This is a genomic window from Virgibacillus halodenitrificans JCM 12304, assembly GCF_001310895.1.
Classification (GTDB): Bacteria; Bacillota; Bacilli; order Bacillales; family Amphibacillaceae; genus Virgibacillus_Q; species Virgibacillus_Q halodenitrificans.
In genome coordinates, this window is sequence record NZ_BAZS01000021.1 from 1 (window position 1) to 57,671 (window position 57,671).

At 37.6% G+C, this 57,671-nt stretch carries 56 protein-coding genes and 1 pseudogene (1 of these 57 running past the window's edge); 35 read left to right on the top strand and 22 right to left on the bottom strand.

Translation table 11 applies throughout. From position 1 onward, the window contains the following. Positions 1 to 44: 44 nt before the first annotated feature. Positions 45 to 932 carry a peptidylprolyl isomerase gene (locus tag JCM12304_RS11580; RefSeq protein WP_019376167.1) on the bottom strand — a complete coding sequence of 296 codons (888 nt, stop codon included), beginning with the start codon at positions 930 to 932 and terminating at the stop codon, positions 45 to 47. 438 nt (positions 933 to 1,370) lie between these two features. Then, complete coding sequence (locus tag JCM12304_RS11590) at positions 1,371 to 1,919, bottom strand: DUF3267 domain-containing protein (RefSeq protein WP_019376169.1); 549 nt, start codon at positions 1,917 to 1,919, stop codon at positions 1,371 to 1,373. A gap of 169 nt (positions 1,920 to 2,088) precedes the next feature. On the opposite strand from JCM12304_RS11590, the gene JCM12304_RS11595 reads away from it, so the two are divergent. Further along, positions 2,089 to 2,433, top strand: a complete 345-nt coding sequence (locus JCM12304_RS11595) for a DUF1878 family protein (RefSeq protein ID WP_060680508.1) — start codon at positions 2,089 to 2,091, stop codon at positions 2,431 to 2,433. 312 nt (positions 2,434 to 2,745) lie between these two features. Here the strand turns inward: JCM12304_RS11595 and JCM12304_RS11600 are convergent, their stop codons facing one another. After that, the gene (locus tag JCM12304_RS11600) at positions 2,746 to 3,228 is read right to left on the bottom strand and encodes a GbsR/MarR family transcriptional regulator (protein ID WP_060680510.1); all 483 of its coding nucleotides are present in this window, start codon (positions 3,226 to 3,228) and stop codon (positions 2,746 to 2,748) included. Between the two features lie 348 nt (positions 3,229 to 3,576). Between JCM12304_RS11600 and JCM12304_RS11605 the strand changes: the two are divergent. The 4 genes and pseudogenes from JCM12304_RS11605 to JCM12304_RS11620 all read left to right on the top strand — a co-directional run bounded on the left by JCM12304_RS11605 (position 3,577) and on the right by JCM12304_RS11620 (position 7,661). Beyond that, positions 3,577 to 4,775 (top strand): annotated as a pseudogene (locus JCM12304_RS11605) (quaternary amine ABC transporter ATP-binding protein). Then, the gene (locus JCM12304_RS11610; protein ID WP_060680512.1) at positions 4,765 to 5,619 is read left to right on the top strand and encodes an ABC transporter permease; all 855 of its coding nucleotides are present in this window, start codon (positions 4,765 to 4,767) and stop codon (positions 5,617 to 5,619) included. The pseudogene JCM12304_RS11605 and the gene JCM12304_RS11610 overlap by 11 nt, the downstream one beginning before the upstream one ends. 110 nt (positions 5,620 to 5,729) lie before the next feature. Then, positions 5,730 to 6,632: a glycine betaine ABC transporter substrate-binding protein gene (locus JCM12304_RS11615; RefSeq protein ID WP_019376174.1), complete on the top strand. Its 903-nt coding sequence runs from the start codon at positions 5,730 to 5,732 to the stop codon at positions 6,630 to 6,632. Positions 6,633 to 6,725: 93 nt separating this feature from the next. Further along, entirely contained in the window at positions 6,726 to 7,661 is a 936-nt protein-coding gene (locus JCM12304_RS11620) for a glycine betaine ABC transporter substrate-binding protein (protein WP_060680514.1), read from the top strand. A gap of 101 nt (positions 7,662 to 7,762) precedes the next feature. On the opposite strand, the gene JCM12304_RS11625 is transcribed toward JCM12304_RS11620, so the two are convergent. The 3 genes from JCM12304_RS11625 to JCM12304_RS11635 all read right to left on the bottom strand — a co-directional run bounded on the left by JCM12304_RS11625 (position 7,763) and on the right by JCM12304_RS11635 (position 9,342). Continuing rightward, complete coding sequence (locus tag JCM12304_RS11625; RefSeq protein WP_060680516.1) at positions 7,763 to 8,128, bottom strand: YtxH domain-containing protein; 366 nt, start codon at positions 8,126 to 8,128, stop codon at positions 7,763 to 7,765. 127 nt (positions 8,129 to 8,255) lie between these two features. Continuing rightward, entirely contained in the window at positions 8,256 to 8,777 is a 522-nt protein-coding gene (locus tag JCM12304_RS11630; protein ID WP_060680518.1) for a tryptophan transporter, read from the bottom strand. 133 nt (positions 8,778 to 8,910) lie between these two features. After that, a complete protein-coding gene (locus JCM12304_RS11635; RefSeq protein WP_019376178.1) occupies positions 8,911 to 9,342 on the bottom strand; it encodes an HIT family protein in 432 nt (143 codons plus the stop codon). A gap of 577 nt (positions 9,343 to 9,919) precedes the next feature. Here JCM12304_RS11635 and JCM12304_RS11640 point away from each other — a divergent pair. Both JCM12304_RS11640 and JCM12304_RS11645 read left to right on the top strand, forming a co-directional pair. Beyond that, a complete protein-coding gene (locus tag JCM12304_RS11640; protein WP_019376179.1) occupies positions 9,920 to 10,666 on the top strand; it encodes an ABC transporter ATP-binding protein in 747 nt (248 codons plus the stop codon). Continuing rightward, positions 10,659 to 11,879, top strand: a complete 1,221-nt coding sequence (locus JCM12304_RS11645) for an ABC transporter permease (protein ID WP_019376180.1) — start codon at positions 10,659 to 10,661, stop codon at positions 11,877 to 11,879. The genes JCM12304_RS11640 and JCM12304_RS11645 overlap by 8 nt, the downstream gene beginning before the upstream one ends. A 687-nt stretch (positions 11,880 to 12,566) precedes the next feature. Here the strand turns inward: JCM12304_RS11645 and JCM12304_RS11650 are convergent. Then, the gene (locus JCM12304_RS11650; protein WP_060680520.1) at positions 12,567 to 13,736 is read right to left on the bottom strand and encodes a M20 metallopeptidase family protein; all 1,170 of its coding nucleotides are present in this window, start codon (positions 13,734 to 13,736) and stop codon (positions 12,567 to 12,569) included. A 270-nt stretch (positions 13,737 to 14,006) separates the two neighbouring features. Beyond that, complete coding sequence (locus JCM12304_RS11655) at positions 14,007 to 14,444, bottom strand: ferritin-like domain-containing protein (RefSeq protein ID WP_019376182.1); 438 nt, start codon at positions 14,442 to 14,444, stop codon at positions 14,007 to 14,009. A 101-nt stretch (positions 14,445 to 14,545) separates the two neighbouring features. On the opposite strand from JCM12304_RS11655, the gene JCM12304_RS11660 reads away from it, so the two are divergent. The 6 genes from JCM12304_RS11660 to JCM12304_RS11680 all read left to right on the top strand — a co-directional run bounded on the left by JCM12304_RS11660 (position 14,546) and on the right by JCM12304_RS11680 (position 18,970). Continuing rightward, positions 14,546 to 14,995: a phosphatase PAP2 family protein gene (locus JCM12304_RS11660; RefSeq protein ID WP_256200821.1), complete on the top strand. Its 450-nt coding sequence runs from the start codon at positions 14,546 to 14,548 to the stop codon at positions 14,993 to 14,995. Continuing rightward, the gene (locus tag JCM12304_RS20090; protein ID WP_256200822.1) at positions 14,956 to 15,186 is read left to right on the top strand and encodes a phosphatase PAP2 family protein; all 231 of its coding nucleotides are present in this window, start codon (positions 14,956 to 14,958) and stop codon (positions 15,184 to 15,186) included. Before JCM12304_RS11660 ends, JCM12304_RS20090 begins: the two co-directional genes overlap by 40 nt. A gap of 87 nt (positions 15,187 to 15,273) precedes the next feature. Further along, the gene (locus JCM12304_RS11665) at positions 15,274 to 16,509 is read left to right on the top strand and encodes an MFS transporter (protein ID WP_019376184.1); all 1,236 of its coding nucleotides are present in this window, start codon (positions 15,274 to 15,276) and stop codon (positions 16,507 to 16,509) included. Between the two features lie 15 nt (positions 16,510 to 16,524). After that, the gene (gene liaF, locus JCM12304_RS11670; RefSeq protein ID WP_060680522.1) at positions 16,525 to 17,271 is read left to right on the top strand and encodes a cell wall-active antibiotics response protein LiaF; all 747 of its coding nucleotides are present in this window, start codon (positions 16,525 to 16,527) and stop codon (positions 17,269 to 17,271) included. Between the two features lie 11 nt (positions 17,272 to 17,282). Further along, complete coding sequence (locus JCM12304_RS11675) at positions 17,283 to 18,320, top strand: sensor histidine kinase (RefSeq protein ID WP_060680524.1); 1,038 nt, start codon at positions 17,283 to 17,285, stop codon at positions 18,318 to 18,320. A 14-nt stretch (positions 18,321 to 18,334) separates the two neighbouring features. Further along, positions 18,335 to 18,970: a response regulator gene (locus tag JCM12304_RS11680; RefSeq protein ID WP_060680526.1), complete on the top strand. Its 636-nt coding sequence runs from the start codon at positions 18,335 to 18,337 to the stop codon at positions 18,968 to 18,970. A gap of 545 nt (positions 18,971 to 19,515) precedes the next feature. On the opposite strand, the gene JCM12304_RS11685 is transcribed toward JCM12304_RS11680, so the two are convergent. Next, the gene (locus JCM12304_RS11685) at positions 19,516 to 20,010 is read right to left on the bottom strand and encodes an antibiotic biosynthesis monooxygenase family protein (protein ID WP_060680528.1); all 495 of its coding nucleotides are present in this window, start codon (positions 20,008 to 20,010) and stop codon (positions 19,516 to 19,518) included. A 316-nt stretch (positions 20,011 to 20,326) separates the two neighbouring features. Here JCM12304_RS11685 and JCM12304_RS11690 point away from each other — a divergent pair, with 316 nt between their 5' ends. From JCM12304_RS11690 to hemY, 4 genes are all read left to right on the top strand, one after another. Beyond that, positions 20,327 to 22,348, top strand: coding sequence for a transglycosylase domain-containing protein (locus tag JCM12304_RS11690; protein WP_256200823.1), 2,022 nt, complete (start codon positions 20,327 to 20,329; stop codon positions 22,346 to 22,348). Between the two features lie 234 nt (positions 22,349 to 22,582). Then, positions 22,583 to 23,617, top strand: a complete 1,035-nt coding sequence (gene hemE / locus JCM12304_RS11695; RefSeq protein WP_060680530.1) for a uroporphyrinogen decarboxylase — start codon at positions 22,583 to 22,585, stop codon at positions 23,615 to 23,617. 34 nt (positions 23,618 to 23,651) lie between these two features. After that, positions 23,652 to 24,590 carry a ferrochelatase gene (hemH, locus tag JCM12304_RS11700; RefSeq protein WP_060680532.1) on the top strand — a complete coding sequence of 313 codons (939 nt, stop codon included), beginning with the start codon at positions 23,652 to 23,654 and terminating at the stop codon, positions 24,588 to 24,590. Next, complete coding sequence (gene hemY, locus JCM12304_RS11705; protein ID WP_060680534.1) at positions 24,587 to 25,990, top strand: protoporphyrinogen oxidase; 1,404 nt, start codon at positions 24,587 to 24,589, stop codon at positions 25,988 to 25,990. The genes hemH and hemY overlap by 4 nt, the downstream gene beginning before the upstream one ends. Before the next feature lie 113 nt (positions 25,991 to 26,103). Here the strand turns inward: hemY and pepF are convergent, their stop codons facing one another. After that, positions 26,104 to 27,915, bottom strand: a complete 1,812-nt coding sequence (gene pepF / locus JCM12304_RS11710) for an oligoendopeptidase F (protein WP_060680535.1) — start codon at positions 27,913 to 27,915, stop codon at positions 26,104 to 26,106. 432 nt (positions 27,916 to 28,347) lie between these two features. Between pepF and JCM12304_RS19605 the strand changes: the two genes are divergently transcribed. Further along, positions 28,348 to 28,677, top strand: a complete 330-nt coding sequence (locus JCM12304_RS19605) for a hypothetical protein (RefSeq protein ID WP_172675288.1) — start codon at positions 28,348 to 28,350, stop codon at positions 28,675 to 28,677. A 159-nt stretch (positions 28,678 to 28,836) separates the two neighbouring features. On the opposite strand, the gene yhfH is transcribed toward JCM12304_RS19605, so the two are convergent. Then, positions 28,837 to 28,965, bottom strand: coding sequence for a protein YhfH (gene yhfH, locus JCM12304_RS19090; protein WP_071648420.1), 129 nt, complete (start codon positions 28,963 to 28,965; stop codon positions 28,837 to 28,839). 140 nt (positions 28,966 to 29,105) lie between these two features. Here yhfH and JCM12304_RS11720 point away from each other — a divergent pair, with 140 nt between their 5' ends. The 4 genes from JCM12304_RS11720 (at position 29,106) to JCM12304_RS19095 (ending at position 33,425) form a co-directional block, all read left to right on the top strand. Beyond that, on the top strand, positions 29,106 to 29,840 hold the full coding sequence (locus JCM12304_RS11720) for an MBL fold metallo-hydrolase (RefSeq protein WP_060680539.1): 735 nt from the start codon (positions 29,106 to 29,108) through the stop codon (positions 29,838 to 29,840). Positions 29,841 to 29,911: 71 nt separating this feature from the next. Then, the gene (gene lplA / locus JCM12304_RS11725; protein ID WP_019376196.1) at positions 29,912 to 30,907 is read left to right on the top strand and encodes a lipoate--protein ligase; all 996 of its coding nucleotides are present in this window, start codon (positions 29,912 to 29,914) and stop codon (positions 30,905 to 30,907) included. 290 nt (positions 30,908 to 31,197) lie between these two features. Continuing rightward, positions 31,198 to 32,736 (top strand): fatty acid--CoA ligase family protein, encoded by a 1,539-nt coding sequence (locus JCM12304_RS11730; protein WP_060680541.1) that lies wholly within the window; start codon positions 31,198 to 31,200, stop codon positions 32,734 to 32,736. Positions 32,737 to 32,942: 206 nt separating this feature from the next. Beyond that, positions 32,943 to 33,425 carry a competence protein ComK gene (locus JCM12304_RS19095; RefSeq protein WP_231478707.1) on the top strand — a complete coding sequence of 161 codons (483 nt, stop codon included), beginning with the start codon at positions 32,943 to 32,945 and terminating at the stop codon, positions 33,423 to 33,425. On the opposite strand, the gene JCM12304_RS11735 is transcribed toward JCM12304_RS19095, so the two are convergent. Then, a complete protein-coding gene (locus tag JCM12304_RS11735; RefSeq protein WP_060680543.1) occupies positions 33,319 to 33,762 on the bottom strand; it encodes a YhjD family protein in 444 nt (147 codons plus the stop codon). The two genes, JCM12304_RS19095 and JCM12304_RS11735, sit on opposite strands and share 107 nt — an antisense overlap. A gap of 218 nt (positions 33,763 to 33,980) precedes the next feature. Between JCM12304_RS11735 and JCM12304_RS11740 the strand changes: the two genes are divergently transcribed. The 9 genes from JCM12304_RS11740 to JCM12304_RS11775 all read left to right on the top strand — a co-directional run bounded on the left by JCM12304_RS11740 (position 33,981) and on the right by JCM12304_RS11775 (position 47,154). Beyond that, positions 33,981 to 34,625 (top strand): TVP38/TMEM64 family protein, encoded by a 645-nt coding sequence (locus JCM12304_RS11740; RefSeq protein WP_060680545.1) that lies wholly within the window; start codon positions 33,981 to 33,983, stop codon positions 34,623 to 34,625. A 54-nt stretch (positions 34,626 to 34,679) separates the two neighbouring features. Then, complete coding sequence (gene lepB, locus JCM12304_RS11745) at positions 34,680 to 35,231, top strand: signal peptidase I (protein WP_060680546.1); 552 nt, start codon at positions 34,680 to 34,682, stop codon at positions 35,229 to 35,231. A gap of 229 nt (positions 35,232 to 35,460) precedes the next feature. Further along, a complete protein-coding gene (addB, locus tag JCM12304_RS11750) occupies positions 35,461 to 38,955 on the top strand; it encodes a helicase-exonuclease AddAB subunit AddB (RefSeq protein ID WP_060680548.1) in 3,495 nt (1,164 codons plus the stop codon). Next, positions 38,956 to 42,681, top strand: a complete 3,726-nt coding sequence (gene addA, locus JCM12304_RS11755) for a helicase-exonuclease AddAB subunit AddA (RefSeq protein ID WP_060680550.1) — start codon at positions 38,956 to 38,958, stop codon at positions 42,679 to 42,681. It begins immediately after the preceding gene. An 845-nt stretch (positions 42,682 to 43,526) separates the two neighbouring features. After that, entirely contained in the window at positions 43,527 to 43,688 is a 162-nt protein-coding gene (locus tag JCM12304_RS19400) for a hypothetical protein (RefSeq protein ID WP_019376204.1), read from the top strand. 13 nt (positions 43,689 to 43,701) lie between these two features. Then, entirely contained in the window at positions 43,702 to 44,169 is a 468-nt protein-coding gene (locus JCM12304_RS11760; RefSeq protein WP_060680552.1) for a cytochrome c oxidase subunit II, read from the top strand. Positions 44,170 to 44,187: 18 nt separating this feature from the next. Next, positions 44,188 to 45,867 (top strand): cbb3-type cytochrome c oxidase subunit I, encoded by a 1,680-nt coding sequence (locus tag JCM12304_RS11765; protein ID WP_060680554.1) that lies wholly within the window; start codon positions 44,188 to 44,190, stop codon positions 45,865 to 45,867. A gap of 93 nt (positions 45,868 to 45,960) precedes the next feature. Further along, the gene (locus tag JCM12304_RS11770) at positions 45,961 to 46,593 is read left to right on the top strand and encodes an SCO family protein (protein ID WP_060680556.1); all 633 of its coding nucleotides are present in this window, start codon (positions 45,961 to 45,963) and stop codon (positions 46,591 to 46,593) included. A gap of 3 nt (positions 46,594 to 46,596) precedes the next feature. Continuing rightward, complete coding sequence (locus JCM12304_RS11775; RefSeq protein ID WP_060680558.1) at positions 46,597 to 47,154, top strand: hypothetical protein; 558 nt, start codon at positions 46,597 to 46,599, stop codon at positions 47,152 to 47,154. 36 nt (positions 47,155 to 47,190) lie between these two features. Here JCM12304_RS11775 and JCM12304_RS11780 read toward each other — a convergent pair whose 3' ends face one another. From JCM12304_RS11780 to JCM12304_RS11805, 6 genes are all read right to left on the bottom strand, one after another. Continuing rightward, positions 47,191 to 47,409, bottom strand: a complete 219-nt coding sequence (locus JCM12304_RS11780; protein ID WP_019376209.1) for a spore germination protein — start codon at positions 47,407 to 47,409, stop codon at positions 47,191 to 47,193. Positions 47,410 to 47,470: 61 nt separating this feature from the next. Next, positions 47,471 to 47,839, bottom strand: a complete 369-nt coding sequence (locus JCM12304_RS11785) for a spore germination protein GerPE (RefSeq protein WP_060680560.1) — start codon at positions 47,837 to 47,839, stop codon at positions 47,471 to 47,473. Between the two features lie 15 nt (positions 47,840 to 47,854). After that, positions 47,855 to 48,025 (bottom strand): spore germination protein GerPD, encoded by a 171-nt coding sequence (locus JCM12304_RS11790; RefSeq protein WP_019376211.1) that lies wholly within the window; start codon positions 48,023 to 48,025, stop codon positions 47,855 to 47,857. Between the two features lie 15 nt (positions 48,026 to 48,040). Next, the gene (locus JCM12304_RS11795; protein ID WP_060680562.1) at positions 48,041 to 48,607 is read right to left on the bottom strand and encodes a spore germination protein GerPC; all 567 of its coding nucleotides are present in this window, start codon (positions 48,605 to 48,607) and stop codon (positions 48,041 to 48,043) included. Between the two features lie 78 nt (positions 48,608 to 48,685). After that, positions 48,686 to 48,886 (bottom strand): spore germination protein GerPB, encoded by a 201-nt coding sequence (locus tag JCM12304_RS11800; RefSeq protein WP_060680564.1) that lies wholly within the window; start codon positions 48,884 to 48,886, stop codon positions 48,686 to 48,688. A gap of 14 nt (positions 48,887 to 48,900) precedes the next feature. Next, positions 48,901 to 49,113 carry a spore germination protein gene (locus JCM12304_RS11805; RefSeq protein ID WP_060680566.1) on the bottom strand — a complete coding sequence of 71 codons (213 nt, stop codon included), beginning with the start codon at positions 49,111 to 49,113 and terminating at the stop codon, positions 48,901 to 48,903. Positions 49,114 to 49,242: 129 nt separating this feature from the next. Between JCM12304_RS11805 and JCM12304_RS11810 the strand changes: the two genes are divergently transcribed. Continuing rightward, complete coding sequence (locus JCM12304_RS11810; protein WP_060680569.1) at positions 49,243 to 50,430, top strand: DUF418 domain-containing protein; 1,188 nt, start codon at positions 49,243 to 49,245, stop codon at positions 50,428 to 50,430. A gap of 63 nt (positions 50,431 to 50,493) precedes the next feature. Here the strand turns inward: JCM12304_RS11810 and JCM12304_RS11815 are convergent, their stop codons facing one another. Further along, positions 50,494 to 51,690, bottom strand: coding sequence for an ornithine--oxo-acid transaminase (locus JCM12304_RS11815; RefSeq protein WP_060680570.1), 1,197 nt, complete (start codon positions 51,688 to 51,690; stop codon positions 50,494 to 50,496). A 155-nt stretch (positions 51,691 to 51,845) separates the two neighbouring features. On the opposite strand from JCM12304_RS11815, the gene JCM12304_RS11820 reads away from it, so the two are divergent. Together JCM12304_RS11820 and JCM12304_RS11825 are read left to right on the top strand one after the other, a co-directional pair. Then, positions 51,846 to 52,199: a YisL family protein gene (locus tag JCM12304_RS11820; protein WP_060680572.1), complete on the top strand. Its 354-nt coding sequence runs from the start codon at positions 51,846 to 51,848 to the stop codon at positions 52,197 to 52,199. Positions 52,200 to 53,167: 968 nt separating this feature from the next. After that, complete coding sequence (locus JCM12304_RS11825) at positions 53,168 to 54,676, top strand: alpha-amylase family glycosyl hydrolase (protein ID WP_060680574.1); 1,509 nt, start codon at positions 53,168 to 53,170, stop codon at positions 54,674 to 54,676. A gap of 234 nt (positions 54,677 to 54,910) precedes the next feature. On the opposite strand, the gene JCM12304_RS11830 is transcribed toward JCM12304_RS11825, so the two are convergent. From JCM12304_RS11830 to JCM12304_RS11840, 3 genes are all read right to left on the bottom strand, one after another. Beyond that, entirely contained in the window at positions 54,911 to 55,783 is an 873-nt protein-coding gene (locus JCM12304_RS11830; protein ID WP_019376219.1) for an SDR family oxidoreductase, read from the bottom strand. A gap of 104 nt (positions 55,784 to 55,887) precedes the next feature. Beyond that, positions 55,888 to 56,076: a YppF family protein gene (yppF, locus tag JCM12304_RS11835; RefSeq protein ID WP_019376220.1), complete on the bottom strand. Its 189-nt coding sequence runs from the start codon at positions 56,074 to 56,076 to the stop codon at positions 55,888 to 55,890. A gap of 172 nt (positions 56,077 to 56,248) precedes the next feature. Further along, on the bottom strand, positions 56,249 to 57,109 hold the full coding sequence (locus tag JCM12304_RS11840; RefSeq protein WP_060680576.1) for a DegV family protein: 861 nt from the start codon (positions 57,107 to 57,109) through the stop codon (positions 56,249 to 56,251). A 125-nt stretch (positions 57,110 to 57,234) separates the two neighbouring features. On the opposite strand from JCM12304_RS11840, the gene JCM12304_RS11845 reads away from it, so the two are divergent. After that, positions 57,235 to 57,671, top strand: partial view of a YitT family protein gene (locus JCM12304_RS11845; RefSeq protein ID WP_019376222.1) — the 5' portion only. Its footprint extends 406 nt past the window's final position; 437 of the gene's 843 nt are visible here — the first part of the coding sequence; the start codon lies at positions 57,235 to 57,237; the stop codon falls past the right edge of the window.

Here is a 57,671-nt window from a genome sequence, read left to right on the forward strand (position 1 = left end):
ATAAAATAGGGCTGATACGATATGTATCAGCCCATTTCATGTAATTAACCCTTTGCTTCTTCTTTTTCTTCTTCTTTATCGAACATGCCTTCAAACTCATCGATTTTTACATCTACTTTAGCATCATCAATTAACTTATTAATTTTCTCTTGTGCTTTAGTTGGATCTACTTTTTCGTTAAGAATCTGGCGACGGATATCATCTTTTACATCTTTGTATTCGCCAACTGAATCTTCTTTTTCTCGTTTGTCATTTAGCTTAATAATATGGTAACCGTGTTCTGTCTTAACTGGATCACTTACTTCCCCTTTTTCCATGCTGTATACAGCATCTTCAAATTTAGGAACCATTTGACCAGTAGAGAACCATCCTAAATCTCCGCCATTTTCAGCAGAACCATCTGTAGAGTATTCCTTTGCAAGCTTAGCGAAATCTCCACCATCATCAAGCTTCTTCTTTACTTCTTTGGCAGTTTCTTCATCTTCTACGAGAATATGCTGTGCTTTTAACTCTGTTTTCATACGATCATATTTTTCTTTCATTTCTTTTTCACTAATATCTACACCATCAGCAAGTGCCTTCTCTTGTAATAAGGAGACACGTAATACTTCTTTAAATTGGTCTTCATCCTTAAACCCTTGTTGTTGAAGTGCCATTTCAAATTGGTCGCCTAGTTGATCCTTCATTTTTTTCAGTTCTTTGTCGACTTCTTTATCACTAACGTCATACTTGTCCTCCAGTACTTTAACAGTAACCATTTCCTGAAGTACATTTTCCCCATTTCTTTCTTTTAATTCTTGATAAAAATCTTCTTTGGATATATTTCCTGCACTAGTTTCTACGACTGTTTTTGAATCTGATCCATCAGAGCTGCACGCTGCTAATGAAAACACTCCTGCTGTTAATGTTACAGCGATTACTAATTTTTTCATCTAAACACTCCTAATCATATTGCATATGTAATATGCTATTGATAAATATACCATATTATGGTGTGAAAAACATAGTCCTATGTTACTTTTAAGGTCGTCTTATTCATGCTATATCATTGCGTTCAGAACACGAACATATGAGCATACAAGAAGTACGACTACCATTACATTAATTACTCGAAAGACCTTATTCTGCTTTAACGTCTCCAGTTCCATTTTTACACAAAATTTATGAGTTAATGCATTAAATATAAATAAAATAATCATTGCATAGAAAAGAAAAAGTATAAAGATAAGAAAACCCCCTTCTGTCTACATTATCTCTTTATGATTACACAGTATATTTTTAACTTTATCAAAAGATTAGGATGATGAACAGTATTTGATAAATATTTTCTGTTAAATAAGAAAAAGGATCTGGTTTAATGGACCAGATCCTTATGGGTGAGGAGCTTTTATTAAAATATCAAAACCATCGGCACTGTTTTCAATATATGCTTCCTTTGGTGCTTTAATAATATGAATCATATAAAGATAGTCTATAAAAGAAATTCCAATATGGGCTGCAGTAAATAACAAAATATAAACGGAATAATCTTTAAATATATAGCTAGCGACAATGCCCGGCACAGTAACAAAGATAGTCGGCGTAATTGCGACAAGCAGTGAAACTTTCTTTGTTAAATGCAATTTCGTATAATAGGTAAAAACAGGTAAAATAGTTTTTTTTCGTTTATTTATAATTTTTAATCGCTTATTCATAAAAAACAATGGTAAAATATGCATAAACGAGTGAATGGTTGGTAAGACAATCAACCCTACTAAAAGGGGAAATAGACCTATATCATTTACATGTGTACTACCTTGAATAATCGAGATTGGTACATAGAGAAATATAAACGACAACAGACCGATCAAAAATGAGACAATATTTATTCGGTTTGTTCCAAATTCTTTTGTAAGATTAATTGATTTCCAGCAGTTCATTTTTGACCCCTCCATTTCATTCTCTGATGTTTAATCCATATGAATGATAGTATGATTACATTAAAAAATCAATAGTTTTTTATAAACTTTTTTATAAAGATTTTTTAAAGTATTTTATATAAAAAATGAAGGGCTTAAAAATAGGAATGAAAAAGGGGGCTATTAGTTGATGTGCAAGGGGTTGGCGGAATTCCATCTTAGCCTGATTTCAAGAATAATTGATATGAGAAAATATCCGTTTACAAGATTGATTATGGAAAGAAATATAACGAATCCGGAGTATACAGAATTAATTAAACTGTTGGAAGGTTTAGATGACATTTATCATAGTCAGAGAGAAGAGGGTCTGCTTGATTTTAGTTCTTTACTTATTCAATTTGCAGGAATGCTAAATGAAAAATTGGAACCAACAGAGACTATTTATGCTTTAAGTCAAGAGGGAATATATAAGGACCTAGTGAATGAATTTATAAAAATTATTCAACAGGAAGAAAACAAATATAAACGAAGATGACCATCTTTTTACTTAATCAAGGAGGTCATCTTCGTTTTTTACTGGGCAATAAAATATGAACCCTTTTGGCTTTACACTGTTCATAGATGTACATGACAATATCTAGCTCCACCGGCCCACTTCAAGATATTAAGCAATAAAAGATCGCTATTATGAATAATGCTTAACCATGTAGGGAGAAGCAAGGCGCCTGTTCTTTTCATTGAGGATGTATAAATGCAATAAATTAATGTAATTGGAAGTTATTATTAATGTTTATAATAGGTGTACAAGTTTTGCTGGAAACCAACTTCCTCATTCCAACATTCCTTATTATTGCTTCATATTGTTAAAAAGCCCCTCGATTTGCACATGAAAATTTATAATTTCATCAAGTTTTTTATTAAGCTTTTCTTTTTCCTTACTAATGGCCGCTTTTTTTGGTGAATCAATCTCATGCCGAATTTCCATAAGCGTATCCTTATGATGATTTGTTGAATCCAGCCACTTACTAATATAAATGGTAGAAAATGATTTGTATAGTTGAGAGTTAGCTTCGTATAAGTCTTTCCTCACCCCTTTTTTCCATACTCGGGTAACCAGATTTAAATCAAAAAGACTGCGTATACTTGTGCTCATGGAGGTTTTGCTTTTACCAAGTGCCTCGCTCATCTCATCCAAAGTGAGTGGGTCATCCGTAAGATATAAATAAACAAAAAGACGGGATTCAAGTGGGGTTAAACCAAATAACTCAAGCGTCTTTGAAAATTCTATTATCATCTTATTCATTACTTCTTCAAGTTGAGAATCCTTCATATAATCCCCCTAAAACGTTGATATTTCAAGGTTACACTAAAAGAATAACTTTTAAAAACAGGTAAATAGGTAGTATTTGGGAGAAAATAAGAGTTATTTAAAGCATATGCCGAATTTAGTACGTACAGTATAAACTGTACGTAATTTATAAACAAAATCAATAGAATTTAAAGTTTGTGCAGTTCATATAAATCATTTATAGTTATATAGTACATTCTATGGATGTTCGTTTACATATCATCTATGAATCTACGAAATATATCCTGTGATTAACATATTACGTGTTAATACTGATAAAAAAGTAGTAGTGCTATTCGCATAGATAACAAAAAAAGAGAGGTGAAAGTTTTGCCGGTTATTGAAGCCAAGAATTTATCTAAGGTGTTTGGGAAAAACCCAAAGCAAGCATTAAAATTACTAGATAAAGGATATTCAAAAGAAGATATTTTAAAAGAAACAGGTAATACAGTTGGCGTAAATCGTGCCTCATTTTCCGTAGAGGCAGGGGAAATTTTCGTTATTATGGGGCTCTCTGGAAGTGGGAAGTCCACGTTGGTACGCTTATTAAACCGTCTTATAGAACCAACAGAGGGAAATATCCTAATAGATGAGCAAGATCTGGCAACGATGGATAAGAAATCCTTAAGGAACGTGCGTAGAGAGAAGTTAAGTATGGTATTTCAAAAATTTGCTCTATTTCCACACAGAACAATCTTACAAAATGCAGAGTTTGGGTTAGAAATTCAAAATGTAGCCAAGGAAGAAAGGGAAAAAAAGGCAAAAGAAGCACTTGAAATGGTTGGTTTAGGAGAATACATTCATCAGACTCCCGGCCAGCTTTCGGGTGGAATGCAACAACGAGTTGGTCTAGCTCGTGCGTTAGCGAACGATCCGGAAGTACTGCTAATGGATGAAGCATTCTCAGCATTAGACCCACTCATACGAAAAGAAATGCAGGATGAGTTAATTGACTTACAGTCTACCATGAAAAAACAATTGTTTTTATTACACATGATCTGGATGAAGCTCTTCGATTAGGTGATCGGATCGCTTTGATGAAAGATGGTTCAATTGTACAAATTGGTACACCGGAGGAAATCTTAGTAAACCCTGCAAATGATTATGTTGAAAAGTTCGTTGAGGACGTAGATCGTTCCAAGGTATTAACTGCACAGCACATTATGAAAAGGCCTGAAACTGTTAATTTGGATAAACACGGTCCAAGAGTAGCTTTGGAGCGAATGAGAGAAGAAGGTTTGTCCAGTATGTACGTCATTGATAGTCAAAGAAATCTTAAAGGCTATATAACTGCAGATGATGCTTCAGAAGCTCGGAAAAAAGAAATAACGAGTTTAAAAGAGATTCTAAAGAATGACATACCGCGAGTAGAAAAAGATACCTCCATGAATGATATCTTTAGTATTATTCACGATTCACCTATTCCAGTAGCTGTTGTAGAAGATGGAAAGTTAGTAGGGATTATTGTGCGCGGTGCTGTTATAGCGGCACTTTCTCAGGATGGCGAGGTGAATTTAGATGCTGAATAATATGTTGGACTTTATCCCAGAGATAGCTATTGCTGAGGGAACAGAAAAGCTTACGGACAGTATTACAGAAACTTTTTCCTTTTTATTTGAACCAATTAAGGAACATTTCGGAAGTTTGATGGAGTGGACCTCAGAAACGTTAAGTGTTATACCTCCTGTAATTATTATCATCATTGTTGCACTTCTGGCGTTTTTCCTGACTGGAAAGAAGTTTGGTTTAGCTGCATTTAGTGTTGTAGGTCTCTGGTTAATTTATAACCAGGGTCTATGGGAACAATTAATGAGCACCTTTACACTGGTGCTATTATCAAGTATTTTATCAGTGATTGTTGGTGTGCCTGTAGGTATTCTTATGTCGAAATCTAAAATAGCTGAAGCAATTATTACACCAATTTTAGATTTTATGCAGACAATGCCTGCGTTTGTTTATTTGATTCCAGCTGTAGCATTCTTTGGTATTGGTATGGTACCAGGAGTTTTTGCATCACTGATTTTTGCAACACCACCAACTGTAAGATTTACTAACTTGGGTATACGGCAGGTATCTCGTGAATTGGTAGAAGCATCAGACGCATTTGGAAGTACTGGTTCACAAAAGTTATTTAAAGTTGAACTACCTATGGCAAAACAAACAATTATGGCCGGTATAAACCAAACAGTTATGCTTGCACTTTCCATGGTGGTTATTGCGTCCATGATTGGAGCGCCAGGTTTAGGGCGAGAGGTTCTTTCTGCCTTACAACGTGCACAAGTAGGTTCAGGATTTGTCGCTGGGATTGGAATAGTAATTCTGGCAATTATTATTGATCGATTTACACAAACAGCAAATTCCAAAAAAAATTAATGAATAACTTTTAATTAAATGGTTGAAAAAAGAGTCTTCAAGAATTAAGAGAAACTCACACCTATTAATTAAAAGATTCTATAAAAAATATCGAAGGGGAGTAATTAGTAATGTTTAAATTTGACTGGAAAAAACTCGGTATTGCTGCTGGATTGTCTTTATCATTAGTAGCAGCAGGATGCGGATCAGATGGAGAAGGATCAGAGGATTCTGCTGATAGTGGTTCATCTGATGAAAAAAATAAAGAAATTGAACTAGCTTATGTGGAATGGGATACAGAAGTAGCTTCCACCAATGTGGTAAAGCAAGTACTGGAAGATGAAGGCTTTGATGTAACGATCACACCGCTTGATAATGCGGTTATGTGGCAATCTGTAGCAAACAATGAAACAGATGGAATGGTTGCAGCATGGTTACCTGGTACTCATGGTGATCTATATGAACAACATAAATCTGATTTAGAAGATCTTGGAGCAAACTTGGAAGGTGCTAAAATAGGTATGGTTGTGCCTGAGTATATGGATGTAAGTTCAATCGAAGATCTTAGTGATGAAGCAGACAAAACAATTACTGGAATTGAACCAGGTGCAGGAGTCGTGAAAGCAACTGAGAAAGCAACTGAAGAGTATGATAATTTAGCTGACTGGGAAGTTAAAACATCTTCTAGTGGTGCAATGGCAACTGCTTTAGGTGAAGCTGTTGAAAATGAGGAAGACATTGTAGTTACTGGTTGGTCCCCACACTGGAAATTCCAAAAGTATGACCTTAAATACTTGGAAGATCCAAAAGGAGTTTATGGCGAAGCAGAAGAAATTAAAACAATGGTACGTAAAGACTTAAAAGAAGATATGCCAAAGGCTTATAAGATCTTGGATGCGTTCCATTGGGAGCCGGCTGATATCGAAAGTGTTATGCTAGATATCCAAAATGGAACAGATCCTGAAGAAGCTGCTGCAAATTGGATTAAAGATAATCAGGATAAGGTTGATGAGTGGGTAAAAGCAGCTGAATAATATACATGGTACAAAATATCAAGGCCGGATAAACGAACATATCATTTATCCGGCCTTGTCTTACATAAGAAAAGAAGGAGTGGAGTAAATTAGATGATAAAAAGTAGTTGGAAATTAACATTTATCACAATAAGCATTGCTTTTCTATTTGTTTCGTCTGCTTGTGGTTCAGATGAAAAAGATAGTGCCAGCAATGATGGGGCTGACTCAAATGAAGAAACGAACTATAGTGAAGAAGTGAATTATACGATTACTGGAATTGAGCCAGGTGCTGGTATCAGTGTAACTACTGACAAAGCAATTGAAGAATATGATTCTTTAAAAGGATGGACTGCTAATTATTCTTCCACTGCAGCTATGGCATCCGAGCTTGATAAAGCAATCGAAAATGAGGAACCAATTATAATAACTGGCTGGAACCCACATTGGACGTTTGCAAAGTATCCTGATATGAAATACTTAGAAGATCCAAAAGGTATTTATGGTGGGAAGGAAGTTATTAAGACATTAACTAGAAATGGACTTAAAGAAGATATGCCAAATGCATATAAGCTACTTGATCAATTTAACTGGAAGGTAGAAGATATGGAAGGTATCATGTATGATGCAAAGGAAAATGATGAAGAAGTCGCAGTTGCGGCAGAACGTTGGGTGGAAGAGAATCAAGATAGAGTCGATGAATGGAAGGATGGGGTCGAAGAAGTAGATGGAAAGTCTATTGAGCTCGTATCTACTCCATGGGACTCAGAAAGAGCTTCTTCCAATGTGGTTAAGATTGCATTAGAGCAGCTTGGCTATGATGTAACTGTTACCCCTGTAGATGTTGCAGTAGTATTTGAATCTATTGCGAATGGAGACGGTGATGCTACACTTGCAGCCTGGATGCCAATCACACATAAAGATTTTTATGATAAATATAGTGACCAATTTGATGATCTGGGTGCGAATCTAGAAGGAGCAAAAATAGGTCTTGTTGTTCCATCCTATATGGATATTGAATCTATAGAAGATCTAGAACCAGCAAACTAATATAAAAAAAGCTGCCGTTGAATCGGCAGCTTTTTTAGTTAATAAAGTATATAGTTTTAACTTTATTATGTTCTATTACACGAACAGTACAACTTAATAACTTAGGCCTGTTGGCTTTTTACTTTTTCTTCAAGGTCCATAAGGCTTGTTTCAATTTGTTCTAAATACTGATGGATGTTTTCCTGATGTGGTTCTACTGTTTGCTTCCATTCTTCTACAGATTTTTTCATTTCCTGTGTCAATTCTTTAATTAAAGCAGCACCTTCTTTAGAGGTTTCTGTAAGTTGCTCTTTTAAACGTAACCCATCCTGTTTAAGATTTGCTATCATGTCTTTCCATTCAAAACCCTGATCTTTTACACGGCCGCGTAAATCTTTTCCTGATGACGGCGTAGTAAGAAGAGTCGCAGCTGCACTAATAGCACCTCCAACCATGAGTCCTAATAACAATGACTTTCCATTTGCCATACCATCTCTCTCCTTTCTAACGCTTCGTAAATCTTTTTCACTTATTTTACCATGATCAAACATGCAAACATGTATCTTAAAAAAATCCTCTGACATACCCATGCCAGAGGATTTAATTTTAACTATTTCATGTAACTGTAATTGGCTGGGATCGCTTCATTATACTTTGGACAATTGGATGAACCACAAGCATAATAATTGTATTTAAAGCTGCTGCTGGGAGTACAACTGTCAAAAATAGTGCTATAAACCCACCATCCATAAGGTTAACAATAAACAGAGCTACACTTAAAAACACTGCTCCACTAACCATTGTGCCTATAGCGGTTAATGCAGGCGCGGTGAGGTTAATATTCACTCTATTCTTTACCAATAAAAACAATGCTAAAAATACAAATGCTGTTATAGGTTTGTCAATCAAATTAGCAATTTGTCCACCGGGGGCTGAAGTGGTTAGTGCAGAAATAACACCTGTTACAATTGCCAGTAGTGCAACATACTTTGGTTTAGGAAACAAAATGATACCTAAAAACATCATCGACAGAAGCATATCTGGCTTGACCCCAAATAAAATCGGCGGAACAACTGCGTGCAATACAGCACCTATCCCTACAAACAGTGACAAAATTACCATAATCCTCGTATTCATTTATACCTCTCCTCTTCTCAGCTCTTCTGTGCTATTAGAATCCCAACTGTACACTGTTGTCAGCTGCGGAAACGTACATTTATTATAACAAATATTCTTCTAAATAAAAAGTACTAAATTTTCAGATACATGGTTATTGTTCAATAGCCGAGTGAATTTCCCCAGCAATTTTTTGTAACTCACCGGATGTGTAATCATCAGCATGGACTGTCCAATTAGATGAGTAACCGTCATCTTCTCCGTATCTTGGAATGATGTGAATATGTAAGTGAAAAACGGATTGATCAGCTGGTGCCTCATTATTATTTAATAAATTCATACCTACGGGTTTATACACGTTTTTGATCGCGTTTGCAATTTGAGGTATACGAGCAAAAAGTTCCTTTGCAACTTCTGGAGGTGTTTCATAGATATTTTTCGTATGCTGTTTAGGAATTACCAATGTATGTCCCTTTGTTACTTGACTGATATCCAAAAATGCGTAAACGTGTTCATCTTCATATACTTTCGCGGAAGGAATATCACCATTTAATATCTTACAGAAAATGCAATCTTCATGAGCCATCCATTCACCACTCCTTATTTTATTGTTTGAAGTCTAATTATACTTATCTATATTGTATATAGGAAGATGGTGTAAAGTCAAAATAAACAGGACCAGTCCATTAGATGAACTGGCCTGCTTTAAGAAGAACAGGGGAATGATAATACTAACGCGGGGACTCGTAATACAATCGTTAAATCGCATTGGCCACTTAACATTTGATTACAAAAACCTTTTTGTCAGCATCCCTTACGGAGAGATGAGTTCTGGCAAAAGGGTTTTATTTCATTAGATTATCTTTCGGAAACACCTCATTTGTGTTGTTTTCACAAATCTTATATTAGAGTACCGATCACTAACACCTCATTTTGTGTATTTTTTACACGAAATTAATTACATTAGTTGCTCGATCGCTAACACCTCATTTGTGGTTAACACGAAATGTTCATCCCCTGATCTTCATTATCTAGTTTGTTCTCGAAAATTGTATTTATACATATAAAAGAGAAAAATTTTGTCATAATTACTTACATAGTTTGTTTTGGCTTTATTCTTAAGTAATGATAAAATTATACGTAATTATGGAGGAGGAAATATTGTGGAAGCATTGTTACATATTGATAAATTACATGGTGGATATACACATAAAAATGTACTGCACGGTATATCGTTTGAAGTGAAACCAAATGAAATAGTAGGTTTAATTGGGTTGAATGGAGCCGGAAAGAGTACAACAATTAAACACATTATTGGGCTAATGCATGCAAAAAAGGGCTCTGTTTCCATAAAAGGCAAAACGTTTTCCGAAAATCCTTCAACTTATCGGAATCAATTTGCCTATATTCCTGAAATGCCGATCCTATATGATGAGTTGACTTTGTATGAACATTTGCAGCTTACTGCAATGGCTTACGATATTCCAGAGGACGTATTTGAGCAAAGATTACAACCACTTTTAAAAGAATTTCGTATGGAGAAAAAGTTAAAATGGTTTCCGGTTCATTTCTCTAAGGGGATGCGTCAAAAGGTAATGATCATGTGTGCATTTTTAATCGAACCATCTTTATACATTGTTGATGAGCCTTTTGTTGGCCTTGACCCACTTGGGATTCAATCCTACCTGCAATTAATGGGGGAAATGAAAGACAAAGGTGCAGGTGTCTTAATGTCCACCCACATATTAGCTACAGCAGAGCGTTATTGTGATCGTTTTGTTATTCTTCATGATGGGGAAATCCGTGCAATGGGAACTTTGCACGAGCTACAGGAAAGCTTTAATATGCCAAAAGCCACACTGGATGATATATATGTCCAATTAACGAAAGAAGAAGATCATCATGTTTGATTCACACACATTTTTCATGAAACGTTTTTCTGCACATTTAAAAGAGACAAGTCGTTATTTACGTTATATATTTAACGGCCATATCGCTTTTGCTATGCTTTTTTTCGTTTCAGCACTTGCCTATTACTACCAGCAGGCACTTACACAGCTTCCTGCAAATTTTCCCACTGCACTTCTAATGGGAATCGTTTTTGGAGGAATAGTAAGTTATAGTCCTGTGCGTACATTGTTAAAAGAGCCAGATCTCGTTTTTTTAATCGCTGCAGAGAATAAAATGCAAGCTTATTTTCGAAATGCGCTCATATACAGCTTTGTTATTCAACTCTATCTTGTTCTTCTCATAACTGCGGCATTTGGCCCATTATACTTTGCAACATATACTGATCGTGACATCACGTTTTACTTACTATCTTTTGTTGTGTTACTTATTTTTAAGATATGGAATTTACTTGCAAACTGGTGGATGTTGAAGGTTAGAGAACCTCAGATGAGACAATTAGATTTATTTGTTCGTGTACTATTGAATATGGCAGTTTTTTATTTCCTCATCAATGGCAATATGATTTTAGCGGGCATTGCTACACTGCTGTTTATTATTGTCTTCTTTTATGATTACAGCTTGTCAAAAAAACATGCAGGTGTCTTGTGGGATCTTTTAGTACAAAAAGATCAGAACAGAATGCAGACATTTTACCGCTTGGCCAATATGTTTGCAGATGTTCCACATATAAAAACACCAATTAAAAAAAGACAATGGCTTGTTTCGTTAGTTAGCAAGGTTCCTTTTACACAAAAAAATACATTTGATTATTTATACCGTATTACTTTTGTGCGTAGTGGAGACTATATGGGAATGTATTTCAGACTACTTGTTATAGGCGGGTTATTTATATACTATATTCCGAATCTGTGGATGAAAATTCTTTTTGCAATATTATTTTTGTATTTGAGCAGTTTCCAGATGATGTCATTGTATCAGCATCACCGAACAATCATATGGCCTGAATTATACCCGGTTGAAGAAAGTCTACGTAAAAAAGCAATCGTAAAATTGTTATTTCAGCTGGGCTTTATTCAAACTGTTTTATTTTCCCTGTTATTGTTAATTATGCAAGCTTATATTGGGTTTTTTGTGACATTAATAGGAGGAACTCTTTTCAATTACTTGTTTATTAATGGCTATGTCAGTGGAAAATTAGCGGCGAAACAATAATCGTATAGTTGGGAAGAAGTTAAACGAAACAATATTTCGTAGAGACAAATAATTGCAGTAAGTTACCCTAATCGTTAAGTTTTGCACGAGCGGACAAAAACATGAAAAGCCGAACTGATACTATTTATTCAGTGTACAGTTCGGCTTTTTACTTATATGTTTTACTTCTTTTTCGGTTCTAATATATATTGGGGTTATTCAATAATACGGAAAATGGATATACTGCGAAGTAACTTTGTTATGGTATGCTGAAAAGCTCGCTTAAATATTGAGTCTGTTTTTACCATCGCTACGGAAAATACTGCGCTTTTCGGGGCCGGCTGATGAGCTCCTCATGCTAACGCATTCCGGGGTCTCACCTATGCCTTATCTCCCCCAGAAGTCTTCGTATTTTCCTCCGCTTAGTTTTGCTTTTTTAGCAATGAATGACTTTAGTGTTAGGTGTAAAAAGCTCGATTAACATCGTCAAAGACAAGTGAAAAGCCCACTTTGCATGTGAAATATTAAAGCTCATACAAATTGATTGGAGTGGAAAGCGTCCACATGCAACGGAAATCAATGGAGCGCTTCTTCTCAAATATTTCACTGAGCATTTTTATAAGCCAAGTTAGGTCGCATTTTCCTCCAACTATGAAATAACTAAATACGTTTGTACCCAATATTTGCAGTAGAACCTCTTTCTTATTTTTATTGCGATTGATATGCAAAATACGCCTCGATCAGCGTTTTGGCAGCGATAGGAAGAGCACGTTCGTCAATATCAAATTTTGGGTGATGATGCGGATAGGGATTTCCTTCTTTATGAGCACCTGTAAAGAAATAGGCTCCAGGTTTCTTCATTGTATAGTAAGCAAAATCTTCTCCACCCATTACTGGGATAACTTCTTCGGCTGTATGGATTTCCTTTACTTGTCTACTCGCTTCCAACACGACTTCTGCTTCCTTCGCATGGTTAACTAACGGGGGATATTCTTTTTCATAATTAAATTTATAATCTGCTTCATGACTAAGGCAAACTCCTTTAATAATCTTTTCCATTTCATGAATAATTTCTTTCTGTATTTCTATATCAAGATATCGCACCGTTCCAATTAACCTTGCTTTATCTGCAATAACGTTAAATGTTTCCCCTGCTTCAAATACCCCTACAGTTACAACTGCAGTTTGCAAAGGATCCAGCCTTCTACTTACAATTTGTTGTAATTGACTAACAAGCTGTGATCCAATAACTATAGCATCCTTTGTTTCATGAGGATAGGCACCATGTCCACCTTGTCCTTGAATAGTTATTTCGAAACGATCTGCACCAGCCATAAATACATCCTTGGAGGTTTGCATAACTCCCAAAGGGGTGGTTGCCCATAAATGGGTGCCAAATATAGCGTCTACATGATCAATAGCTCCTGAATCCACAATAGGTTTGGCACCACCTGGCGCATATTCTTCTGCATGTTGATGTAGAAAGACAATAGTGCCTGGTAAATCTTCTTGGCAACGTTTCATTACTTTTGCAAGTACAAGCAAGGTCGAAGTATGCCCGTCATGTCCACAAGCGTGCATCACACCCGGCACTTTTGATTTATAAGGTACATCCTTTTCATCTTGAATAGGTAAAGCATCAAAATCTGCACGTAATGCAATTGTCTTACCAGGTTTACCACCTTTTAATGTAGCAATGACTCCATTTCCGCCAACATTTGTCTCATATGGGATACCAAGCTCATCATAAAAGCTGGCAATATATTTAGCTGTTTCTGTTTCATGAAAGGAAAGCTCTGGATGTTGATGCAAGTATCTGCGTATTTCCACCATTTCATCATAATGCTGGTCTATCAGTGTATGTATTTCTTTTAACAAAAATAAAAACCTCCTCTAGACTTTACTTTCTAATTATTATAACATTTAAGAATATAAAATGATGTTATTTTTTCTAACATAATGCAGGAAGAGATAGAAGTATTGGCATTAAATTGTGCAGTGGGAACAATTGCCACTATTCTTCTTAGAATGATATTTTTCATTAAAAGGACATACATTCATAGTAAGAAGGAACTGCGAATCAGTGGTTATTCTAATCATATGTATTAGAACAAAAAAAGGATGCCATTATAGGCACCCTTTATCGATTTATTGAGAAAGTCTTGGATCTGCTAATAGACGTTGAACTTCTTCCTTATGATGTGTTTCATCAGAAATGAGGTCTTCCAACTTCACTACTAACTCTGTATACCCAAGATTTTCTGCTTGTTTTTTTCGTTTTTCATAACGATCAATGGTATCTGATTCGGCTTTTAATGTAGCTTCCAGCAGATCTTTTACATCTGAAGGCTGTGGCACATCAGCAGACTTGGTTGTAGGAGTGCCACCAAGAGATTTAATTTTTTCTGATAAGTAAAGTGCATGTCCTAATTCATCATTAATTTCTGCTTCAAAAAAAGGTTTTAGTGCAGAACGATATAGTCCTGAAACCACAGAAGCACTGTATGTGTACTGAATTGCTGCACCATACTCATGAGCAAGATCTTCATTTAAACCATCAATTAATTCCTGTAAGTCTTTATCCATTCTGTATCCCACCTTTAATTATTTTGTGTATATAATAATGTTTCCCTCTTTTGTTTTTTTGAAACATGAAGTCGGGTAATATATCAGATGGAGGGATTTAAATGGTGTCAAAGAGAAAATACATTTTGTTTATCTTTATGGTTCTGCTTCTCGCTATGATAGCAGTATGGGTAGTGAAAATATTAAATGGGTCTGTTCCTTATGTTGATCAATGGACAAGAGATCTTGTTGCACAAATGGATGAAACAGTGTTCTATACGATTGCGCGTTGGTTAACAGAATTGGGGTCCAGTACGTTCTTAATTCCATTTGTTATTATTATTGCTTTGTTTTTATGGTGGAAATATTATGATTGGCTTCCTCCTATTATTTTTGCTGGTGGTACACTCGGCACTCATTTATTAAATCAGTTGATTAAAGGGCTAGTTGAAAGAGAAAGGCCTAGCATTTTAATTGCAGCCAATGCGGAGGGGCACAGTTTCCCTTCTGGTCATGCTATGATTTCCATTGTGTGTTATGGCCTCTTAGCTATTTTATTGCAGCACTGTTAAAAACAAAAAGAGGTAAAATAGTTGTTCATAGTTCGTTGGCAATATTGATTTTCCTTATAGGGATGAGTCGGTATGTGATAAACGTTCACTATCTGACAGATGTGGTTGCCGGTTTCATTATTGGCTACCTTTGTCTGATCGCTCTGATCTATATCTACGAGGCAATCGCGAAGAGGAGGTCTCGGTCTTAGGGCGGAGGAAAAAGCATGCTTAAGGTGGTTCTTCTTATTAAAAAACCAAGGTAGACTGAATATAGAATAATATGAGGGGGCCATCTTATGGATGCAACGGTAAATGATATAACAAAAGGAAAATCGTCTCTATTTAAAAATCGTAATTTTTTATTTCTCTTTATTGGTGCGTTATTTTCTTCTCCAGGATATTATGTATATTTAATTGGGGCAGAGTGGTTGATGTTAACTTTAAATGATAATCGTTTTTATTTTGGTATGCTTTTTATTGCTGCCTCCATACCAAGGTTATTATTGCTAACTGTTGGGGGAGTTGTTGCTGATCGCTTTAATAAAAGGTTGATACTATTTTTATCCGATATGACTCGCGCACTACTTATATTAGTATTAGTAGTTCTTCTTTTTGCTGATATGGTTACGGCTTGGCATCTAATAATACTGGCAGCTTGTTTTGGGATTTCAGATGCTTTCAGTTATCCGGTTCTTAACTCCTTAACGCCAATGATTTTGGAAGAGGAACAGTTGCAGAGAGGTAATTCATTCATTCAAATGACAAGTCAAATTAGCCCAATTCTTGGTCCTGCTCTAGGAGGTACATTGATTGCGGTATTAGGGTTCAAAGGTGTATTTATCGCCGCATTCTTGTTTTTATTCCTAGCCTCTATTACAGTTCTGCTTATCCGATTGGAAAAGGATGATGATAAGGAAGAGGTTCATTCACCGTGGCAGGATTTAAAAGCAGGATTTGTGTACGCTCGCAATAATGAAATTATTATGTCCATTGTATTTTTGGGCTTTATTTTAAACTTTTTCTTTTCTGGTCCGTTGTCTATGGGGATACCAATTATTGTAAAGGATGTCTTTATAGGAAGTGCAGTTAGCTTGGCGACTGTGGAGACTTCACTAGGGATAGGAGCGTTAATTGGAGCATTAGTTCTAGCTTCTATTACCTTAAAGAAACCTGGATACGTGATGGTTAGCGGATTAATTGTATTAGGCATCCTCTTTACTTTTATTGGTTTTTCCAGCTCAGTGCTGTTTACAGCTGGTCTAGTTGCCATGATGGCGTTTATTCTTCAACTGGTCAATATTCCTTTAATAACTATGCTGCAGAAAACGACCGATAAGAAAATGCTCGGCAGAATAATGAGCTTATTAATGACTGTTTCTACTGGATTAGTCCCGGTATCTTATGTAGCTACTTCTCTGTTAATATCAGCAGGAGTGGGGATTCAGTCAATCATTGTTTGTAGTGGTATAATTATTACCTTAATTGCTTTATATAATCTGCGAAATAAACAACTATTGAAAATAAGACAATAGAAGAGGATGAACAGAATGAAAAGTATTCTACGTTATTTTCTGGCAATCTTCCTGATTGGATTAGGTATTATGCTTGTGCTTACTAATTTGGGAATGGTGAATTTTGATTTTTATACCGTGTGGGGCTATATATATCCAATCTTCTTTCTCGTGTTAGGTGTAAAGTGGGTAATTGACTATTTTAATAGAGGAGAGGGGAGCTGGATATTTGGCTCTTTTCTTATCATTTTTGGTGGGTTGCTTCTACTTGATCGCCTTGAGCTTATTGTCTTTTCGTTTGGTGATGTTATAAATCTTTGGCCATTGCTGATTATCTATGCAGGCTTTTTATTAATAGGTAAAAAACGCACCTTTGTTCATGTCTCAAGTGGAAATGAAAAGAAGAATAAAAAGCAGCGAGATTCCTATTTCAGTTTTGGAAACCAGGAATTTAATCATCAAAATTGGAAAGTAGAGCCAATGAACCTCAGTCAAATGGCAGGTGATTTTTATTTTGACTTTACTAAAGCTTTCATTCCGGACAAGGAAATTCCCATTTCGATTCAGTCGTTAGCTGGAGATGTGAATATCGTCATGCCGGAAAATATCGACTTTCGTGTGAAGGCCTCTGTGAAGGCTGGAGAAGTTTATGTAGCAGGGCAGACGGTTGAAGGGATTAATCGTTCACTTAAGTATGAGACAAATAACTATGATACTGCTGTAAGAAAAATAGATTTTCAAATCCATTTAAAAGCTGGGTCAATTCGAATTGATTATGTATAGGGGGAAGAGCGATGATTAACCGTTTTTCAAGCATTCGTTACAGTTATATCCGTTCTCATTTATATGGCTTGTTTTTAACAAGTATAACGTTGCTCTCCCTTCTTTTATCAATCTATGTCATTTTTGAACCTGCATGGTTAACAGCGCCTGGTATTTTTCTTTTTATCTCTTTATATATTGTTATTGGAACAATCCTATCGCTCTATGCAGGATTTAAATCAAGTGGTGATATGAAAGAGAGGCTGGAATACCTTTCTGTGTTAATTACCAGATTCGCAAACGGAAGCTATACTTCGCGGGTTTATTTTAATGAAGAGGATGAACTTGCCAGGATCGGGAATGAAATGAATGAATTAGGTGAAAAACTACAAAATCAAGTTAAAGCCTTAAGACAGCGTGCGGATGAGAAAGCTGAATTTGCAAAATCTGCCCATAAAGCTGCTGTTATAGAAGAACGTCAACGACTAGCTCGAGATTTACATGATGCGGTAAGCCAGCAATTATTTGCATTAACGATGATGGCAGAAGCAGCGGTGAAACAGATGGATAGAGATCCAAACCTTGCAAAGGAACAAATGGTAGAAGTGACTAAAGCAGCACTGCAATCCCAAGCAGAAATGCGAGCACTGTTACTTCATTTGAGACCTATTCACTTATCTGGTGATACATTATCTACTGGTATTCAAAAGCTTGTAGATGAACTGAAGCAAAAAAGTACAATTGCTTTTAAGTTGAACATTCCTTCTGATCTACAATTGGCAGATACGATAGAGGAGCATGTTTTCCGTATCATTCAGGAATCTCTTTCGAACATATTGAGACATGCAAATGCTTCTGAAGTGGAGATTAGTCTTTCTAAGCCGACCAGCGAGTTATTTGTACATATTCGTGATGATGGGGAGGGGTTTGACTCAACTCAAGATATGGAAAGAAAAACTTCTTATGGTTTGAAAACGATGAAGGAACGTAGTGAAGAATTAGGTGGAACATTTACAATTAGATCTAACACTGGAGAAGGTACATATATTGATATTCGTATACCATGCTGATAGGGGGAAGTTAAATGGTTCGTGTTATTGTAGTTGATGATCATGAAATCGTTCGCAAGGGTATTATTGCATATTTAAATACGGATGAAGAAATTGAAGTGATTGGTCAGGCGGCAAGTGGAAATGCCGGAGCGGCTTTAATTCTGCAGAAGAAGCCCGACGTGGTTCTTATGGATCTAATGATGGAGAATGGCTCAGGAATTGACGCTACTGCACAAGTTATGGAGCAATATTCAGCTTGCAAAATTATAATTTTAACTAGCTATTATGATGATGAACAACTTTTCCCGGCCTTGGAAGCAGGAGCATTTAGCTACATATTAAAAACCTCCTCAGCAACAGAAATTGCGGATGCGATAAAAAAAGCAGCTCGTGGAGAAAACGTAATTGAACCAAAAGTAGCAGGGAAAGTAATGACCCGTTTTCGGCGTGAGGACAAAAAGTTACATGAGGACCTTACTGAAAGGGAATTAGAAGTCTTATTATGTATAGGGAATGGGATGACAAATCAAGAGATTAGTGAGAAGCTCTACATTGGGATTAAAACAGTGAAAACGCATGTAAGTAACATTCTATCGAAATTGGCTGTCAATGATCGGACACAAGCTGCGGTGTATGTACATAAAAATAAGTTGTTCCGGGACAGCTGATGTTTATATAGCTCAAAAAACACTACATACATAGTGAATCTAAAAAACATGGTCCATCTATTAGATGACCATGTTTTTTAGGCTCTACTTCAAATGTTTGGGTACAAACGTATTTTTGTTCATTCGTAGTTGGAGTAAACTGCTGCGAACTAACTAACTGATATCTTATTATAAGGAAGTGGATGCACCCATTGATTTCCGCTGCTAAGAGACGCTTTTTGTGGTCTTTCCACTTATCTTTTAAGATGTTAAACCAGCTTTTTTCACCTAATACTAAAACCATTTATTGCTAAAAAAAGTAAATCACAGCGAAGGAAAAATACGGAGACTCCTGGGGGAGATGAGGCATCGGTGAGACCCCGGAATGCGTAGCATGAGGAGGCTCATCAGCCGCCCCCGGAAAGCGCAGTATTTTTCCGTAGCGGTGTTATTTAGCTATTTCACATAAATAACTAAATAGGTTTTCTCTAGTTCGAAGTTCATCTATTTTACGCATCATTGAATAACTCTAACCTATATATCAGAAACGCTTTTTAATGTTTTGGTTAGTCATCATTCTTATCTATCATATGGTAGTTTGTAAGAAAAGGCCGATCAGCAAAATAAGCTGGTGGTTTTGTTTGCCCTTGGTGTGTATGCTTAAACTCCTTAGAATTCTTCCAGTTCTCAAAGTCCTGTTCCGAACGCCATTGGGTAAACACAACATAGGTGCGTCCTTTTTTTGGTTTTAATAAGCGAAAAGCTTGAAATCCCGGCATCATTTCAACTTCATTTTGGCGTTGTTTGAACCGATCCTCAAATACTGGCTGTCCTTCTTCTGTTACAGGGATGTTATTCATTACCACATACCCTTCATCCTGGATATTTCCTTTTTGAATTAAAATCTCATATTCTCTACCTGCTGAAAAAATATTCTTTTCCGCTTCATAATATGCGAGGCCGCCTGTGTTACTTGTCATGAAGTACAGATGAATATTCGGGTGCTTCTTCTCCAACTTCTCTAAAAAGTCTACTGTGCCATTTGTCATAAATGCCTTCATTCGAATTCCCCTTTCTGTAGTATCTATACAGTATATTACCCTTACAGTGAAATAAATAGTCCAACTTTACATTTTATAATTAATATTAAAAGATAATAAGTATTATCGGTTTCGCTAGGAGGAATTTTGTCGTATAATGTAAGTGGTGCGTACATAGGGGTGAATGGATGAAAGAAAAAGATCATGAGAAAAGGCGCTTTAGGATACCAAAGAAAATACGGGTTATCTTCTATAGTATAACAACAATTATTATTTTAGGTCTACTTGCTATGCCGCCATTTTAATTGGTGGAAAATTAGTAGCCGATGAAGCTGATATGGTACTTGATGCAACAACAGTAATTGAAACAAAAGATGGTGAGAGACTAAGTAGTATATATAAGGAAGACCGTATCCCTGTCACAATTGAAAAAATACCTGAACATGTACAGCAGGCGTTTGTTGCAATTGAAGACAGAAGGTTTTATGAACATTCAGGTGTTGACTTTAGATCGATTATGAGAGCGATAATCAAAGATATTATAGCAATGGATAAAGTGGAAGGTGCTAGCACCATAACCCAGCAACTGGCTAAAAATCTATTCCTGCATAATGATAAAACCTGGATGCGAAAAACAAAAGAAGTAATGGCTGCTGTCTACTTGGAACGTAACCTGACAAAGGATGAAATATTGGAATTATATATGAATGAAATTTACTTTGGTCGTGGGGTTTATGGAATAGAGAGAGCTTCTAATTACTTTTTCTCCAAGAAGGCAAGTGACTTAACTGTTTCGGAAGCTGCCTTACTTGCTGGGCTAGCAAAAGGGCCCAATGGGTATTCACCAATTGACCATCCAGAGAAAGCGCTAGAGAGACGTAATGTCGTGTTAAAGTCAATGGAGGCCAATGGAGCGATCAATGCAGAGGAAAGATTAAAAGAGTCTAATAAATCTTTGGGTCTTGAGTTGGAGAAGGATAATAGTAAGCCATGGGTGGATAGTTATGTAGACCTTGTAATTAAAGAAGCTGCAGAAATGCATGATATGTCCATAGAGGAGTTAAAGCGAGGGGGCTATCGAATTGTAGTCAACATGAACGACACAATTCAGCAAATTGCCTATAATCATTTCAAAAACGACAATTATTTCCCGGGTAATACGAAGGGAACCCAGGGAGCATTCGTTATCATGGAACAGAGTGCTGGGAGAACTGTAGCGGCAATAGGGGGTAGAGAATATCAACTTGGAAATCTGAATCGTACCACTGTTTCCAGGCAACCTGGCTCGACAATAAAGCCCATCGCGGTTTATGGGCCTGCTATGATGAAAAAAGAAGCATATACACCTTATACACTTATTCCTGATATGAAATATGATTATGATAATAATTATAGTGTGGAAAATGCGGACCATCAATACGAGGGTGCTGTTTCCATTTATGATGCAATTAGGTATTCCAAGAATTCTTCTGCGGTTTGGCTGCTTGACCAGATTGGAGTACCTTATGCAAAAAAGTCCTTGGAAAAACAAGGGATTATGATTGAAGATGATGGTTTAGCAATCGCTTTAGGTGGTTTATCTAAAGGAATTACTCCAATTCAGGTTATGGAGAGCTATAGTTCTTTTGCTGGAATGGGAAAAATGAAAAAATCCCATACGATTGAACGTATATATGACCAGGAAAATAAATTAGCTTTTGAAGCAGAAACTAATTCAAAGCAAGTATATGATGCGCAGGTTGCGTGGAATATGACAGAGATTTTGCAGGAAACAGTAAAATCCGGAACAGCAACAGCTGGTGAATATACAAAAGCATTAGCAGGTAAAACAGGGACGACCCAGCACCCGTTTGTAGAAGGTAAAGTAAAGGATGCTTGGTTTGCCGGGTACACTCCAAAATATGTAATGACAACCTGGATGGGTTATGATCAATCGGATAAGGAGCATTATTTAAATGGAGGTAGTGAATATCCAACGAAATTAACAAAGGCAATTTTGTCTGAGTTGGATAAGCACGAAGAACTCGAAGAACATTTTTCAAAGCCAGAGAAAGTAACAGCTTTACCCAAACCAGTTACTCTGCCGCAAATAGAAAATTTACAGGCAAGCTATCGTTTTGGCAGCTTTTCGTTCGTGGAAGGAGAATTATCCTGGAAGGGCTCTTCAGATGACCGGGTAATATACCGTGTATATAGAGAAAAAGAAGGTATTGATGAAAGAATAGGCGAGACCGAAGGAACAACAAGTTATACAATAAAGAATGCGTTATTTGGTGGGAATCGCTATTATGTAGTTCCTTTTGATCCGCTCACAAAAAGGGAAGGAGAAAGGTCGAATACAGTAAAATTAGAATGGTAACAAGAACCACTTACCGTTCGTTAACTCACTATTACGTTGTAGTTGCTTTATTGAAAAAAGGATACTGGAACATGTATATGGATGGTTAGCCACGGATTTGCACTCTGACAGGTACACAAATATCTTAAATTAAGACAAATTCATGACAATCAAGGTGCTTTGCTATACAGACAGATTATTAATGGATATAGTTGATTATGGGTTAGTACAAGTACGTAAAAAGGAATGGTACAGATGGCAAAAAAGATAAATGATACGATTATTAGAGCTTATAAAGGTGAAAAAACAGATTATACTCCTGCATGGTTTATGCGACAGGCTGGAAGGTCACAGCCAGAGTATCGTGAGTTAAAGAAAAAATATTCTCTATTTGAGATTACACATCAACCGGAGTTATGCGCCTATGTTACACGTCTTCCTGTTGAGCAATATGGAGTAGATGCAGCAATTTTATACAAAGATATTATGTCTCCTCTTCCTGCTTTAGGGGTAGAGGTGGAGATTAAATCGGGGATTGGACCAGTTATCAATAATCCGATAACGAATATGCAAGATGTGGAGCGTCTTGGCTCAATCAATCCTAAAGCAGATGTTCCTTACGTTTTGGAAACGATCCGGATCCTTACTGAAGAACAACTTGAGGTTCCTTTGATTGGTTTTAGTGGAGCTCCTTTTACATTAGCAAGCTATATGATTGAAGGTGGTCCTTCTAAAAACTATAGTAAAACAAAGGCGTTTATGTACCGCGATTCAGCTGCATGGTTTGCATTAATGGATAAACTTGCCGATATGGTAATTACTTATGTTGAAGCACAAATTGAAGCAGGCGCTAAAGCGATCCAAATTTTCGACTCATGGGTCGGCACGTTGAATGCGGCAGATTACCGTATATTCATTAAACCCGTTATGACTAGGATCTTTTCCGAGCTAAGACAATATGATGTCCCACTAATCATATTTGGAGTAGGGGCACGACATTTGCTTATGGAATGGAATGATCTGCCTGTGGATGTGATCGGGTTGGATTGGCGTACGTCTATGAAAGAAGCGAGAGATATGGGGGTCACAAAGGTGCTGCAAGGTAACCTGGATCCAACCTTACTACTAACAGAATGGGAAACCATAGAAAAACGAACCAAAGCCATTCTGGATGAAGGAAAGGAACAAGGCAACCATGTATTTAATTTAGGCCATGGGGTAACGCCTGACATTAAACCGGAAACATTGAAGAAGCTAACAGAGTTGATTCATAGTTATTCACATAATTAAGCTAATGCAATAATTTTTAAAAGAGGTGCGGAAAATGGAAAAGAAAAAGCTAGGCTTATTGGTAATGGCTTACGGAACACCATATAAAGAAGAAGATATTGAAAGATATTACACTCACATTCGTCGTGGAAGAAAACCATCAGAAGAAGCGCTAGAAGACTTGAAAAACAGATATGAAGCAATTGGTGGCATCTCCCCACTGGCGAAAATTACCGAGCAGCAGGCTGCAGCCCTTGAAGAGTCTTTAAATAAAGAGCAGGATCAATATGAATTTAAGGCATATATTGGTTTGAAACATATTGAACCATTTATAGAAGATGCAGTTGAAGAGATGGCTAAGGACGGTATTAAAGAAGCTGTGTCAATTGTACTGGCTCCGCATTTTTCTACATTTAGCGTAAAATCTTATAATAAACGAGCAAATGATGAAGCTGAAAAGCATGGCATTAATATTAAATCAATCGAAAGCTGGTACGATGAGCCTGGTTTTATTGATTATTGGTCACAACAAATCAATAAAGAATATGAGAAGATGTCAGCAGAAGAGCGTGAAAAGGCTGTATTGATCGTTTCCGCTCACAGTTTACCGGAAAAAATCCTGCAAAATGGTGATCCATATCCTAAACAGCTAGAAGAAACCGCAAGACTTATTGCTGAACAGACTGGTATAAAACAAGTTGAGATAGGTTGGCAAAGTGAAGGAAATACTCCTGATCCATGGTTAGGTCCGGATGTCCAAGATTTAACACGAGACCTTTTTGAACAAAAAGGTTACACTTCCTTTGTTTATGCCCCAGTAGGATTTATTGCTGATCACTTGGAAGTATTATATGACAATGATTATGAATGTAAAGTGGTTTGTGATGAAATAGGTGCGAACTATTACCGTCCGGAAATGCCGAATGTTCACCCATCATTTATTCATACATTAGCTCAGGTTGTTTTAAAAAGTGTAAAGAGTGAAATGGAATGAGTGATATCAAAACAATCGTAATCGTGGGCGGTGGGATCACAGGTCTCTCAGCAGCTTATTATTTACAAAAAGAAATAAAGGAAAAAAATCTCCCATATAAGCTAAAACTGGTTGAAGCCAGTGATCGACTTGGTGGTAAAATAAAAACAACCCAGAAGAACGGTTTTACTATTGAACGGGGCCCGGATTCTTTTCTTTCAAGAAAGCAACCTGCGGTGAAACTTGCGGAGGAATTGGGTCTAACTGATGAGTTGGTTAGAAATGGAACAGGCCAATCCTATATTTTGGTAGGAAAGAAACTCCATAAAATGCCTTCCGGTGCCTTTATGGGCATTCCTACACAGGTGAGACCATTCCTGTTTTCCGGAATGTTTTCAGTGCAAGGGAAGCTTCGTGCAGGAATGGATTTAGTCTTGCCTACAGGTAAAAAGATAAGTGATCAATCACTTGGCGGCTTTTTTCGTCATCGCTTCGGAGATGAGCTTGTTGAGAATCTAATCGAACCGTTGTTATCAGGTATTTATGCGGGTGACATCGATAAAATGAGTCTCATGGCAACATTCCCTAATTTTTACGAAACCCAGCAAAAGCATCGCAGTTTAATTAAGGGACTTCAGAAGACAATGCCAAAACCTAAAAAGTCTACTGGGAAAAAGCCTGGAATGTTCTTCTCTTTCAAGAATGGACTTGAGACCTTTGTTAAAGCTATTGAACAAAAGTTAGACCAAGATGTTGTTTTTTTAAATACAGCTGTGGACCATATTGAGAAAAAAGAGCATGGCTATCACTTACTTTTAAGCAATGGAGAGGCTGTTAAAGCTGATGCAGTTATTATGGCTTCACCGCATTATACATTGCCTAAAGTATTCAGCCAATATGATTTGTTTAATGATTTTAATCAAATGCCATCAACTTCTGTAGCAAATGTTGCATTGGCTTTTGATCAATCAGCGATCAAAAAAGATATTGACGGAACAGGTTTCGTCGTATCTCGAAACAGTGATTACCGAATTACTGCGTGTACGTGGACACATAAGAAATGGCCGATGACTACTCCTGAGGGTAAAGCCTTGGTGCGTTGCTATGTGGGTAAACCGGGAGATCAGGAGGTTGTCGATCTTTCGGATGAGGAGATTACCGAGATTGTTCTAAAAGATTTAAACAAGACGATGAATATTACCGCAAAGCCTGAATTCAGCGTCATTAGCAGATGGAAAAATGCTATGCCTCAATATACGGTGGGGCATAAAGAAAGAGTAGCAAAAGTACGTAATGACATGCATCATCTTTTGCCAGGTGTTTTTCTTGCAGGTAGTTCATTTGAAGGTATTGGAGTGCCCGACTGTATTGATCAAGGTGAAAATGCAGTAGCTGAGGCTCTTGCGTTTTTGAAGGAATAAAGGAGCAATCCCAAGAATGAAGTGAAAAAACCGGTAATAGACGAAAGCTGTCTAAACCGGTTTTTTTACGTTTACTTGGAAAACATCTGGTTTTTTGTTACACATTAACCATTTTAATTCTGCGTTAACTCCAATTCATCAATTAATGAAGCGACATAATTTACAGCTTGATTAATGGCATCAGGCTTGGACATGTCTACCCCAGTCTGTTTAATTAGTTGGAGAGGCTTTTCTGTACCACCAGCTTTTAACACATCCAGCCAGCGGTCAACAGCTGGTTTTCCTTCTGACTTTATTTGCTGTGCTACAGCAGTTGAGACAGTTAACCCTGCAGAGTATGTATATGGATAAAGTCCCATATAGTAATGTGGCTGACGCATCCAAGTCAAGCCAGCACCTTCGTCAAACTCGACAGTATCCCCCCAGAAATTTTTCAGTGTTAGAAGTTTTTGCTCTGAAAGAACGTTAGCTGTTAAAGGAGTACCTTCTTCTGCCAATTGGTATACTTTTCGTTGAAATTCTCCTTCCAAAAGATGGGTAACAAAGTTGTGATAATAGGTTCCTAGAAGTTGTGTTATTATCCAGCTTCTCATACGCGAATCTTTGGTTTTGGAAAGCAAGTGCTCTGCCAATAGCAATTCATTTAATGTAGAGGGCGCTTCTACAAAATAGGTTGAAGGACGTGTGTTGATAAATGCTTGGTTCTTACCAGCAAGATAGAAATGCCCGGCATGTCCTAGTTCATGTGCAAGGATAAAAGCACCTCTCATCATATCCGTCCAGGTAACTAAAATATAAGGATGAACACCGTACGGACTAGAGCAGAAAGCTCCACTCGCTTTTCCGTTATTATTAGCGCGGTCTACCCACCGATTAGTTAAAGCATCCTCCATAATCTTACTATATTCTGGTCCCATTATCTGCAAAGCTTCTAAAATAGTTTCTTTTGCTTCTTCATAGTTTGTTTCAGGATTAAAGGCAGGATCTAATGGAGCTTTTAAATCATAATAATGTAATTTCTCCAGTCCTAATTTTTCCTTTTTTAGCTTGGCATACCGTTGCATATGAGGTGCAAGCTTGTCTTGTATTACATCTAGCTGTTGATGATACATTTCTTTTGTTACTTGCTGCGAGTGTAATAACATATCTGTGACAGATTCATAGGAACGTAAGCGTGACATCGTCACCTGTTTTGAAACCTCAGTAGCATATGTTGCTGCATATGTGTTTTTATACTGTTCTAACGTATGAATAAAAGATTGGTATGCTTTGCGACGGACGGATGGATCTGCTGATAATTCATATTTGTCCTCATACAAAGCAGCTGACATAGGTAATTCACTACCATCCTCCAAGGTAATTGGAGGGAAATGCATGTCTGCAGATTTGCTGCGTTGGTATATCATATAAGGAGCATCATGTACTTCCCCTAGAGCAGCCAACGTTTCTTCTACTTCTGGTGAGAGAATATGTTTTTTCTTCTCTAATATATCCTCAAGCATTTTTTTATATGGCAGTAGTGCAGGTAACTCACGTAAATAATTTTCTACTGTAGTTGGTTCCAGCTCTAATAATTCGGACTGAACGAAGGAAATCTTGGTACTGATAGCAGAAAGTGCCGCAGATACTTTTGCACTATCCCGTTGGTTACTCGGATCTGTTCCATCAGCACTTGCTTTTAAATTGGCATATGTTGCTACAAGTACAAGTCTATTTTGGTATTTTTCAAAATCAGTAATACAGCTAAGCAAAGTTGAAGCACTTTCGCCAACTTTTCCTTTATATTGTGTAACAGAGGTGATCTCTTTTTGTATTGCATCTAACTCTTTTTCCCAGGCAGCATGGTTAATAAATAAATCAGTTAAATCCCATGTTTCATCCATAGCTACGTCAGAACGATCTAAACTTTTTACTCCTGTTTTCATAAGAAAACTCCTTCCACAAATTTATTTCGCCACTCTAATTAAGTATAATACAAAATATGGCAGAAGGATATGACTTTTCAAAATAATACTAATAATGCTTGCGAATATTGTATTGTATTAAAGATGGAAACAAGCGTATTGCAAAGGCTGGGGTGAGCCATAATATCCTACAACTTTACTGCATAGTTGGAGGAAACTGCGACGTAACTTTATTGATGAAAAGCTCAGTAAAATATTTGAGGAGAAGTGCCCCATTGATTTCCGTTTCAGGCGGACGCTTTCCGCCGGCATGGCCTCAGCCGCTTTCTCCGCTACGCTCCGTCCAGGGTCTTCGCCTCATGCTATTCCGGCAGGAGTCGCCGCCCTCCACTCCAATCAATTCGTAACTGCTTTAAACTATAAATAACTAGTTATTATCTAACAACTTTACTAGTGAAGGAAAAACACGAAGACTCCTCGGAAAGAAAAAACATCTTTCCTTCGTGCGATGCACAATTCGCTGAAGCCTTCCTTGTCCTGTGGGAAAAGCAACAGGGCTTTTTGATGGGGCGAGTAATCGCAAAAGGTCTTCGGTGGGACGAGGTAACGCAGTCCCAGCAACAGCTGAAGATCCCGCAGGACCAGAAAAGCTTCTATGAGAAACATCGCACGCAGAAAAAGTGGGTTTCTTTTTCAAGGAAGTGGTTTTCTTCCGAGGAAGCTGAAGCGTTGCCCACGGAAAGCGAAGTGTATTTTCCGAAACGGTCATTTACACACAACTAAGTTACGTCGCAGTTTATCCATTTTGCGAATTATTGTTTGGAGCTAAGTTGTAAAGGTGTATAAAGACAAAAAAATAACAGCTATGGTTATAGCTGTCAGTTGGAAAGATTGTGTTGTATTACAGTAGGCGGAAATCAGATTGCTTCATTTGTTATATAGTTATCTTGCTGGATGATCACATTCGTCACATAAATTCCCATAACAGTCTGCTTTTTCATGCATATCATGACCGCATTGGCTACACTTCTTTTTAGGTAGGTTTCTAAAGAATTCAAGAACATTTAACATGTGGATCCTCCTCGTATTTGAATTAATTTCATTGTAATATAACAGTATGTTAAAAGTCAACCCTGTGTTACAACATATTTTAAAATTTCTTTTTATTAGATATAATGAATCTACAATTAGAAGGAAAGGTTGGGATAATTATGAAGGTAACTGTTATTGGATGTTGGGGTGGTTATCCTGCTCCAGATGGTGCTACATCCGCATATCTGTTAGAAAAAGACGGGTTTACCCTTCTTATAGATGCAGGAAGTGGCTCTTTGTCAAAATTACAAAAATACATATCACCAAATGAGCTAAATGCTGTAATCCTGTCTCATTACCATCATGATCATGTTGCAGATATTGGTGTACTACAATATGCAAGGCTTGTATCTTATTATATAACAGGGAAACAAAATGTATTACCTATTTATGGGCATGCAGAAGATCAAGAAAAATTTGTGAGTTTAACCCATGAATATACGAAAGGGGTAGAATACAATCCAGAGAAGCAATTAGAGATAGGGCCATTTCTTATTACTTTTTTAAAAACGAAACACCCTGTACCATGTTATGGAATGCGAATAACAGATGGCAAATCAACGGTTGTTTATACTGCTGATACCTCATATACAGATAGGTGGGTTCCATTTGCACGTAATGCCGACCTATTAATTGCTGATTGTAACTTTTATGCAGATCAGGACGGTTCAAATGCAGGACATATGACTAGTGAGGAGTGTGGTACGATTGCAGAGCAAGCGAAAGTAAAGCAACTGCTGTTGAGCCATTTACCACAATATAGAGAGCGTACTCAGTTAGTTACGGAAGCAAAACACTATTATCAAGGCTCTGTGAATCTGGCGGCAGAGGGGTTTATCTGGCAAAGTAAATAGCATTAGTTTTGCTTAAGAAGAACGATTCCATTAAACTAGAAAGAGGAATGGAAACTAAGGGAGGAAGACTTATGAAATTCATTGATAATAAAGGGATTACAGATCCAAGTATTAATTTAGCATTAGAAGAATATGTCTTACAAAATTTCGGAGAAAACGATACATATTTACTTTTTTATGTGAATCAACCTTCCATTATTATTGGCCGTAATCAGAATACGATTGAAGAAATAAATACGGATTATGTGGACAAGCATGATATTAAGGTTGTTCGCAGGCTATCAGGTGGCGGAGCAGTGTATCATGATGAAGGAAATTTGAATTTCAGTTTTATTACAAAAGATGATGGTAACAGCTTCCAAAACTTTGCTAAATTTACTCAACCAGTGGTGGAGGCACTTAATAAACTGGGTGTTCCTGCAGAGTTAAAGGGTCGGAACGATCTTATTGTTAATGGGCGGAAGATTTCCGGTAATGCGATGTTTTCCACAAAAGGCCGTATGTTCAGCCATGGAACATTAATGTTAGATTCTGAAATTGAAAACGTAGTTTCTGCATTAAAAGTTAAGAAAGAAAAAATCCAATCTAAGGGAATAAAATCTATACGCAGTAGAGTTGCAAATATTTCCGAATTTCTTGATGAGAAGGTTTCCATGGAAGATTTTAAAGAAATTATCTTGCGTTACATCTTTGAAGTAGAGGACGTTAATGAGGTACCACGTTATGAACTAACTGAAAAAGACTGGGAAAACGTAAAGCAGATTTCTAAAGAACGTTATCAAAACTGGGATTGGAATTATGGGAAGTCCCCTACTTTTAACATCCAAGAATCTCATAAATTTGATGCTGGACTAGTTGATGTTCGCTTAGATGTCAAAAAAGGAATCATTGAGAATTGTAAGATTTTTGGAGATTTTTTTGGTGTCGGAGAGGTTAGCGTAATTGAGGAGAGACTTTCCGGTGTGCGCCACAATCGCCAAGCAATTGAAGAAGCATTAGCAGATGTTGATGTGCCTCACTATCTAGGCAGAATATCTAAAGAAGACTTTATTAACCTTATCTATTAAATTAAGACAGGCGTATAAATCTGGAGATTTGTACGCTTTTCTTATATTTACATTTTTTCTTTGGGAATTAAATTGTTCTACTTTTTATTGCGGATAAATCTTTCCTTACGATAAATAAAAAAGATCAAAGCAACGCACTCTCTACAACATTATTGACAATAAATGTTACCGCTCCCACTTGAAAAATGACTACTTCTATTTTATACTTTAAATTGTATTAAAATTCATAAGGTTTAAAGTATGGCAATAAAATGAATGATTATTCATTCATAATATAAGGGGGTTTCATGGTGAATTTAAGTAAACAATTATCCATTACAGCAGAGAACAATCCACACAAGGTAGCATTTATTTTTGAAAGTCAAAAGACAAGTTATATGGAATTGGAGGGGGCGGTCCGGAAATTTGCTTCTCAATTGGGGCAGCTTGGTTATAAAAAGGGTGACCATATTGCCCTTGTTGTGGGAAACAGTCCTTACTTTGTAATCGGATTGTATGGGGCTCTGAGAATGGGGCTTACAGTGATTCCAATTAATCCATTATATACACCATACGAATTGACCTATATTCTTAAAAATGGAGACATTAAAGCAGTTATCACGATGGATGTCCTACTTGAAAAGTTTACAGCTATTGCTGATCAATTACCTAAAGTAAGTCATTACATATCTTGTGAAACAGGTGAAAAAATCAACTTACAGGAACATCCTTTATCAACTAAATTGCAATCGTTTACAAACTTGCTCCATAGTGGTGATGCCGAATATATTGGACCGGAGTTGGATGAAGATGATATTGCGATTATTTTATATACGTCCGGTACCACTGGGACGCCTAAGGGTGCAATGCTTACACATAAGAACCTGTATTCAAATGCAAGAGATGTAGCTGACTATTTAACAATAAGCGGAAAAGATCGAGTTGTGGCGGCATTGCCGATGTTCCATGTGTTTTGTTTAACTGTATCGTTGAACGCTCCTTTAATGAACGGCGGAACAATTTTAGTTCTGCCAAAATTTTCACCACAGGATGTTTTCAGGGTTACAAAAGAGCATGAGGCAACCATTTTTGCTGGTGTGCCGACAATGTATAACTACTTATTGCAAACTGCCAAAGGACATGTAGAAGACTTTTCAGGTATTCGCCTGTGTATTTCAGGAGGCGCTTCAATGCCTGTTGCCTTGCTGAAGGAATTTGAAAAAACGTTTCATGTCCAAATTTCTGAAGGATATGGCCTTTCCGAGGCGTCTCCAGTTACTTGCTTTAATCCATTGGACCGTCCTCGAAAACCAGGCTCTATTGGTACTACCATAGTGAATGTGGAAAACAGGGTTGTTGATGAGTTCGGTGAGGAAGTGCCTGTAGGAGAAGTAGGAGAATTAGTTGTCCGTGGCCCCAATGTAATGAAAGGATATTACAAAATGCCCGAAGAAACAGCAGTCACATTAAAAGACGATTGGTTATATACAGGGGATATGGCCAGAATGGATGACGAGGGCTATTTCTACATTGTAGATAGAAAGAAGGATCTTATTCTTGTTGGGGGTTATAATGTTTATCCAAGGGAAGTAGAGGAAGTTCTATATTCTCATCCGGATATATCTGAAGTAGCGGTAATCGGTGCTCCGGATCCAGAGACTGGTGAGTCTGTTAGAAGCTTTGTTGTAACGGATAACGCTGCGTTAACGGAAAGAGACTTAGTAGCATATTGCTCAGAACAATTGGCAAAGTATAAAGTTCCAACTAAAATTGAATTTTTGGAAGAGCTTCCGAAAAACACGACTGGTAAAATACTTAGAAAAAGTTTACGGGAAAAAGTATCTAAATAAATTGTGGAGGAGGCGGCTTCCTCTCAACTATTAAAAATGGGTTGGGAGGGAGTTTTTTATAAATTATTATAAAATTTAGTTATTTTAGTATCTTTTTTTCTTATGTTTTGGTAAATTAGTATGGAAGCCGCTTTCTTTTCGTTTTGGACGAAAGGATGAACATTATGTTAAACGATTTATATACCCCATTACCTGAAATCACCCCAATGACATTAGCGCTGATTGCTTCGCGGGATAGAAAAGAAAACCGTACTACTCAGGTGGTTGAGGAAGACACGGAATATCTTGTACAAGCCCATACAAGTAGACTTATAGACCAATCTTGCAAGTACTTTGGAAGCAGCCTTAAAGGCCGCCAGGAAGGGACTCGGGAAATTTGTGGAATTACCTACAAGGCCCCAATCACAATTAACCCCTCGAGTGGGATGTATTTCTTTCCAACTAATTCCCCCTCAAACTCAAATTGTTGCTGGATTGCTCATTCCCATATCGATCAAGTAAACCAAGCCCAAACTTCCGGTACAGAAATTATCTTCAAAAACGGTAAAAAGATCTTTATTACTACCTCCTATGGAATTGTCCTTAATCAGATTCAAAGGACTGCTCAATACCGTTACTTACTTGATAAGCGGCTGCAGTTTTTGCAGAAACATCATGCAGATCGTGTTGCTGAATCGCCTTTTTCATAAGCTCCTGTAAAATAACCTCGACTTTTTTTCGAATAGCAGGATTAAAATAGTTTCGTTTTTCTTCCTTTCCCCTGCAAACAAATAAAAATGATGAAAAGGAATCATTTTTAGTAAGTGTGAAAACTTTTAATTGTTTCTTCTGCATTATTTTTTTCAGTTCCTTCCGTTCTTTAATACCAGCTGTTTCCATTTTCTCCAACGGATGAAGGTACAGTTCTTTAATTTTAAAGGGGCCTTTTTTAAAAAGCTGAATATCCTGTTGAATAACTACGAGGGCCATTGATAGAAAAAGGAAGCGGGAACTAATTTGCAACTCTTCATCATTAAGATAACGCATAAACACTCCTCCAATTACAGAACGTTTGTTCCTATACTTTTAGTATATGTCATAAATCACATAAAATACAATATAAATTTCTGGAAATGAAAAGAAAGTGGCGATAGATTTTACTTTTCAGAAAGCAGGGTTTACATTAAACTAAAACTAGTTAGACTAGGAGTAAATAAGGGAATTAAACATGTAATAGATTTTACATACAGAGGGGATTCAAGCACATGTATTTAATGGATATCCAGCTATCTAATTGGCGAATGATGTTGGAGAACGATCAATTAGATGAATATATCATGCAGCTCTTAAATAATTATGAAAATCTGGGGCCTATCCCAGGTATTTTATTACCTTTTATCGAAGCATTTCTTCCCTTTTTGCCTTTAGTAGTCTTTGTTTTTGCAAATGCAGCAGCCTACGGATTGCTTGAGGGCTTTCTTCTTTCCTGGGCAGGATCAAGTCTTGGGGCTATTCTTGTCTTTTTTATCATACGCCGTCTTGGTGATAAGAAGGTATTTAGATCAATACGAAAGAACAGACAGGTACAAAAGGTCACTGCGTGGCTTGAAAGGCATGGGTTTGGTCCACTGTTTTTATTAATGTGTTTTCCTTTTTCTCCCTCAGCCGTGATCAACGTGGTAGCAGGCCTTTCAAAAATAAGCATGCAGCAGTTTATTCTCGCTGTAATATTAGGAAAGTCGGTAATGATATTTTCTTTGGCTTATATTGGGTCAAGTATTTTGGAATTTGCAAAAAATCCAATGAAAACCGTAATTGTTGGAATAGGCATTGTATTGTTCTGGGGAATTGGTAAATTAATCGAAAAACATTTAGAGAAGAAAGCCCAATTGAAAGGGAGAAACGGTTAAACTTCATTAAACCAGGGTATTATAATGATAGATAATAACTCTGGAGTGATAAAAATGAAGAAAATACATTACCGTAAGTTTCTCCCGGTAGTTATATTTGCAATAGCTATCGCAATTATCTTTCGCACGGTACTGTTTGCGAGTTATGTTGTCGATGGTGAGTCGATGGAGCCGACACTTTTTGATGGAAATCTGTTAATGGTAAATAAAGTAGTATATAACCTGGAAAATGTAGATCGTTTTGACGTTATTGTGTTTCATGCCAATCAACAGGATGATTATGTGAAACGTGTAATCGGTTTGCCAGGTGATAAGATTGAGTATAAGGATGATAAATTATACATTAATGGAAAATATATAGAAGAAAAATTTTTGGAACCATATAGGAATGTGAACAGCAATGAACCGTTTACGGAAGACTTTACTTTGGAAGAGATAACTGGAAATGCAGAAGTACCTGAGGGCAAATTATTTGTCATGGGTGATAACCGGGAAGACAGTCTTGACAGTAGATCGTTTGGATTTATATCCCAAAAGCAATTAGTAGGAAAAGTAGACGTAAAGTACTGGCCCCTCACGGAAGCTAGCTTAACACTTGGCAAATAAAGATCGCTTGCGCTTTTGTTCTCGAAAGCTTTCATCTTTGGTAAAATAAAGGATGAAAGCTTTTTTGTGATTTTAATATATATGTTGGATTGACTACAAAGTAACTTCTTAGTTAATAAAAGATTGTTTAACGTGCAGCTTATTGAAAATCTTACCGATACTAGTTCAATTTATATAGAATAGTTGCTACTTAATATATTTAATAAAGTGAGAGAGTGGGGGAAGGTATATGGGACTCCGATTTTTACTGGGGCGTGCCGGGACAGGAAAAAGCGGCAGAACAATGGATGAGATTAAAGAGAAGTTATTGGATCAGCCAAATGGCACCTCTATTTTCTATATTGTTCCAGATCAAATGACATTTCAGCAGGAATCCGCCCTATTCCATGACAAGGACATTGTAGGTAGTATTCGCGCACAGGTAGTAAGCTTCTCCAGATTGGCATGGAGAATCCTTCAAGAAACAGGTGGGGGAACGAAACAGTTTATTAGCTCTGTTGGTGTGCAAATGATGCTACGAAAAATTATTGAGGAAAAAACGGAAGACTGGCGTGTTTTTCAAAAAGCAATGGAAAAACAGGGCTTTCTTAGTCAACTGGAAAAAATGATAACAGAATTTAAACGATATAATATTAGTCCGGAAGCACTTCAAAGTCAAATGAAAGAAATAGAGGGCTATGTCCACAAAGAGTCAGGAGAAGAAGCATTAATTAGTAAGCTTGATGATCTAGCATATATTTACGAAAAATTAATGATTGCTTTACAAGATAAATATATTGATAGTGAGGATCAATTACAATTATTAGCGGATAAAATAAGTGAATCCAGCTTGCTTGAGGATGCGGAGGTTTATTTGGACGGCTTTCATCGTTTTACACCTAATGAGTTAGTAGTGGTAGAAGCTTTATTAAAAAAATGCAAATCGGTCACCATTGCTCTTACAGTAGATGGGGTAGAAACAGAGGCTTCAGAGCTGGATTTATTTTATCAGACGGTGGAGACGTACCATCAAATACAACAGATTGCTATAGAAAATCAGATCCCTCTGGAAGAAACAGTACAGTTAGATCCGGCTAATGGCAGATTCAGTAATCGTTCTTACTTTGCCCATTTAGAGCAATATTTTGACGTAAGGCCTGCACCTCAGTTTGAGGGAGAAACACCAATTCGCATTGCGGAAGCCGTACATCCTCGGGCAGAGGTAGAAGGTGTAGCGCAGGAGGTGATCCGTCTTGTTCGAGAAGAGAATTACCGCTTTCGGGACCTTGCTGTTTTTATCAGGCAAACAGATACATACCACGATCTGATTGCAACGATATTTGAAGACTATGATATACCTGTGTTTATAGATGAAAAAAGAACGATGCTTAATCATTCTTTGATAGAATTTATTAGATCAGTACTGGATATTGTAGAAGGAAATTGGCGATATGATGCTATTTTCCGTGTGTTGAAAACAGGATTCATCCCAGTAACAGACAAGGAATATCCGCTAACAGCTGATGCAATTGATGAGTTAGAAAATTATGTCCTGGAATATGGTATACGCTCGAGAAATCGCTGGTTAGGTGATGAAGAGTGGGTATTTCAACGCTTCAGGGGCTTTGATCAAGCAACACAAACGGATACAGAAAAAGAGATACAAAAAAGAATTAATAGGTACCGTAAGCAAGTAGTAAGTGCATTAGCCCCATTTGATGAAGATATGCGGAGAGTGAGTACGATCCGGGAGCTATGTGAACGCACATACTTACTTTTGGAGGAGCTAAATGTACCAAATCGGCTTGAGCAAATGCGTGAATTGTTTGATGAGCGAAGTGAGATAGAAAAAGGAAGAGAGCAAGAGCAGGTGTGGAACGCGGTTATTCAACTATTTGATGAAATGGTGGAAATGGCTGGAGAGGAAACCATGACACTGACAACATTTCGTGCAACATTGGATGCCGGTTTCGAAACATTGAAATTTGCTCACGTTCCACCAAGCATCGATCATGTCATTGTTGGTACGATTGATCGTTCCCGTATAAGCGGAATCAAATGCTCCTTCCTCCTTGGGGTTAACGAAGGCGTTTGGCCTATGAAACCATCGGGTGATGGGATGATTAATGAGCAGGAAAGAGAATTATTGGCCGGTCATGGACTACGTTTAGCTGAAACCAGTAAGCGCCAATTGCTTGATGATTGGTTTTATATGTATATCGCATTTACTTCAGCAAAGGACAAACTTTGGGTAAGTTATCCGTTAAGTGATGAGGAAGGAAAGTCAAAAATGCCCTCTCAACTGATTAAGCGGGTGGAGGATCTTTTCCCAATTTGTTGTGAACATTTATTACTGCAGGATCCGGATGAATTAGTTGAAGCTGATCGATTTATAACTACTCCGACGAAAACCAGATCAGCATTAACGGCTCAATTAGCTCGTAATAGAAAAGGTTACCCAGTAAAGCCAATTTGGTGGCATGTATTAAATTGGTATATTACCCATCATGATCGCTATAGTACAACTTATAATGTATTGCAAAGCTTATTTTATGAAAATAAACCAATTAACCTGGATACGGAGACAGTGGAGAAATTATATCCAAAGCAGGTAAAGGCAAGTGTATCCAGACTGGAAACCTACTATCGTTGTTCTTATCAGCATTTTGCTAAATATAGCCTGGGATTGGATGAAAGAAAGACGTATAAACTGGATGCGCCGGATATTGGTCAGTTGTTTCATGAAGCATTAAAAACAATAACGGAATGGGTGCAACAGGAAGGAAGAAACTTTGCTCAACTAACCAAAAACGATACGGATGGCTATGCCCGTAAAGCTGTAACAAATTTAGCACCTATATTACAGCACCAGATTTTGCATAGTTCCAACAGATACAAGTATATTCAGCAAAAATTGCAGGAAGTTATTGCAAGAGCTGCCTACATTCTTAGTGAGCAAGCAAGACAGAGTAACTTTTCGCCTGTTGGACTGGAACTTGGCTTTGGTACGGATCAAAAACTACCTCCTTTAACTCTCCCGCTTCCCAACGGGTATGAATTGATGCTTAGAGGGCGAATTGACCGTATTGATCAGGCGATAAATAATGAATCTTTATTTTTGAGGATTATTGATTATAAATCAAGCTCCAAGGGTTTGAATTTACTCGAAGTTTATTATGGACTGGCATTACAGATGCTAACATATTTAGATGTGGTATTGACACATTCTGAGACATGGCTTGGAGTAAAGGCTACTCCAGCTGGTGTACTCTATTTCCATGTTCATAATCCGATGATTTCCGGTGATCAAAAATTACCTGAAGATAAAATAGAAGAAGAGATTTTTAAGAAGTATAAAATGCAAGGTCTTTTATTGTCAGATGAAGATATCGTTAAAATGATGGATAACAGTCTGGAGTCGGGCACGAGCACAATTGTTCCAGCTGGTGTGAAAAAGAACGGAGGATTTTACAGCTCCTCTAAAATAGCAGATGAAGATACATTTACTAGTCTGCAAACACATATTCATCAACTGATGATGCAGGCAGGAATTGATATGACAGCAGGTGGCGTTCACTTAAATCCATACCAGCACAAGCAACAAATAGCGTGTACTTACTGCCCATTTCATGCAGTATGTCAGTTTGATCCGCTGCTTGAGGATAATAATTACCGAAAACTGACAGAAATGAAAGAAGAAACAATCCTGGAAAAGATCCGCGTAGACGAGGGAGAGGTGAAATAAGTGGTCAATTGGACAAAAGAACAAGAGGATGCAATTTACACATCTGGTAAGGATGTACTTGTCGCAGCTGCAGCTGGCTCTGGTAAAACAGCTGTATTAGTTGAGAGGATTATTCAGAAACTATTAAACAAGGAAAACCCGGTGGATATTGACAGATTGTTAGTTGTTACATTTACAAATGCAGCTGCCCAAGAAATGCGGAATCGGGTGGGGGAAGCTCTTGAAAAAGCGCTGGCAGAGGACCCATCTTCTATTCATCTGAAGAAACAACTCTCTCTTTTACAGCGTGCTTCTATTTCCACTTTACACTCTTTTTGTTTGGATGTGGTGAAGCAATATGCCTATTTGCTTGATATAGATCCAGGATTTCGAATAGCCAATGACATGGAAGCAGACTTAATCAAACAGGAAGTAATGGAAGATTTGTTTGAGGAGTGGTATGGAGCGGAAGGAGAGGAGCAGGAAGCCTTTTTCCAGGTTGTTGATCGTTTCTCCAGTGATCGAAGTGATGTAGAAGTAGAGGAGTTAATATTAGATCTTTATACATTTGCCGTACAAAATCCGTGGCCCGATCAATGGCTTGATGAATTAGCGTATACCTATCATGTGCCAGAAAATTGGCAGGAGACTGATTTGGAATGGTTAGCGATTATTAAACGAGAAGTAAAGGATCAACTTACAGCAATCCAGCAGGAAATGGAACTTGCCCTGGATATTACAAGGGAAAATGATGGTCCTTACCAGTATGCGGATACGATTGAAAAAGATTTGGTGAATGTTCAAGAGGCCTTTGTCCATTTGGATACGTGGGATGCTTTGCAAACATTTATGTCTACTAGTAAATTTGCTACCCTTTCTAGAAAAAAATCAGATTGTAATGAAGACAAAAAGGAAAAGGTGAAGACACTACGCAATAGTTATAAAGATCGTTGGACAAAAATGCAAAAGAGCTGGTTCAGCAGAAAGCTGCAAAACCATGTAGAAGATATGCGGGAGCTGGCTCCTGTTGTTAAACAGCTGACAGAATTAGTGAAGGAATTTAAAAAACGTTTCACAGTTCAGAAACAGGAAAAGGCGATTGTTGATTTTTCTGATCTGGAGCACTATTGTTTGCAATTATTATTAGATGAAACCTCAACGAGCGATCAGCCAATTCCATCTGATGTTGCCATTCATTTTAAAAAACAGTTTAGTGAGCTATTGGTGGATGAATATCAGGACACGAACATGGTACAGGAAACGTTGCTTACATTAATCAGCGATCAGGATGGTCCTGGAAACATGTTTATGGTTGGAGACGTAAAACAAAGTATATATCGTTTTCGTCATGCGGAGCCGTCGTTATTTATTGATAAATACAAGCGGTTTGCGAAAGAGGAGAATCCGGCACAACGTATTGACCTCACCAGTAACTTTCGAAGCAGAGAACATGTGTTAGTAGGAGCAAACTATATATTTAGACAAATTCTTGATGAGCAAGTTGGAGAAATTAATTATGATGAAAATGCGGAATTGATTTATGGGAATAAGATGTATGAAGAACTTCCTTATCCCACTCCAAACCCTGAACTGCTGATTATTGACAGAGAAGGAGAAGAAGATAAAGACGAAGGAAACGGTGAGGAAGATTACCGCGATCTGGAGAAAGCACAACTGGAAGCTAGAGCGTATGCGAATAAAATAAAGGAATGGATCGGCAGCAAAGAGGCCGCTCCTCTGCAGGTAGTGGATAAAGCTACACAAACACAAAGAGATCTGCAATACCGGGATGTTGTTATCTTGATGCGTTCCATGACATGGGCTCCAACGATTGTCGATGAATTAAAAAAACAAGGTATCCCTGTGTATGCGGAATTATCCTCTGGTTATTTTGAAGCTATTGAAGTGAAAATTATGATCAGCTTCTTAAAAATTATAGATAATCCAAGACAGGATATTCCATTGGCCTCTGTGCTTAGATCACCTATTGTAGGATTAAATGAAGATGACCTTGCATCTATTCGATTAGCTGGAAAAAATGAAACCTTTTTTGAGGCTTTAAAGAAATATAGTAAGCAGGAAAAAGGTACTACAGCAGATAAAACTGCTAGATTCCTCGATCAACTGGATCACTTTCGGGTTGCATCAAGACAAGGGGCATTATCTGAGTTGATTTGGCAGATTTATAGGGAAACCGGTTATTATGATTTTGTTGGTGGTATTCCAGGTGGTCGGCAACGTCAAGCAAATTTACGCGCATTGTATGATCGTGCACGTACATACGAAACGACCTCATTCCGGGGATTGTTCCGTTTTCTTAGATTTATTGAACGAATGGAAGAGCGTGGAGATGATCTGGGTTCTGCACGGGCACTAAGTGAGCAAGAAGATGTTGTACGAATTATGACGATCCATAAAAGTAAAGGATTGGAATTCCCGGTTGTAATTGTTGGAGCGATGGATAAGCAATTCAATATGATGGATTTAAACCAGAAATATTTACTTCATAAAGATTTGGGATTTGCAACTAAATATATCGATCCAATTAAACGTATTACGTATCCTACTTTGTATTTTCACGCGTTAAGTAAAGAAAAACGCCGCGAATTATTAGCTGAGGAAATGCGTGTCTTGTACGTAGCACTTACACGTGCCAAGGAAAAGCTTGTGATGATTGGAAATGTAGCCTCCTTTGAGAAAAAACAAGAGAAGTGGCAGCGGATGGTTGATCACTCTGAATGGGTGTTGCCTGCACACTTCCGCATGGACGCGAAGACCTATCTTGATTGGGTAGGTCCTGCCCTCATAAGACATGAAGAGAGTGCAATTTTAAGGACGGGTGAGATTCATGATGCGGTGTTGGAAGAAATAAAAATTGATCCATCAAAATGGGATGTTACGATACTGCATGGTAGTCAACTGGCGAATTTAGAGGAATCAATTGTTGAAAAGTCATTGCATCTAAAAGAAAATATGGCGGAATGGAAACCGGTAGACGTACCGGATGATGAGTGGAAGGATATAGTGGAGTCCCGTTTATCCTATCAATACCCCCATGCTAAAGCAGCTGCATCTAGAGCGAAGCAGACAGTTACAGAGATTAAACGTCAACGTGAAATAAAGGATGAATACAGTGCAGATCAGTTGGTTACAGAATATAAAGCACCAATTGTGAAGCGGCCTAATTTTATTCAGAAAGAGAAGAAAGTAACTGCAGCGGAAAGAGGAACTGCCATACACACGGTCATGCAGCATATTCCACTTCGAAAACAGTTGACCAGTGAAGAAATTGAGATATTTACCGATAAGCTTGTGGAGAGAGAAATTCTCACAAGGGAAGAAGCTGATATTATTGATTTTCAGGCGATTGAGGAATTCCTACGTTCAGACATTGCAAGCTATATGATGGAAACTGTCGATTTGTATCGGGAAGTCCCCTTCAGTTTAGCTCTACCTGCAAATGAGGTTTATGCCGCATGGCAAGATGATACAGATGAAAAAGTGTTGATTCAAGGGGTTATCGATTGTCTGATCCCTCATGCAGACGGCTGGATCATCCTCGATTATAAAACAGATGCACTGACGGATTCAGATACAGATGAAGATAAGTTGAGGAAACGGTATGAAACTCAAATGCATCTCTACAAAGAAGCAGTAGAGTCAATTTGGAAACAACCAGTAAAGAAAACATATCTTTATTTCTTTTCAAAGCAACTATTGGTGGATGTACCAATTAAAAAAGAATAACACTAGTAAAAAGCCAGCTCCTTATTAATAGGAAGCTGGCTTTTTAGTGGCTCTAAATATATGTTGGAGTGCCCCAATAATTCGCAAAATGGATATACTGAGACGTAACTTTTGGTATTTAAAGTGTGAAAAATCTTGAAGACCACTGAAATATTTGAAGAGGTAAGCCCCATTGAATTCCGCTGCAGGGGGACGCTTTCCGCCGGCATGGCCTCAGCCGCTTCCTCCGCTACGCTCCGTCCAGGGTCTTCGCCTCATGCTATTCCGGCAGGAGTCGCCCCCTTCCGCTCCAATCAATTGGTATGTGCTATTGATTAATTTGAGGTATTTAAGAATTGAATAAGTAGCTCTTATCTTTAATAGCTTTGAGATATACACCTTAGCGAAGGGGAAATATGAAGACTCCTGCGGGAAAAGCGAGACTAGCGAGACCCCACAGAACGGAACGTTAGTGTAGTTCGAGGAGGCTTGCAGGCCGCCCGCGGAAAGCGAAATATTTCCCCGTAGCGGTGATTTACGCAGTCTTTATATTCTAAGTTACGTCGCATTTTTCTCCTACTACGCAGAAATTAGAATTGTACGAGATAACGTTTGTAATCCAAATTCTGCAACAGAAACTTGTAAAATTGTTTCCGTTACTATGGTATGTAACTGAAATAATGCTTGGCAACATGGGGGAGCTCTTCTAAGAAAGCTGTATTCCGCTTTACCTGTATTGTTCACCAAATTGTCATGAAGGAAGTAAATGGTGATTCGAATCACACGGCCATGTGATTTAGTTCACTTTAGCAGAACACAAACAAATTTAAAATAAAAGTAAGTTATTAACAAGGAGGAGATTTTCTATGGCAACTGGAAAAGTTAGCACTCCAGAAGAAAAAGTAGTTCACCATGATGACCAATCCTTAAAAGGAGCATTGTTCTCATCACTGGTATTTGTTGGAGGCGGTATTGTCTCATTTATTGTATTACTTTTCGTGATTTATATGACGAGAGTAGGAATATAGGGAGGGAAAAGCGATGAAAATGCATCGTGCGGAAGAGATTTGGCTAGTTATAAGTGTTGGCGTACTCATACTTTCGATGGTGGTTACTGGATATCAGGCATTTGCAATGGATATGGCTCCACCAAGTCATAAGGAAACAATTGATCCCCAAAAAGTAGATCAAACAGCGCCATTTGATAATCCAGGGGTTTTCCAAACAGAAGAAGGTAAATATGAAGTTGTTATGACATTGCAAATCTTTAGTTTTACTCCAAATAAAATTGAAGTACCGGCAGGCTCTGAAGTAACATTCACAATGACATCAAAGGACGTTGTTCATGGTTTTCAAATTGCAGGGACAAACGTTAACGCAATGGTGATGCCAGGGCATATTCAAAAGATAACACAGACATTTGAGGAACCAGGGGAGTATTTAATTTTATGTAATGAATATTGTGGAGCAGGACATCAAATGATGAGCACGACGATAACGGTGAAATAAAGAAAGGAGGAAACGATCATGGCGTTAGCTTTAAAAGAAACATTTAGTGAAAAAACAAACAAAGCTTTAGGGGTTAATTCTGAAGATGCGAAGCTTACATTAACATATCTATCTCTAGCATTTATTATTTTATTTCTTGGGGGAACGCTAGGCTTACTTCAGGGTCTTAACCGTGCAGGACTATTGGAATTACCATCATGGCTTAACTATTATCAAGTGTTAACAGCTCACGGTATATTACTTGTTGTTGTATTTACTACTCTGTTTATGGTTGGTTACTTCTACTCAGGAGTATCTCATACACTGGGGGGACTATTACCTAAAGTTAGAAAAATTGCTTGGACAGCTTTAGGATCGATGCTTTTCGGTGTCGCATTAGTTGCTGCAACTGTATTTATGGGAGAAGCATCTGTCATGTACACATTCTATCCACCGATGCAGGCATCCCCGTGGTTTTATATTGGTTTGGTCTTTGTCGTATTAGGGGTTTGGCTAGCTGCTTTCGGAGTATTCATCAGTGCAGCAAATTGGAAAAAGAGAAATCGCGGTCAACATTTACCAATGTTTTCATTCTTTGCAGTAGGTGGTTTCTTGCTTCTATTCCTAGGAAGCTTAGGGGTCACAGCAGAAGTACTTATGCTTATTCCATGGGCTTTTGGTTGGACAGAAACAGTCAACGTCATGCTAAGTCGGACATTATTCTGGGCTTTTGGGCACACAGCTGTTAACGTTTGGTATTTGGTAGCCGTTTCAGCATGGTATGTAGCTGTACCGAAGATCATTGGCGGAAGAACATTTAGTGATACACTCGCTCGTGTTGTCGTTATATTATCTGTTATTTTGAATGTTCCTGGAGGTTTTCACCACCAAATTATTGACCCAGCAATCGGTGAAGGAATCAAATTCATGCATGTGTTTATGAGTCTATCCATATCCCTGCCTTCGTTACTAACTGCGTTTGCGATGTTTGCTATATTTGAACGGGCAGGAAGAAAGAAAGGCGCAAAAGGATTATTAGGTTGGATTAAAAAACTGCCTTGGGGCGACGTACGCTTCCTTGCTCCAATGATTGCAATGATTACCTTTATTCCAGCAGGTGCTGGTGGAATTGCGCAAACAAATAACCAGCTAAATCAAGTTGTTCATAACTCACTATGGATTGTCGGCCATTTCCATTTAACTGTCGGAGTTACTGTAGCCTTAACCTTCTTTGGAATTACTTATTGGTTAATCCCATATTTGTCCAAGCGGGAGTTGACTCCGAAATTAAATAAGTTAGGTGTTATTCAAACCTTAATGTGGACAGTTGGCATGTATTTAATGGCAGGAGCAATGCACTGGGTAGGGTTGCTAGGTTCTCCAAGAAGAACATCCTTTAGCACATATGGTGATCATGCTACTGCACTTGGTTGGAGTCCGTATTTATTCTCACTTGCAATTGGTGGAACCTTGTTATTTTTAGCTGTGGTGCTTATGGTTTATATTGCATTCCACTTAATGTTTAAAGCACCGAAAGGTAATACAGAATTTCCAATTGCAGAGCCAGAAGACGACGCAGCACCTACACCACAATGGACAGAACGCTGGGGATTATGGATTGTAATAGCATTTGCTATTATTTCCATGGGTTATGTCATTCCTGTTGTTGACATGATCGTAAATGCACCTCCGGGTTCACCACCATTCCGTACGTGGTAGGGTAACACATCTGCAAGTTGTAAGCTTTGAAGGGAATAGTCCTCGAATCGGGCTACTCCCTTTCCATTCATTTAAATGTAGGAAGTGATCGTTATGATTAAAAATAAACAAAATTTAATAGCGATTTTCCTTGTGATATTATTTGGTATTAGTTTATTTTATGTTGGTACGGATGGTTTTAAAGCATATACAGCAGAAACAGCCAGAACCAATAAACTGATGGAAGAAAAGCCAAAATTACCACTAGTGACTCTGGAAGATAGTAATAAACGTTCCTATTCATTCTCAGAATTTGAAGGAAAGTATGTATTGATGACATTTATTTACACTTCTTGTACAGATGTATGTCTCCAACTGGAAGTGAATGCAGCAGAAGTGTATAACAGTATACCGCAAAAATATATTGGAGAAAATATTGTATTTTTAAGTATTAGTTTTGATCCTGCCACAGATACACCGGACCAATTAGACAAATATAGAAGTTATTTTAAAAGTGATGGAGAGACATGGCGCATGGCCAGAATTCCAAATCAAAAAGAGTTAGACACCGTTTTAGAAGAGCTTGGTGTCATTGTAATCCCAGATGGTAATGGAAACTTTACACATAACTCCGCATTTTATCTTGCAGGTCCTGATGGGAAACTCCTTGAGGTTATGGATTATAAAAAAACAGAGGAAGCTGCTAAAAAGGTGACAGACATTCTGGATAACGAAGTGGAGGGTTAGGCTATGAAACAAGCAATCTACGGGCTGGTATTATATGTCTTTTTAATGCTCCCACCAGTTGCGTCATTGGCAGAATCAATTATGACAGTCCATATGCATATGCAAATGCCTTTATTTGTGATCGCAGGAATGTTGATGGCTCCATATCTAAAACAGCGGTTTCCTGGCTTCTTTTCCAAATGGAATCATAATGGTGTGCCAGGAATTCTATTGTTTTTTATTATAATGGTTTATTGGATGCTTCCAAGGGCCATGGATGAAGCATTGGCCTATCAATCGGTAGAAATTTTTAAATTTATTAGCTTACCGTTTTTAGCAGGTGTTCCGTTACGGGACAGTTGGAACAAGCTTGGTAGCATTGGCCAGAATGTCATTTTAGTAAGCTTCAGTATTATTTCCGGTTTAATGGCATGGCTTTATATTTTTTCTCCTACACAATTATGTAATAACTATTTAAAAGTAGAACAAATTACCTTAGGATGGGCATTTCTCTTTCTGGGTTTAAGCATTATTATCTATTTCGTTCAGCAATTTTTTGTAGACCAATCACAGTATGAATAATAAAGACAAATAGAGATAGCCTAGTTATGGCTATCTCTACGCATTTGCAGTCACATTTTGATCATTTGCATCGGGGTCAAATGGATTTGTTGAACTAATTCCATTATTAGTACAGATAAAATCTCCCGTATTAAGTGCTCCTGAACCTGTATTTGTTTTTGAGGTGCTTTTTGGCGACAAGTAAAAAGAATCACCAAAATTTACTACGCCCCCGCCAACACTATTTATTTTAATAGGTCCTACAATCGATGGCATATGAACACCCTCTATATTGGTTTATAAAATAGGTTATGACAGAATTTGTTTTTTGTGAGGGTTATCCTTTTAGTTTACGGAAATGTTTTAATCGTGCTTCTGCATTTATGCTATTTAAATTACCTGCCTGCATAATAGATGAACTACTTACACCGATAACAGAAATTTGCCCGACTCGAATGGTTGGTGCGTGGTGACTATGCTCCTTATTTACAGATACTTCATTCATCATAAAATTTGCTTCAAGTTGAAAAATAGGATAATCAGCAAAATCTTCCTCCTTTGGTGGGGTGGAATAAGCTGATTCTTCCTGAATGGCTATACCACGAAATTTTTGATTTGTTTGCTGTGTGTCACCGATATTAAAAATGGCACTATTAGAAATCGACGTTACATTTATTAAATCAATGACTGTAGTTCGTTTTTTCATCTCATGATCTCCTTATTAGGCAAGCGGTACAATGTTGCCAATAGTAAAGGCTTCAGGCGGTGTGTCAAAAAAAGAAGAGAGATTAATTTCGTCATTATCCCCGATTAGAAAAACTGAAGAGGAAGAAACAACCTCAATGCTGACATTTCCAACTTCTAACCCCCAATTATGAACTTCAAAATTCATGTTGTTTTCTCCTTTCTACTCATTTTCCATGTATTTAGCAAGTGATTGCTGTATTTCGTGTTTAATTTGAGTAGCGATATAATGATGTAGCTGTTCATCAGCTATATTTTTGTTTTCTTGAAGAGCCTTTTGTTCATAATAAACAATTCGTTCAGGCAATTGCTTGGTGATATCCTGTATTAAAACAGACTCATATTCCTGGTCAATGGCACGGTTATGGTGGTTTGCCATATTGCGTATGAATTCAGCACCGTTTTGTTGAAGGTACTGGCTTAATTCAGTTTGCAATTTCTGATGGGAAAGGGGGGGCTGGGATGAGGGTGAAGCAGGATTATTTGGCAGCCCCAAGTCTTCTATATTTGCTAAGTCACTTGGTGAAAGACCGATGTGCAATGTGCCATCAAGACGTTCAATTTTTAATTGATCAAAATTATATTCTATTTTTTCAATCGTAGTGGAGTTCGCTTTTTGAGTAGCTGATTCCAAGTTAAATAACCTTTTTTCTAAATCAATGATCATACTTTCCTGCTTTTTCATATATTGGTGCAATTCATTTAGATACGTAGTCCAGTCCCCATGCATAAAAATCCCCCTTCCATGAAATATGGGCATTCACCTATTATAATTGTATGCACATATTTATAAAATGTGTGAATACATCTAAGGTCTTAGGGGAACGATAGGGGCTATCTCACCTGCTGCTTCCGCTTCCTCGGCGGGCTCCGTATATCCTCCTGTGTTATAAATGTCAGATTGAGCTTGGATACTACCGCTACTGCCAATTTGCATGACAGATGAATTGGTAATTGCACCAATTTTAATCATATTGATGTTAATGGATTGATGAACGGTAAAATGCATAGTAACCCTCCCAATCACCGTACTGGCTGATCAATTTTATCTGGGTCATTTACATATGTGGTTGAATTTCCAAGATTAATCCTAATTCCTGGCCCGGTGTTAAAAGAACCACCACCAGCAAATGTTTTTGCGGAGCTTTCCGGACTCATGTTATAAACGTCCCCAATATTAAATATGCTAGACGAACCTACTGTAATTACTTTTACTGCCCCTACTTTTGCCGGCATAAATAACTCCTCCTTCTTCCTATTTTATGCGGAGGAGTTGTTTTTGTTATGAAAATAATGAATAAAATGCAGGAGGAGCCTAATGTTATAGAGAATTAGATAAGTAGATAAATAGAAAGGAATTTTGCTATGGGAAATATACCTTCCCCAATAAAAGGAAGTAATCGTTTAATTTGGATTGACGCAGCAAGAGGTTTCGCTATATTTGGCATTTTTATAGTTAACATTGGAGCATTCGGTGCCCCCTATTTTCTATATGGAGGGGAGGAAGAGGTATGGAGTTCCAATGTAAATCAAACTATTATGACGATTATCGATATCTTTTTTCAGGCCAGTTTTTATACTTTATTCTCCATGCTATTCGGTTTTGGGTTCCAGCTTATGAAAGATCGTTTAACAATGAAACAAGTGGAGATCCGTCCTTTTTTATTTAGGAGAATGGCTATTCTGTTTTTATTTGGATGTATTCATGCTTTTCTTATTTGGCATGGGGATATTTTATTAAGCTATAGTTTGACCGGATTTGTATTATTACTTTTTCTACGTGTGAAAAGAAAGACCCTCTTGGTGTGGGGGTTATCTTTACTGTTTCTGGGGACGGTATTCATCACGCTCTCTTTGTTTAACATGAGAGATTATTTAGGGTGGATCAATACAGTGGCAATTGATCAGGCTATCATTAATTATCAGAGTAGTGATTATGGTATTATACTGGGACAAAACTATCAAGACTGGATGTACTCAAATGGGGGAATTGGCATTATCTTTTCATTGCTGTTTGTGTTTTTGCCATTATTTTTGATTGGAATGTATGGGGCAAGAACAGTTGTATTTCATCAACCAGAAAAGTATAGAAGCATTCTGCTACGTGTGTGGTGGATATCGTTATTTCTCTTTGCAGGTCTGAAGCTTGGTCCATATTTATTTGGAAACCCTTTGTGGTTTTCCTATGCCCAGGACAATATTGGAGGAGCAGCTTCTGCGGTATTCTATGCGACCTCCATTACATTGCTTGCAGGTTATTCAATGGGGTCAAGAGTAATTCAACCATTCGTATATGTCGGAAGAATGGCGTTAACCAACTATATCTTACAATCAATAGTTAGCTTTATCTTGTTTTATGGAATTGGCTTCGGATTTTATAGTAAGACAGGTCCGGTTCTCCATATAGGAATAGTGCTTTGTCTATTTACATTACAAATATTAGGCAGTAAATGGTGGTTAACCAAATATAATTTTGGTCCTTTGGAATGGGTTTGGCGCAGTCTTACTTATAAAAAAGTCCAACCCCTACGACGAAGTCAGCAGCAAAGCTAAATATATTATTTGAAAATAAAACAAGACGAGCCCAGGGTTCATCTTGTTTTATTTTTCTTCTTCTTATTGACTCATAACGTCTTTTATTTGGTCGATTGCCCAATTTAAATCGTCTTTACTAATGATTAGTGGTGGAGCAAAACGGATGACATTCTCATGTGTTTCTTTACATAATAAACCTTTTTCTTTTAATGCTTCACAGTAAGAACGAGCAGGTTCTGTGAGTTCCATTCCAATAAACAACCCTTTACCACGAACCTCTTTTATCACCGGGTTATTTAACTTTTTCAGTTCACCCATCATATGATTACCTAACTCTAAGGACTTTTCTGCTAATTTTTCTTCCTCTAGTACATCAAGTGAAGCTATCGAGACAGCACATGCTAAGGGATTTCCTCCGAATGTAGAGCCGTGGGATCCTGGATTAAACACACCAAGAATATCTTTATTAGCTACAATACATGATATTGGGAATACGCCTCCACCTAATGCTTTCCCTAAAATTAAAATATCTGGTGTTACATTTTCCCAGTCACAGGCAAACATTTTTCCAGTACGCGCAAGTCCTGCTTGAATTTCATCTGCGATATATAGCACATTATTATCTTTACATACATCGTAGGCTTCCTTCAAAAATCCTTCAGGGGGCATAACTATACCTGCCTCACCTTGTATGGGTTCAAAAAGAAATCCGGCAGTATTTTCATTAATTGCTTCTTTCAATGCATCAATGTCGCCATAAGGTATAATTTTTATTCCAGGGAGCATTGGACCAAATCCACGTTTATATTCTGCTTCAGATGAAAGGGAGACAGCAGTCATGGTTCTTCCATGGAAATTACCTTCACAAGCGATGATTTCAGCTTTATTTTCTTCTACACCTTTAACGTCATAAGCCCAGCGTCTTGCCGCTTTTACAGCAGTTTCCACAGCTTCTGCACCAGTATTCATTGGCAGCGCATTTTCTTTATTTGTTAACTTACAAATTTTTTCATACCAAGGGCCGAGCTGATCATTATGAAACGCGCGTGAAGTTAGAGTAACAGCATCGGCTTGATTTTTTAACGCATCAATAATTCTAGGATGACGGTGTCCCTGGTTCACTGCAGAATATGCGCTCAGCATATCCATATAACGATTACCTTCGGGGTCTTCTACCCATACACCTTCAGCTTTAGCAACTACTACAGGAAGCGGATGATAGTTCTTTGCTCCATACTCCTGTGTTTGGTCAATTATTTCCTGGATATCTCTTACCATACTATCCCTCCGTTAGAAAAATAAGGCTCCATCTTAGTATAACAGGTATTATGGTTATTTACTTCCCGTGGAGAGAGAATTGTAATCATATGATTTTTTATTCTGTCCATGATATGATAATTTTAGTAAATACTTGGTAGTAGGAGGAAAAATAAATGACACATATGCATATTACAGCATGGGTGCTTGCCTTAATTTTATTTATAGTTGCGTACGTTATGTACAATCAGGGTAAAGGTAAGCCTGGTAAGATTGTTCATATGATATTGAGATTGGACTATTTGTTTATTTTGTATACAGGTGGTAGCTTGCTTGGACATTATTTCGGTGGAGGAAACCTATTGCCGGAAGCAATTGTTAAGGGCGTGGCCGGTATTTGGGTGATTGCAGCATTGGAAATGATCCTTATAAAAACATCAAAAAACAAGCCTGCTAAAAGTTTTTGGATTCAATTGGTAATTGCTTTAATTATCACATTAGTACTTGGTTTCTGGCGCTTGCCAATGTAAATTTTTATATGAGGAATAGTTAATTAGAGGTACAAATTGCACGTTGATTTGTACCTCTAATTTTTTTCTGCTTTATTATGGGAGGGGAAACAGACATCAAAAAGAGAGGTGCAATAATACGTAGTATGGATATACTGCGACGTAACTAAGAATATAGAGGCTGCGTAAATCACCGCTACGGGGAAATATTCCGCTTTCCGCGGGCGGCTGATGAGCTTCCTCACACTACGTGTTCGGGGATCTCATCGAGGCCTCTCCTCCCGCAGGAGTCTCCATATTTCCCCTTCGCTACTATTTCCTATTATATCTACGAAAAAAATTGCGTTCGCATACACCCAGAATGTGCTGTGTACAAATTGATTGGAGTGGAGGGCGGCGACTCCTGCCGGAATAGCATGAAGCCACTGAAAAAGTCATTCTCTACTAAAATAGAAGATTTCCAAAAAACGCTATCCCAAAATTTCGTTGTTTGAATTACCTAAATGGAGAGTCAATACCATTTTACTCCACTCATATACTTAAAAGTGGTGATGTAATTTTTTGGAACTAGCCTTCTCAAGAATTTACCGGACTTTTTCAGTGGCCTCGAATAGCATGAGGCGAAGACCCTGGACGGAGCGTAGCGGAGGAAGCGGCTGAGGCCATGCCGGCGGAAAGCGTCCGCATGCAACGAAAATCAATGGGGCACTTCTCCTCAAATATTTGACTGAGCTTTTCATCAATAAAGTTACGTCGCAGTTTCCTCCAACTATGCAAAAGGCAAAACTGATAAGATTCTTTTTCAGCACTCTAACAATAGGGAATTAGAAATTGAAATTTTAAAGTGAACGCTTCTTTTTAAATATATTCACTACCATAGCGCTTGTTATTTATGAAGGTTTTTCAACAATCACAGCGATTTCATTGACTATTCAGCTGAAACATTAATAATAGAAAGGAATGAGTTTACATATTGGAGGAGCTTTTATATGAAAAAAATAGCGACGGTACTACTGACTATACTTATAATGACAAGTATTTCAGTTCCGTCTTATGCTGCAGAACAAGGAAATTCCCAGCTTGAAGAAGAGATTGTTTATAATATTCTAGTTGATCGGTACCATAATTTAGACTTTGATCGTGATGAGCAGGTAGACACGGATGATCCTACTGCTTACCATGGTGGAGACTTAAAGGGGATTACCCAGAAACTTGATTATCTTAAAGAAAATGGTTATTCCACTATTGTGCTGTCTCCCATTATGGAGAATTCAGCTGATGGATATCACGGCTACTGGATTGAGGATTTCTATAAAGTTGAGGAACAATTTGGCACAATGAAAGATTTAAATGAATTGATTAAGGAGGCTCATGATAGAGAGATTAAAGTTGTATTGGAGCTCGTTACAAATTTTGTTTCGAAAGATCATCCTATTGTAAAGGACCCTTCCAAGAAAGACTGGATTTCCAAAGAAAAAAATATCGAAGCAGATTGGGCTAATCATGTCGCCGTATTAAATCAAGATAACCCGAAAGTAAGAGATTTTCTATTTGATGTGGCTTCCTACTGGATGGATGAGACAGATATCGATGGCTTTAAATTACATGCTGCAGATAAGTCTTCTCTGGATTTTTTACAAAAATTTACAGAACAAATCAAAAATAAGAATGAGGCATTTTATTTACTTGGAGATATCATGGATCCATCCGCGAACACAGATGAAATTATGAATAGAACCAGCATTCAAGCAGTAGATAATCATCAATTATCTAAAGAGATCAATGAGGTTTTCTCGAATCTTGGAAAACCTGTATCAGACATATACGACACATGGGAGAAAAATAAAGAAGAAACTGGTTTGATTTTTGTAGATGATGAATCCACAAAAAGATTTACACAGAAACTTTCTGAAAATGGCAGAAGTGCTTTAACCACGTGGAAATTAGCATTAACGTATTTATATACGACCCCTGGGATTCCATCTGTCTTCCAAGGATCAGACATACCTATGTATGGTGGAAATGGGGAAGAAGCAAAACGGATTGTGCAATTCAATAGTGGAGATCCGGATCTAAATGAATTTATTGACCGTATATCTGCATTAAAAGCGCAGTTTCCTGTCTTATCTCATGGTGATTTTGAAATGGTTGGTTCAGATGGTGCTATGAGTGTGTTTAAGCGAACCTACGAAGGAACCAGCATGTATATTGCTATTAATAATGACGATCAAACAAGGGCAATTTCTATTGCAGATGTAGGAGAAGGTCTTCAACTGCGCGGGTATCTAAATGATGATACGATTCGCGCTAATGACAACGGCGAATACAAAGTAGGTCTTGCGCGGGAAAGTGTAGAAGTATACGGTGTGCAACCAGATACAGGGTATAATTGGTTGTTTATTGGCTTTGTTATCGGTGTATTCGTATTATTTGCAGTAGCTATATTTATTTTAAGCCGAAAACAGAAGAAAAGAGAAATGGCGGAAAATAAGCGATAGAGCATTTATACAAAACCAATCGCCAGCAGGGAGAGGTAGTTCGCCGAAGAAGAGATTAACCAGCGGATAATTGAAAAATATATTACAACCAAAAACAAAAACCCCTTGCATCAATTGCTGGGGTTTTTGTTAAAACCATTATTCCTTTTTCATGAATGGCCTTGCTTAGGCGACGGGTTCGAAACACAGTATACCGATACGAATTGATCTCTACATCAAGCGATTTCCTCTTGATTATCCTGCGACGATAATTCCACCATTTACATGAATCATTTGTCCACTTACATAGCTTGAATCGTCACTAGCAAGGTAGACATAAGCAGGAGCTAATTCCTTAGGTTGTCCTGGCCGTTTCATCGGTGTGTTTCCGCCAAATGATCCTACTTTCTCTTTACTGAAAGTGGATGGAATAAGTGGTGTCCAAATTGGTCCTGGGGCAACACCATTTACCCTGATTCCCTTTTCTGCCAGTTCTTCTGATAAAGATCTGGTAAATGAAGTAATTGCACCTTTAGTAGCAGAATAATCAATTAGATCTTTACTTCCCTGATATGCTGTAATAGAGGAAGTATTAATAATGGAGCTACCTTCTTTCAAGTTAGGCAATACTGCTTTGGTAATATAAAACATGCTGAATACATTTGTGCGGAACGTTTTTTCCAGTTGCTCGCTGGTAATATCTAAAAACTTACCTTGAGGGTGTTGTTCAGCAGCATTATTTATAAGAATGTCAATTTTTTTGTATTTATCCAACGTTTCAGTAACAGCTGATTCACAAAAGGATTGATCACCGATGTCACCACTTATTAATAGGCATTGACGACCTTCCAATTCGACCAGCCGCTTCGTTTCCTTTGCATCTTCATGTTCATTAAGATATACGATAGCAACGTCTGCGCCTTCTTTAGCAAAGTGTACACTAACAGCACGTCCGATTCCACTGTCGCCTCCAGTTATTAAGGCAACTTTATCCTTTAATTTTTCACTTCCCTGATAATTATTCCGAATATATTCAGGTTCTGGTTGCATTTTTGATTCAATCCCCGGCTGTTGATTCTGTTGCTGTGCCGGAGGTGTTTGCTTGCCATTCTTTTCTTCCATGGACATCTGTTTCCCTCCTGAAAAATGATTTAGTTCTCATCTTCCCCAAAAAGGAACTTTCCAATCATTGATGTAAAAAGTTTGCAAAAAAATAAAGCCCATTATGGACTTTAGTATGTATATTCATAGGCTGATACAGCGCCTTTCTTAAATAAAAAGTAATAGGTTTCCCGATAATAAGCAATATCAATTTCGCCTGTAATGTATTTCTGTTGATAATAATCCAGCAAGTCGTTCATCGATGTAGGAAGTCGGTCTTTTTCTTCTTTATAAGCAGTAATTAGTTCATTGATTAACATGCGATTCCTCCTATTAATAAATTTGGACAACCTTAGTTAGATAATATGACTAGGATAGGGGAAATATTCTACTATATTATTGGACAGGGAAGTAGTTTGATTCGTGAGTATCTAAGGTAATAGGATAGAAGAGGTGATGTGATTCAGGGACAAGCCCTGAATCGTTAACAAGTTAATCGGCAGGTTTATCTAAAAAGAATAAAGCAATTGTTCCGGGACCAGCATGAGCTCCGATCACAGCACCAACCATTTCAATTAAAATGTCTTCAACGCCAAATTTCTCTTTAATCATTTCAGCAAGCTGTTCTGCCCTTTCCAGGTCATCGCCGTGACTGATGCCAATAGTTTGGTTTGTGAAATCAGTACCTCTTTCCTCCATTATTTCCAACATACGATGAAAGAGGCGTTTCGAGCCGCGGATCTTTTCTAACGGTACGAGTTTACCGTTGTCAACATGAAGAATTGGTTTAATCTTTAATAATGAGCCTACAAAAGCAGCTGTTTTACTAACACGGCCACCACGATATAAATATTCAAGATCATCTACGGTAAAGATATGCTCCATATGGGTTGAATCATATGCAGCAGAGTTGATAATATCCTCTATAGTAGCACCGCTCTTTGCTTTTTTAGCAGCATTTAATACGACTAGTCCATAGCCAATGGAAGCACATTTCGTATCAATAACATGAATAGGTGCATTAGGGTAGGTTTCTTTTACTTCCTGTTCCATCATTTTGGCTGTTTGATAGGTACCAGACAACTCAGAGGAAAAGGCAAGATATATTATTGCTTGATTTGACTCGGCGTATGATGTAAAAATAGTTTTAAATGCTTGAGGAGTTACTTGGGATGTTTTAGGACTTTTCCCATTTCTCATGGCCTCATACACAGTTTTGGGTTGTATCTCTATCCCATCTGCATATTCCTTTTCGTCTAAATGAACGGTTAATGGTACCATTTCAATGTTATATTCGTTATAATATGATTCTGATAAATCGCAAGCGGAATCAGCGAGTATTTTAACGTTCATTTTTTCACCTACATTCTTATGTATTATTACTTTTAGTTTAATGCTACTCTACCAGATAGTCAAAGTATATTTTATTACTATTTTTAAAAGTTAAAAAATAAAAAGAAAGAAGAGGAGGTTGGATATTGTTTATCTTTGAGGCAAAACGAATTATTACAGTGATTGTTGGTGCATTTTTAAATGCTGCATCTCTGAATTTCTTCTTAATTAAGGCGAATGTATATGCCAGTGGATTCACAGGTGCTGCTCAGTTAGTTTCCAGTGTTTTCAAAGATTTTATTGGGATCGGAGTTAGTACTGGAATTCTGTTACTCTTATTCAATATACCGGTAGCATTGCTTGGTTGGTATAAAGTAGGAAAAGGTTTTACATTTTATAGTATTCTTTCCGTTATTTTCACATCTGTTTTCCTTGCTGTTTTACCTGTAACAGCCATGTCAGAGGATATTATTTTAAATGCCGTCTTTGGTGGTGTCATAGCAGGTACTGGTGTTGGGATGACATTAAAGGTCGGTGCGTCTACAGGAGGGATGGACATCGTTGCGATGGTCCTTTCCCGCAT

Bases quoted from the DNA above. Each gene is read 5' to 3' on its own strand.
- JCM12304_RS19400 (WP_019376204.1), top strand. From the start codon at position 43,527: ATGGCAACTGGAAAAGTTAGCACTCCAGAAGAAAAAGTAGTTCACCAT.
- JCM12304_RS19095 (WP_231478707.1), top strand. From the start codon at position 32,943: ATGACATTAGCGCTGATTGCTTCGCGGGATAGAAAAGAAAACCGTACT.
- addB (WP_060680548.1), top strand. From the start codon at position 35,461: ATGGGACTCCGATTTTTACTGGGGCGTGCCGGGACAGGAAAAAGCGGC.
- JCM12304_RS11780 (WP_019376209.1), bottom strand. From the start codon at position 47,409: ATGCCATCGATTGTAGGACCTATTAAAATAAATAGTGTTGGCGGGGGC.
- JCM12304_RS11795 (WP_060680562.1), bottom strand. From the start codon at position 48,607: ATGCATGGGGACTGGACTACGTATCTAAATGAATTGCACCAATATATG.
- JCM12304_RS11810 (WP_060680569.1), top strand. From the start codon at position 49,243: ATGGGAAATATACCTTCCCCAATAAAAGGAAGTAATCGTTTAATTTGG.
- JCM12304_RS11600 (WP_060680510.1), bottom strand. From the start codon at position 3,228: ATGAAGGATTCTCAACTTGAAGAAGTAATGAATAAGATGATAATAGAA.
- JCM12304_RS11775 (WP_060680558.1), top strand. From the start codon at position 46,597: ATGAAACAAGCAATCTACGGGCTGGTATTATATGTCTTTTTAATGCTC.
- lplA (WP_019376196.1), top strand. From the start codon at position 29,912: ATGAAATTCATTGATAATAAAGGGATTACAGATCCAAGTATTAATTTA.
- hemH (WP_060680532.1), top strand. From the start codon at position 23,652: ATGGAAAAGAAAAAGCTAGGCTTATTGGTAATGGCTTACGGAACACCA.
- JCM12304_RS11635 (WP_019376178.1), bottom strand. From the start codon at position 9,342: ATGGCTCATGAAGATTGCATTTTCTGTAAGATATTAAATGGTGATATT.
- JCM12304_RS11760 (WP_060680552.1), top strand. From the start codon at position 43,702: ATGAAAATGCATCGTGCGGAAGAGATTTGGCTAGTTATAAGTGTTGGC.
- JCM12304_RS11815 (WP_060680570.1), bottom strand. From the start codon at position 51,690: ATGGTAAGAGATATCCAGGAAATAATTGACCAAACACAGGAGTATGGA.
- JCM12304_RS11665 (WP_019376184.1), top strand. From the start codon at position 15,274: ATGGATGCAACGGTAAATGATATAACAAAAGGAAAATCGTCTCTATTT.
- hemE (WP_060680530.1), top strand. From the start codon at position 22,583: ATGGCAAAAAAGATAAATGATACGATTATTAGAGCTTATAAAGGTGAA.
- lepB (WP_060680546.1), top strand. From the start codon at position 34,680: ATGAAGAAAATACATTACCGTAAGTTTCTCCCGGTAGTTATATTTGCA.
- JCM12304_RS11765 (WP_060680554.1), top strand. From the start codon at position 44,188: ATGGCGTTAGCTTTAAAAGAAACATTTAGTGAAAAAACAAACAAAGCT.
- hemY (WP_060680534.1), top strand. From the start codon at position 24,587: ATGAGTGATATCAAAACAATCGTAATCGTGGGCGGTGGGATCACAGGT.
- JCM12304_RS11590 (WP_019376169.1), bottom strand. From the start codon at position 1,919: ATGAACTGCTGGAAATCAATTAATCTTACAAAAGAATTTGGAACAAAC.
- JCM12304_RS11680 (WP_060680526.1), top strand. From the start codon at position 18,335: ATGGTTCGTGTTATTGTAGTTGATGATCATGAAATCGTTCGCAAGGGT.
- JCM12304_RS11675 (WP_060680524.1), top strand. From the start codon at position 17,283: ATGATTAACCGTTTTTCAAGCATTCGTTACAGTTATATCCGTTCTCAT.
- JCM12304_RS11610 (WP_060680512.1), top strand. From the start codon at position 4,765: ATGCTGAATAATATGTTGGACTTTATCCCAGAGATAGCTATTGCTGAG.
- JCM12304_RS11820 (WP_060680572.1), top strand. From the start codon at position 51,846: ATGACACATATGCATATTACAGCATGGGTGCTTGCCTTAATTTTATTT.
- JCM12304_RS11790 (WP_019376211.1), bottom strand. From the start codon at position 48,025: ATGAATTTTGAAGTTCATAATTGGGGGTTAGAAGTTGGAAATGTCAGC.
- JCM12304_RS11655 (WP_019376182.1), bottom strand. From the start codon at position 14,444: ATGGATAAAGACTTACAGGAATTAATTGATGGTTTAAATGAAGATCTT.
- JCM12304_RS11645 (WP_019376180.1), top strand. From the start codon at position 10,659: ATGTTTGATTCACACACATTTTTCATGAAACGTTTTTCTGCACATTTA.
- JCM12304_RS11685 (WP_060680528.1), bottom strand. From the start codon at position 20,010: ATGAAGGCATTTATGACAAATGGCACAGTAGACTTTTTAGAGAAGTTG.
- JCM12304_RS11740 (WP_060680545.1), top strand. From the start codon at position 33,981: ATGTATTTAATGGATATCCAGCTATCTAATTGGCGAATGATGTTGGAG.
- liaF (WP_060680522.1), top strand. From the start codon at position 16,525: ATGAAAAGTATTCTACGTTATTTTCTGGCAATCTTCCTGATTGGATTA.
- JCM12304_RS11660 (WP_256200821.1), top strand. From the start codon at position 14,546: ATGGTGTCAAAGAGAAAATACATTTTGTTTATCTTTATGGTTCTGCTT.
- JCM12304_RS11595 (WP_060680508.1), top strand. From the start codon at position 2,089: ATGTGCAAGGGGTTGGCGGAATTCCATCTTAGCCTGATTTCAAGAATA.
- JCM12304_RS11630 (WP_060680518.1), bottom strand. From the start codon at position 8,777: ATGAATACGAGGATTATGGTAATTTTGTCACTGTTTGTAGGGATAGGT.
- yppF (WP_019376220.1), bottom strand. From the start codon at position 56,076: ATGTTAATCAATGAACTAATTACTGCTTATAAAGAAGAAAAAGACCGA.
- JCM12304_RS11800 (WP_060680564.1), bottom strand. From the start codon at position 48,886: ATGCATTTTACCGTTCATCAATCCATTAACATCAATATGATTAAAATT.
- JCM12304_RS11615 (WP_019376174.1), top strand. From the start codon at position 5,730: ATGTTTAAATTTGACTGGAAAAAACTCGGTATTGCTGCTGGATTGTCT.
- JCM12304_RS11840 (WP_060680576.1), bottom strand. From the start codon at position 57,109: ATGAACGTTAAAATACTCGCTGATTCCGCTTGCGATTTATCAGAATCA.
- JCM12304_RS11620 (WP_060680514.1), top strand. From the start codon at position 6,726: ATGATAAAAAGTAGTTGGAAATTAACATTTATCACAATAAGCATTGCT.
- yhfH (WP_071648420.1), bottom strand. From the start codon at position 28,965: ATGTTAAATGTTCTTGAATTCTTTAGAAACCTACCTAAAAAGAAGTGT.
- JCM12304_RS11690 (WP_256200823.1), top strand. From the start codon at position 20,327: ATGGTACTTGATGCAACAACAGTAATTGAAACAAAAGATGGTGAGAGA.
- JCM12304_RS11720 (WP_060680539.1), top strand. From the start codon at position 29,106: ATGAAGGTAACTGTTATTGGATGTTGGGGTGGTTATCCTGCTCCAGAT.
- JCM12304_RS11735 (WP_060680543.1), bottom strand. From the start codon at position 33,762: ATGCGTTATCTTAATGATGAAGAGTTGCAAATTAGTTCCCGCTTCCTT.
- JCM12304_RS11785 (WP_060680560.1), bottom strand. From the start codon at position 47,839: ATGAAAAAACGAACTACAGTCATTGATTTAATAAATGTAACGTCGATT.
- JCM12304_RS11825 (WP_060680574.1), top strand. From the start codon at position 53,168: ATGAAAAAAATAGCGACGGTACTACTGACTATACTTATAATGACAAGT.
- pepF (WP_060680535.1), bottom strand. From the start codon at position 27,915: ATGAAAACAGGAGTAAAAAGTTTAGATCGTTCTGACGTAGCTATGGAT.
- JCM12304_RS11805 (WP_060680566.1), bottom strand. From the start codon at position 49,113: ATGCCGGCAAAAGTAGGGGCAGTAAAAGTAATTACAGTAGGTTCGTCT.
- JCM12304_RS11770 (WP_060680556.1), top strand. From the start codon at position 45,961: ATGATTAAAAATAAACAAAATTTAATAGCGATTTTCCTTGTGATATTA.
- JCM12304_RS11625 (WP_060680516.1), bottom strand. From the start codon at position 8,128: ATGGCAAATGGAAAGTCATTGTTATTAGGACTCATGGTTGGAGGTGCT.
- JCM12304_RS11830 (WP_019376219.1), bottom strand. From the start codon at position 55,783: ATGTCCATGGAAGAAAAGAATGGCAAGCAAACACCTCCGGCACAGCAA.
- JCM12304_RS11580 (WP_019376167.1), bottom strand. From the start codon at position 932: ATGAAAAAATTAGTAATCGCTGTAACATTAACAGCAGGAGTGTTTTCA.